This is a genomic window from Burkholderia sp. Ax-1719 (genome assembly GCF_011753055.1).
GTDB lineage: Bacteria > Pseudomonadota > Gammaproteobacteria > Burkholderiales > Burkholderiaceae > Paraburkholderia.
In genome coordinates this window covers 106971-156062 of sequence record NZ_VWWJ01000020.1, presented here as the reverse complement: position 1 = coordinate 156062, position 49092 = coordinate 106971, and the positions used below count along the sequence as shown (strand labels likewise).

The window sequence follows — 49092 nt, the reverse complement described above, 5'->3', positions numbered from 1 at the left end:
GCGCCCGGCGGCACGACGCGCAACAGCTGATCCACTTCGATCTGGTTCGGATTGGCGAGGTTGTTCCACGTCGCGATGTCGCGGTAGTTCTGGCCGTTTTCGAGCGCAATCCTATAGAGAGTATCGCCCGGCTTCACCCGGTAATATCCCGGAGGCGGCGGCCCGAGCGGCACCGGCGGCTGTGCGCCAGCGGTGCCGAGCGCCGAGGTGCGGTCCACCACGGGCGCATTGTCCAGACGCGTCGCGCAAGCCGTCAGCAGACAGAGCGCGATGACCGAAGCACTACGTTGGGCTGTGGTCAAATCGATATTCAGGCGTTTTCTTTGCATCGCGCGCAACATACTCATCGGTTTCAGATCACTCCGGATTTTAAGGGGACAAAGAAAACGCGATCAAGCCTCGACTCCCGCCACTGCGCGGGGCCCGTGCGCTCCACCAGCGTGAGCACCTGGGTCGCCTCGTCCTGCTCCGCGACCGGCGCTACGAGCCGCCCGCCAATGGCGAGCTGCTCAAGTAGCGCCTGAGGCACGTCGAAGCCGGCTGCGGCAATCACGATCGCGTCGAACGGCGCCGCCGACGGCATACCGAGCCGTCCGTCGCCATAGTGCAAGCGGATGTTCGGGATGCGCAGCGGCCGCAGGTTCGTCTTTGCGCGCTCGTATAACGGCTTGATGCGTTCAATCGAATACACATCGCGTGCGATCCGGCTCAGCACCGCGGCCTGATAGCCGCAGCCCGTGCCGATTTCGAGCACGCGTTCCAGTTCACGGCCAGCACCCGCGAGTTCCAGCATGCGGGCGACCACCGAAGGCTTCGAGATGGTCTGATGATGGCCGATCGGCAACGCCGCATCTTCGTAGGCCTGAGCCGCAAGGCCAGGATCGACGAACATGTGGCGCGGCACGGTTGCAAGCGCCTGGAGCACACGCGAATCGGTTACGCCGTTCGCACGCAGGCGTTCGACCATGCGTTCGCGAACCCGTTCCGAAGTCAGTGCGAGCGCGCCGTTAAGGGGGACGCCCGGCGCACCCGCGCCCGGCGTCACGCCAGCGCGCGGCGCAGTGGCCGGACGCGTCTGTGCGCTCCTCGCCCCCGCCGGAAGCGCCTTCGATGCGGCAGGCGAAAACGTTTGAGCGGCGCGGCCGGAAAGATCGGCGCGAGGCACGGCGGACTTGCGCGCGGGCGACGCGGCCGTATGCGCCACACCAGGCGCCTTGGCGGCCTTGACGACACCCGTGCCATTCACCGCGGACGATCGCACGCCCGGCGACCCAGCATTTACCGTGCCCTTGGCCGCGACCTTCGCACCCGGCTTGCCCGCGTGCGTTGTGCGCGCATCAGCAAGACGCGCGCTACCCGCACGCGCCTCGCCGGGACGAACATCGTCGCGACGACGCGGCTCTCGAACGAGATCCGCGAGGCCGAGCGGGAAACGCCTGGTGCGCTCGCCCGTCATGAAGCGCTGCCGCCCTGGCGCACCCAGTCGTGCGTCGCCGGCAACATCTGCGTATGGGTCAGGTCGAGTTGCAGCGGCGTGATCGACACCTGGCCGTTCGACACCGCGTGGAAATCCGTGCCCTCGCTCGCGTCGCGCGCGCTGCCCGAAGGACCGATCCAGTAGATCGGCTCGCCGCGTGGATTGGTCTGGCGGATCACCGGTTGCGAAGGATGGCGCTTGCCCAGGCGCGTGACGCGCCACTCGCCCATTTCCTCGTAAGGCAGGTTCGGAATATTGACGTTCAGCAAGGGATTGCCGGGCAGCGGATTAGCGAGGTAATGCGCGACGATGTCGGCGGCCACGCGTGCGGCGGAATCGAGATGCACCCAGTCTTTATCGACGAGCGAGAAAGCAATGGCCGGCACGCCGAACATGATGCCTTCGGTGGCCGCGGCGACCGTGCCCGAGTAGAGCGTGTCTTCGCCCATGTTCTGGCCGTTGTTGATGCCGGACACCACGAGATCGGGCCGATGTTCGAGCATGCCCGTGAGCGCGATATGCACCGAGTCCGTGGGCGTGCCGTTGACGTAGTAGAAACCAGTGCTCGTCGAACGCAGCACCGAGAGCGGGCGCGAGAGCGTGAGCGAGTTCGAGGCGGCGCTGCAGTTCTGCTCGGGCGCCATCACCGTGATCTCGCCAAGCGGCTTGAGCGCTTCGTAGAGCGCGGCAATGCCGGGCGCGAGATAGCCGTCGTCGTTGCTGAGTAGTATTCGCATCAGCCGATTGTAACCGAGGAAAGAAGGCAGACGAACGACAGGGAGGACGCCTTCCTATGCGTGCCGACGGCGCACTTTACGACACGATGCGCGGCACATTCCGACTCGCTTTCGGAGCACGCTTCTGGCGTCGTCGTGCGCGTCATCGACACCCTCATCACAAAAATAAACGCACGATCGTTCGCATTACGACGGATTGCCGTACACTGTGACGCTCTAGCCGGATCCATGACTGACGTAACACGAACCGACGTAACACGACAGGAGACACGATGCGCGCAATCCGCTGCAACCAGTTTGGCCCGCCCGACACGCTCACGCTCGAAGATCTGCCCGACCTCGTGCCCGGCCCCGGCCAGGTCGTGATCGACGTGAAGGCGGCTGCCGTGAACTTCCCGGACGTCCTCATCATCGAGAACAAGTATCAGATGAAGCCGCCGCTGCCGTTCACGCCAGGCGCGGAAGTCGCGGGTATCGTGCGCGCGGTGGGCGAAGGCGTGAAGTTCGCGCCGGGCACGCGCGTCGTGGCCTATGTGGGCAACGGCGGTTTCGCCGAACAGGCGATCGCCGACGCATCGGCGTGCGTGCCGCTGCCCGATGCCGCCGATTTCGCCACGGCCGCCGCCTTCACGCTCGCTTACGGCACCTCGCATCACGCCGTGATCGATCGCGCGCAACTCAAGGCCGGCGAGACGATGCTCGTGCTCGGCGCGGCGGGCGGCGTGGGTCTGGCGGCGGTGGAAATCGGCAAGGTGCTGGGCGCGCGCGTGATCGCCGCTGCGTCGAGCGAGGAAAAGCTCGACGTGTGCCGCCGCTTCGGCGCGGACGCCACCATCAACTACAGCACCGAAGATCTGCGCGAGCGCATCAAGACGCTCACCGACGGCAAAGGCCCCGATGTGATCTACGATCCGGTCGGCGGCATTTACGCGGAACCGGCGTTTCGCAGCATCGGCTGGCGCGGCCGCTATCTGGTGGTCGGCTTTGCCAATGGCGAGATCCCCAAGTTGCCGCTGAATCTGGCGTTGCTCAAGGGGGCGAGTCTGGTTGGCGTGTTCTGGGGCGACTATGCGCGCCGCGAGCCGCAGAACAATGCGGCGGCGTTCGCGCAGATGGTGGGCTGGATCGGCGAAGGCAAGCTCAAGCCTTATGTCTCGAAGCGCTACAAGCTCGCCGATGCGGCGCAGGCGCTCAAGGATATGGCCTCGCGCAAGGTGACGGGCAAGATCATCATCGAGCCTTGAATCGTTTTATTTGACGACTCGCGCTTGATGAAAAAGGCTCGCCGGTTTCCCGTGCGAGCCTTTTTGTTTTGCCGCTTTGCGCCCGGCGCTTGCTAGACGATCTGTTGCGCGCGCAACTGCGCGATGCGCTCAGCGTCATAGCCCAGCGACTGCAGGACTTCGTCGGTATGTTCGCCCAGTTCGGGACCGAGCCAGCGCGTGTCGCCTGGTGTCGCCGAAAGCTTGGGCGTGACGCCCGGCAGTGCGATATCGATACCTTCTTCAGCCGGTTCGCCCGGCTTCTGCCAGCGGAACTGCTGGATCATCTGGCGCGCGGCGAATTGCGGATCGGTGAACATATCGGCGACGCTGTAGATGCGCCCGGCGGGCACGTCGGCGGCGTTGAGCACGTCCAGCGCTTCGTCGATGGTGCGCGTGGACAGCCACGCGGCAATCGCACCGTCGATTTCCGCTGTGCGCGGCACGCGCCCGTCGTTGTGCGCGAGCGCCGGATCGCTGGCGAGATCGGCGCGATCGATCGCCGTCATCAGGCGCTTGAAGATGGGATCGCTATTGCCGCCGATCACGATGCTGCCGTCGCGGCACGGATAGGTGTTCGACGGCACGATGCCAGGCAGCGACGCGCCGGTGCGCTCGCGCACCATGCCGTAGACGCCGTACTCGGGCACGACGCTTTCCATCATGTTGAACACGGCTTCATAGAGCGCCACGTCGACGATCTGGCCACTGCCGCCGTTCATGTTGCGATGATGCAGCGCCATCATTGCGCCGATCACGCCATGCAGCGCCGCAATCGAATCGCCGATCGAAATGCCGATGCGCGGCGGCGGCAGCTCCGGATAACCGGTGATATGGCGCAGTCCGCCCATCGATTCGGCAATCGCGCCGAAGCCCGGCCGGTCGCGATACGGCCCGCTCTGGCCGTAGCCGGAAAGTCGCACCATCACGAGGCCGGGATTCTCCTTCGACAAAACGTCGTAGCCCAGACCGAGTTTTTCCAGCAGGCCAGGCCGGAAGTTTTCGATGACGATGTCGGCTTCCTTCGCCAGACGCCGCACGATTTCCTTGCCCTCTTCGGCCTTGAGATTGACCGTCACCGACTTCTTGTTGCGCGCCTGCACGGCCCACCAGAGCGAGGTGCCGCCGGCTTCCGGCCAGAGCTTGCGCCATTTGCGCAGCGGATCGCCGCCCTTCGGATCTTCGATCTTGATGACGTCCGCGCCGAACTCGCCGAGAAAACGCGCCGCGAACGGGCCCGCGATCAGCGTGCCGAGTTCGAGCACTTTCACGCCCGCGAGCGGACCGGTTGCCGATGGGGATGCGCTTGCACTTCCAGCGGCGGATTCGTGGGATCGGTCTGCGCTCATGGGTCTCCTGGTAGCTCTCTTTGTTCTGGGTGCGTTACATCGAACGCCGGTCGAGCATCGCGCGAGCGATGGTGCCCGCATCGACATATTCGAGCTCGCCGCCCACGGGCACGCCGCGCGCCAGACGCGTGACGGCCAGACCGCGCGCCTTGAGCGCCTGGCCGAGATAATGCGCGGTGGCCTCGCCCTCGTTCGTGAAGTTGGTCGCGAGCACGACTTCCTTGACGACGCCGTCCGAAGCCCGCTTTACCAGGCGGTCGAAATGAATCTCTTTGGGGCCGATGCCGTCGAGCGGGCTCAGATGCCCCATCAGCACGAAATACAGGCCGCGCCAGGTCATGGTCTGTTCGAGCATGATCTGGTCGGCGGGGGTCTCGACGACACACAGCAGCGTGGGATCGCGCTCTCCATCGAGACATGTTTCGCAGACCTGAGCTTCGGTGAAGGTGTTGCACTTCTCGCAATGCTTCAGGTGATCGGTCGCGAACAGCAGCGCCTGGCCGAGCTTTTCGGCGCCTTCGCGATCGTGCTGCATCAGGTGATAGGCCATGCGCTGCGCCGACTTCGGCCCGACGCCGGGCAGTACGCGCAGCGCCTCGACAAGCGCCGCCAGGGCGGAAGGTTGTTTCATGCGGATTCAGCGTGGTGAAACCAAAAAAACGGACGCAACGGACCTGCAAAAGCGATGCAAAAGACAAGGCGCGCGGCGGTCCTTCGAACCGTCGCGCGCGTGGCGCCGCATAGCCTGGCTGTACTTCGGGCCGCGCGGCGCGCGTGCCTTAGAACGGCATCTTGAAGCCCGGCGGAATCGGCAGGCCGGCGGTCATGCCGCTCATCTTTTCCTGCGACGTGGCTTCCGCCTTGCGCACGGCGTCGTTGAACGCAGCGGCGACGAGGTCTTCGAGCATGTCCTTGTCGTCGGCGAGCAGGCTCGGGTCGATCGACACGCGGCGCACGTCGTTACGGCAGGTCATCGTGACCTTGACGAGACCGGCGCCAGCCTGACCTTCGACTTCGATCTGGGCGAGCTGCTCCTGCGCCTTCTTCATGTTTTCCTGCATCTGCTGGGCTTGCTTCATCAGCCCGGCGAGTTGGCCTTTCAACATTTCATTGCTCCTTCTGGATCATGGTGATTCAGTGTGTCACTCGCGCGCGCGGTGCGTGAGCGCCGCGCGGCGCAATTCAATGGGCGGCTTGACTGCCGCCCTGCGCGGCTTCGGGCACGATCGGCCGGATCGAACCGGGCACGATGCTCGCGCCGAAGTCGCGAATCAGTTGCTGCACGAACGGATCGGCGCCGATGTCGCGTTCGGCGTCGCGCTGGCGCTCCGCGCGCATGGCGGCGTCGAGCGCGGCGGCCGTACGACGCGCCGGACCCACCGTCACATCGAGTTCGACTGTCTTGCCAAGGCTTTCGGCGAGCGCCGACTTGAGCTTCGCGACCTGCGAGGCTTCCGCGTACTGCGGCACCGGCACGCTCAGCTTCAGCACGCCGTTATCGAGCGCGGTGAGTTCGCTGTTGAAGGCGAGCTGATACGAGATGCCCTTGAGCGGCAGCGTCGCAGCCAGCGCGGGCCAGTCGCCCGTGAAACCGATGGCGTCGAGCGCAATGCCCGGCGGCAGCTTGCTCACATCGACCACGGCCGCCGACGATGCGACAGGCGCAGCCGCGCGCGGCGCGCGAGGTTCGCTTTCGAACGACGACGAGAAACCGTCATCGGGCGACGAGAAATACGCATCGTCGGCGCCGAGCGGCACGTAATCGTCCGGCGGAATATCGTCCCACGGCGGCGCGCCCGAAGCGTCCTGCGAGGCGCTCGCCTGACGGGCGGGCTGGCGCGCCTGCGCTTCCTGCGCGGCGGCGGCGCGGCGTGCGGGATCGGGCGTGGGCACCTTCACTTCCATGCGCGGCGCGGCTTTTTGCGCAGCGGGCGTGGCAGGCGCGGCAGTTGCAGCGCGTGCGCCGCGTTCCGGCGAAATACGCAGGCCCTTGTTGCGCAGCACGTCGAGCGCCGCGCTTGCGCCGCCGGCAGCGCGCGATGCGGGCGCTACGGGTTCTTCGGCGACTTGCACGGGTGCGGGTGCGGGCGTCGCCTCGGGGTCTGCAACCGGAGCCGGTGCGGCCGCGACAGGCACTGGCGCAGGCTCTTCGACCTTGGCTACGTTCGCTTCAGGCGCGGCTTCGTCTTCCCACGGCGGCACGATGCGCGCTTGCGGCGCGCTCATCGATTGCGCCGCGACGGGCTGTTCGGTTTCGGCCTGCGGCGCTTGAGCGTGTAAAGGCGCTTCTGCGGGCGCCGCGACCGGCTTTTCAACGCGCCGCGGCGCAACGACTGGCGCAACCGGCTTCGGCGCGACCACACGCTCAACCGGCGCAGCATTCGCAGCCGACGTCGCCGCGGCAGCCGCAGCCGATGCAGGGCGAGCAACACCCGCCGCAGCCGGCTTCGACGCCGGCGCACTGCCCACGTTGCCCGCGCTAGCCGACGGTTCGAACGCCAGCATACGCAGCAGCGTCATCGTGAAACCGGCGTACTCATCGGGCGCGAGACCCAGTTCGCTGCGACCGAGCGTGGCGATCTGATAGAAAAGCTGGACCTGTTCGGGGCTCAACGCATCCGCGAAACGGCGCAGATCGTCGGCTTCCGGCCATTCGTCGAGCACCGATGCCGGCGCGAACTGCGCCCACGCGATGCGATGGAACAGGCTCGCAAGGTCCTGCAGCGCCGTGGAGAACGACAGGCTGCGCAGCGCCATTTCGTCGGCGATGGCCAGCACCTGCGCGCCGTCACCCGCCACCAGCGCATCGATCAGGCGGATCAGATAGCTCTGGTCGAGCGCGCCGAGCATGCCGCGCACAGCCTCTTCCGTGACCTGATTGGCCGAATAGGCGATCGCCTGGTCGGTCAGCGAAAGCGCGTCGCGCATCGAGCCGTCGGCGGCGCGCGCGAGCAGACGCAGCGCCTGCGATTCGAACTCGACCTTTTCTTCGCCCAGGATGTGCGTGAGATGCTCGACGATATTGCCCGCGGGCATCTGCTTCAGATTGAACTGCAGGCAGCGCGACAGAACCGTGACCGGAATCTTCTGCGGATCGGTGGTCGCGAGGATGAACTTGACGTGCGGCGGCGGCTCTTCCAGCGTCTTCAGCATCGCGTTGAAGGCGTGGTTCGTGAGCATGTGCACTTCGTCGATCATGTAGACCTTGAAGCGCGCATCCACTGGCGCGTAGACGGCGCGCTCAAGCAGCGCGGCCATTTCATCCACGCCGCGATTACTCGCCGCGTCCATCTCGACATAATCGACGAAACGGCCCTCGTCGATTTCCCGGCAAGCGCGACACACGCCGCACGGCTTCGAGGTCACGCCCGTCTCGCAATTGAGCGCCTTGGCGAAGATCCGCGAGAGCGTCGTCTTGCCCACGCCACGCGTGCCCGTGAAGAGATACGCGTGATGGAGACGGCCGCCGTCGAGCGCGTGCGTGAGCGCGCGCACCACGTGCTCCTGTCCGACGAGCGAAGCGAAATCCTTCGGTCGCCACTTGCGTGCGAGAACTTGATAGGTCATCTGGAAATTGTATCAGCAACGCCCGCGCGTCTAGATGAATCGCAAGGCGGGCAGCGCCTTGCGCACGGGGCGTGACGGGCATGTGCGCGACGTCGGGCGGCAGGCATGACGCAAAGCGCGAATGCACATGCACGCACAGGTGCTGAACGCGACATCACGGCGCACGTACGACGTTTGACTTTGGGGATACTGCGGAAAAAATCAGAGAGGAACAGCAGAGAAAAGCAGAAGAGATCAACTGAGAAAGTTGAAGGTGACGAGCCCGACCCTCGGCACTGGCGGAAAACGGCTGTGGCTGCTTCGTTCCCGACCTGACCAGGTTGACCGCCCCACCATGCGAGGAGGCCCGTCACGTCGCATTCTAACACTGGATACCCAGTCTTGAGAATGCCGCACTGCAAAACTCTTCGAATCCGCAAAAAATCGCCTTGCTCGCGCAGCGCGCGGCACAGCGCAGCAAGCCCTTGCAAACCCTGCCGTCAGCACCATATCGAAATTGTGAAATGCATGCGGGCGCACGTACTTACGTGAAGCCAGTATGAGTCTTCCACCCTTGCGGCACGAAATTCGCGCACGATCGGTATCACAGAGAAGCACGAATACAGCGCATAAAAAGCGGGAAACCCTGCTGGCGGTATGCGTACTATCACCGTCGGCAACGCATAGGGATTTAGGCTAAACTGGCGGCGACCTTCGTCAGGAAAGCCCTGGCGAGTGGATCCGGAGCCGCCCGGCATGGCTGGGCATCCCCGGAACTATTTTGAGTTTTGGTGTATCGTGGCGAGCAATTCAATCAGCCTCGATCCGAAAGAGGTATTTAGACAATGAGCGAACAAATCAAGCACATCAGCGACGCATCGTTCGAACAGGACGTCGTGAAATCCGATAAGCCCGTGCTTCTGGACTTCTGGGCCGAATGGTGCGGCCCCTGCAAAATGATCGCGCCGATTCTCGACGAAGTCGCGAAGGACTACGGCGATCGCCTGCAAGTCGCAAAGATCAACGTCGACGAGCATCAATCGACGCCGGTCAAGTTCGGCGTGCGCGGCATCCCGACGCTGATCCTCTTCAAGAACGGCGCCGTCGCGGCGCAAAAGGTTGGCGCACTCTCGAAGTCGCAGCTGACCGCGTTCCTGGACAGCCACCTGTAAAAAGGCGCCGCGCCGCAAGCACGCTCTCCATGCCCGGCCGGGCGAGCACCCTCCCCGGCCTGTCCGATTCAAATAACGAATACTGGATGCATGGAGCGGAATCACGAGCAAGCGGCGCACTCGCAAGAATGCGCGGGCGCGCATGTTGTCCAACGACAACACGCGCCTGAAAAACATGCCGAAACATGCCGTTGGCCTTCCCTGACGGTTTTTGGCGTGTGCTATGCTAGAATTCATAAAGCGTCTACCCGGCGCCCTTATATAAGTCCTTGAGCGGTTCCGCTCGCTTCTTTTCCCCCTGACTTCTTTTCGTCGCTCCCTTCCCGACGGGTTCTCCGTATGCATCTTTCCGAGCTCAAGTCTCTGCACGTGTCCGAATTGATCGAGATGGCCAATGGCCTCGAGATCGAAAATGCGAACCGCCTGCGCAAGCAGGAACTCATGTTCGCGATTCTCAAAAAGCGCGCCAAGACGGGCGAAACGATCTTCGGTGACGGCACGCTCGAAGTGCTCCCGGACGGCTTCGGCTTCCTGCGCTCGCCGGAAACCTCGTATCTCGCCAGCACGGACGATATTTACATCAGCCCGTCGCAGATCCGCCGCTTCAATCTGCACACCGGCGACACGATCGAAGGTGAAGTGCGCACGCCGAAGGACGGCGAACGCTATTTCGCGCTCGTGAAGGTGGACAAGGTCAACGGCCAGCCGCCGGAAGCCTCGAAGCACAAGATCATGTTCGAGAATCTCACGCCGCTGCACCCGAACAAGGTGCTGCTGCTTGAGCGTGAGATGCGCGGCGAAGAAAACGTCACGGGCCGCATCATCGACATGATCGCGCCTATCGGCAAGGGCCAGCGCGGCCTGCTGGTCGCGTCGCCCAAGTCGGGCAAGACCGTGATGCTTCAGCACATCGCGCACGCCATCAAGCAGAACCACCCTGATGTGGTGCTATTCGTGCTGCTGATCGACGAGCGTCCTGAAGAAGTGACCGAAATGCAGCGTTCGGTGGCGGGCGAAGTGATTGCCTCCACGTTCGACGAACCGGCTGCGCGTCACGTCCAGGTCGCCGAAATGGTGATCGAAAAGGCCAAGCGCCTGGTTGAAATGAAGCACGACGTCGTGATTCTGCTCGACTCCATCACGCGTCTGGCACGCGCCTACAACACGGTAGTGCCGGCCTCGGGCAAGGTGCTCACGGGTGGTGTGGACGCCAACGCGCTGCAACGTCCGAAGCGTTTCTTCGGCGCGGCACGTAACATCGAAGAAGGCGGCTCGCTCACCATCATCGGTACGGCGCTGATCGAAACCGGCAGCCGCATGGACGACGTGATCTACGAAGAGTTCAAGGGCACCGGCAACATGGAAGTGCACCTGGAACGTCGTCTCGCGGAAAAGCGCGTCTACCCGTCGATCAACCTGAACAAGTCGGGCACGCGTCGCGAAGAACTGCTGATCAAGCCGGACATCCTCCAGAAGATCTGGGTGCTGCGCAAGTTCATCCACGACATGGACGAAGTCGAAGCGATGGAATTCCTGCTCGACAAGATTCGCCAGACGAAGAACAACTCCGAGTTCTTCGACATGATGCGCCGCGGCGGCTAATTTTCGCCTGCGTGACGCAAAGCAAAACGCCCGCTATATGCGGGCGTTTTTCATTTCTGGCAACGCGTTATGGCGTACCCCAACATGAACGTGCACGTTCACGTTGATCTATAATCGGGTCGATGTCCCTGCTGCCGCCAGAAAGCGGCCAACCGTCGATGCCCAGCCACTCCCCCGCGCTGCTGACGGTGCGCGACGCCGCCGAACGGCTTGGCGTCACGCCCCGCACGCTCAAATATTACGAGGAACGCGGCCTCGTCACGCCCACGCGTAGCGAGGGTCGATACCGTCTTTATGACGAACAGGATCTCGAACAGTTCGGCCGCATTTTGCGGCTGCGCGCGCTCGGCTTTTCGCTGCACGGCATTACCGAAATGCTCAAAAGGCCACTGGAAACCGTGGGCGAAGGGCGTCGCCGCTACTCGCAGGAATCGCTGCAGCAGATCGCCGACGCGCTCGAACAGCAGATCGGCACGCTCGACGCTCGCATCACGGATGTGCGCCGCGAACTCAAGGAGGCGCAGACCGTGCGCGCCGAACTCGCGCACGACCTCGACTATCTGAAACGCCGCCTGGCGGGCGAGCCGTCGGACGCGCTGATCGACGAGCGCCTCGCCGCGACGCGGCGGCGCAAGCAGGCCGCGCAAGCGCACGACAGCCTGACGCACGCGGACGCCACGCTCGACGCGCCTGCCAATGCCCATAGCGGCAATCACGCGCGTAGCAAATCGGGCGCCGCGCGCAAGGCGAAATCCGCGCAAAGCCGCAGCGGGGACGACGGAGGCGACCCAGCATGAGCACCGCCCCCACGCCTTCCCGCGCCCCGCTATTGAGCGCCGCCCGACTGCGCGGCGACTTCTTCCCGTGGGTACTCGCCCTCGCGACCGGCCTCGATTACTACGACAACGCCATCTTTTCCTTTTTCACGAGCTATATCGCAGGCGGCATCAACGCCTCGCCCGATGAACTCGTGTGGTCATCCAGCGCCTATGCGGTGGGCGCGGTGCTCGGCATCCTTCAGCAGCAATGGTGGGTCGAACGCGTCGGCTATCGGCGTTACGTAGCGGGGAGTCTGCTGTTCTACTCGGCAGGCGCAATCGCTGCGGCGCTGTGTGAATCGTCGATCGAACTGGCTTTCGCACGCGGCTTCCAGGGTTACTGCATCGGCCCGATGATGGGCACCTGCCGCATCCTCATCCAGATCTGTTTCACGCCGCAGCAGCGCCCCGTGGCGACGCGCGCATTCCTTATCCTCATCGTTCTGTCGAGCGCGCTCGCCCCGCTCGCGGGCGGCCTGCTGGTGTCGCATTTCGACTGGCGCGCGCTGTTCGCGTTTTCTGCGCCGGCTGGCGTCGTCTATGCCGTGCTGGCTCTGCTCGCCTTGCCCGATTCCGGCCATGTGCTGCCCGAGGAACGCGGCGGCACGCATTTCTGGCCCTACATCATCTTTGCGTTCGCGCAGGCGGCATTGCAGATCGCCATGCAGCAGGTGCGTTTCGAGCTCTTCAGCAACTCGCCCGGCATTCTCTTGCTCACCGTCGCCGGCATGGCGGCGCTCGCGTGGTTTGCGTGGCATCAATGGCATCACCCGAAGCCGCTCATGCGTCTGCATGCACTACGCGAAAAGCCGTTTCGCGTCGGATTGCTGCTCTACATGCTCTATTACTATCTGACGACGGCACTCAGCTACCTGGTGTCGCGTCTGCTGGAAGGCGGCCTGAATTACCCGGTCGAGAACGCCGGGCGCCTCACCGGCGTCACGTCGCTCATTTCCGCGACCGCGCTGTTCTTCTATTTCCGCTATTCGAAATACGTCACACACAAGAAGTGGATCATCGTGCCGGGTTTCGTGCTCGCCGCCTTCATCTCGTTCTGGATGACGCGCCTCACGCCCGACACCAGCCAAAGCTGGCTCATCTTTCCGCTGCTGCTGCGCGGCCTGCTGCTGCTCTTCATCGTGCTGCCCGTGGCCAACCTGACGTTCCGCATCTTCGCCATCGAAGAATTCACGCACGGTTACCGCCTGAAAAATGTCGTGCGTCAATTGACGATGTCATTCGCGACGGCCACGGTTATCATCCTCGAGCAACACCGGCTGGCGCTGCATCAGACCCGGCTGGTGGAATTCGTGAACCCGCTCAACCCGATCTTCCAGAACACGTACGCGACGCTCGTGCATGCCTTCGAAGGGCTCGGCCGCGCGCCTGGCGAAGCGCAGGGACTCGCCCTCGCGCAAATGAGCCGGATGGTCGCGCAGCAAGCCAGTTTCCTGAGTTCGCTCGACGGGTTCTATTTTCTGATCGGCGTGGCCATCGTTGGCGGGGTGTTCGCCGCGTGGCAAAAGCAGATCGACTGAACGACTGAATAACGTAGCCCGATGCTTTCGAAACTGACGAACTGGTTCGATGCGCGCCGCCGCGAAAAAGCGCTGCGCACCTACGCCATCGACGACACGCTCTGGCAGGCCACGCTCGCCGGGCTGCCATTCCTCGCGCACCTCGACGCCGCCGATCTCACGCGTCTGCGCGAACTGACCAGCCTCTTTCTTGCGCAGAAGGAGTTCACCACCGCGCACGAACTGGAACTGACCGACCAGATCGCGGTGGCCATTGCGGTGCAGGCGTCGTTGCCGGTGCTCAATCTTTCGCTCGATCTTTACAAGGGCTGGGTTGGCGTGACGGTGTATCCCGGCGAATTCGTCATTCGCAAGACCGTCGAAGACGAAGACGGCGTGGTCCATGAGGTTGAGCACGACGCCAGCGGCGAGGCCTGGGAAGGCGGCCCCGTGCTGCTGTCCTGGGAAGACGCGCAGATGACCGATGGCAGCGACGCCTACAACGTCGTCATCCACGAATTCGCTCACAAGATCGACATGCTCAACGGCGAGGCCGACGGCCATCCGCCCCTTTTTCGCCGCTGGCACGCGCCACTTGATGCGCAGGCGTGGGCCGATGTCTTCGACAACGCGTACGACCAGTTCTGCGACAAGGTGGACGCGGTGCCGGAGCGCCGCTGGGCGCGTTTCGAGCGCGACTCGCTGATCGATCCCTATGCCGCCGATCATCCGTCCGAATTTTTTGCCGTGTGCAGCGAGGCGCTCTTCGTCAAGCCGCAGGCGTTCGAGGCCGAATATCCCGAGCTCTATCGGCTGCTCGCGCGCTATTACCGCCAGGACCCCGCGCGCGTGGGCGCGCTGGCGGCTTCGGGCACGTGATTGCAGCGCTCGAAAAATCGCCAACCGGCTGATTTTCTGGCATAATCGCCGTTTTTCGACCTTGGGCAAGTGGCTCGCGCCTGAATCCTGAAAGATTCAGGCAAGGGGTGCCGGTACTGCATAGGGCAGCCGGACTCGCGGGTTGGCTACCGCCAGATTTGAGGATTTATCATGAAAGAAGGCATTCACCCGGATTACCGCGAAGTCCTGTTCATCGACGTTTCGAACGATTTCAAGTTCGTGACCCGTTCGGTGATCCAGACGCGCGAAACCGCAGAATTCAACGGCAAGACCTACCCGCTCGCAAAGATCGAAGTCTCGTCGGAATCGCACCCGTTCTACACGGGCACGCAGAAGATCATGGACACGGCCGGCCGCGTCGAAAAGTTCAACAAGAAGTTCGGCGCACGCGCCACGGGCAAGGCAACGAAGTAATTCGTTGCACCGGCTTCGCGCCGGTCCCCGCTGCTTCCGTTGGAAGCACAGTAAAAAAGGGCAGCGTACGCTGCCCTTTTTTATTGCCCGCTGACTGCGTTCCCCTGCGCTTCATTGCGCTCGCATCGAAGCTCCGGTAAGACTCGGTCGCACCTGCGCCATGACGCTTGCAGGCGCGCCCGGCTAGAATGCCGGATGCTCCTGACCGGACGCAGACGCGTCCATCGCGACGCTTTGTTATCTTGAAGCTGCCTGGACGTCGTCCAACCCGGTCCGCCTACCCGATTCTTTCGTACTGCATGAAGCCTGCCATTCGCCTGACCGCCTCCGCCACCAGCGCCCTGCCGCGCTGGCTGCTGCTGACCATCACCATCGTCTTCGCTTCGTTCGGCCTGTTTGGCCGCGATCCGTGGAAGAACGAGGATGCGGCGGGTTTCGGCGTGATGTGGACGATGGCCGGCGGCACCTCGCACGACTGGCTGCTGCCGAATCTCGTCGGCAAATATGTGACCGAGAATGGCCCGCTGGGCTACTGGCTCGGTGCGCTGTGCATCCGCATCTTTGCGCCGTGGGTGGACGCGAGCAATGCCTCGCGTGTCGCCACGGGTCTGCTGTTCTGTTTCGCCTGCGCGTTCGTGTGGTACAGCGCCTATCTGCTGGGCCGCCGCGCCGAAGTGCAGCCCTTCAAGTATGCGTTCGGCGGCGAGCCCGAGCCGCGCGACTACGGCCGCACGCTGGCCGACGGCGCCCTGCTCATTCTGCTGGCCTGCTTCGGCCTCGCCGAGCGCGGTCACGAAACCACGCCGCAGCTGATGCAGTTCCTCGGCATTGCGATGCTGGTCTACGGCCTGGTGCGCGCCATCGACAAACCCATCCAGGGTGCGATCTGGTGGGGCCTGGCGTTGGGCGTGGTGATGCTGTCGAGCGGTCCGGTGCTGGTGGGCGCGCTGCTCGTCGGCACGCTGGTGATGCTCGCTGTCGCGCCCGAAACGCGCTCGCGCTGGCTGCTGGTGGCCGGCCTCCCCGTGGCGATCGTGGTCGCCTTCTCGTGGCCGCTAATCGCGCTGCACGCGTATCCGGATGACGCCGTCTGGTTCATCAACCAGTGGGCGCGCACCAACGTCAACGCATTCGCAGGGCCGCCGGGCTCGGTGCTGCGCTACGCGGCCAAGAACCTGCCGCTCTTCACGTGGCCGGCATGGCCGCTCGCGATCTGGGCGTGGGTGAGCTGGGCCGGTCTGCGCCGCGCGCCGCACATCGCGATTCCGCTTTCGGTGATCGTGCCGCTGCTGGTCCTCGTGGTGGTGCAAAGCCACGAAACCAATCGCCTCTTCATGCTGGTGCTGCCCGCGCTGTCGGTGCTCGCGACTTTCGCGCTGCCCACGCTCAAGCGCGAGGCGATCAACGCGATCGACTGGTTCGCCGTGCTGAGCTTCACGATTCTCGGCACCTTCGTGTGGCTGGTGTGGCTGGCGGGCATGACGGGCTTCCCTGCGCCGCTCGCGCGCAACCTCGCGCGTCTCGTGCCGGGCTTCGCGCCGCAGTTCAAGATTCTCTCCTTCGTTTGCGCCGTGGGTGTGACGCTGTGCTGGATGGCGCTGGTGCAATGGCGCGTGGCGCGTCATCCGAAGGTGCTGTGGCGCAGCGTCGTGCTGTCGAGCGGCGGCACCACGCTGATGTGGGTGCTGCTGATGACGCTGTGGCTGCCGGTCGTCAACTACAGCCGTACCTATAAGGACGTCGCGCAACAGATTTCGGCGCACCTGCCCGCCGACTATCAGTGCATTTCGCCGGTGCGTCTGGGCGATGCGCAGATCGCGACCTTCGCCTACTTCGGCAAGATGCACTTCTCGTTCGACGAGGACTGCGACGTGATCCTGCGTCAGGACACCCAGGACTACGGCGAACCCAGCTCGATGTCGAACTTCGTCTGGAAGCTGGTCTGGGAAGGCCGCCGCGCCGCCGACCGCGACGAACGCTTCCGCCTCTACGTGCGCATCGACCGCCCGCAGCCGCCGCTCAAGAAGCACGTGTGGCGCAAGCGCCCCGATTGATGCGAGCGAGGTTGCTGTGACCACGACTCTCCTTGGCGACGTCCGGCGCATCGCCGGCCTTGCGTGGCCGGTGCTGGTCGGGCAGCTCGCGATCATCGCGTTCGGCGTAATCGACACGGCGATGGTGGGCCGCTATTCGGCGCTCGACCTCGCCGCGCTTGGCCTTGGCTCGTCGATCTATGTCTCGGTGTATATCGGCCTCACGGGCATTCTTTCGGCGCTTCAGCCGGTTGCCGCGCAACTCTATGGCGCGCGCAAGGACGCCGAGATCGGCGAGGAAGTGCGCCAGGCCTTCTGGCTCGCGCTCGTGCTGATGGTGATCGGCTTCGTCATCCTCTATTTCCCCGGCCCGCCGCTCGACCTCGCACGCGCGCCCGAAGCGCTGCGCGATCGCACCATCGGCTATCTGCGGCTGCTGTCGTTCGGGCTGCCGGCGAGCCTCGCGTTCCGCATCTATAGCTCGCTGTCGAACGCGGTTGGACGCCCGCGCCTCGTGATGTTCCTGCAGGTGGGCGCGCTCGCGATCAAGGTGCCGCTCAATACGTGGCTGATTTTCGGCGGCCTGGGCGTGCCCGCGCTGGGCGGCCCCGGCTGCGCGCTGGCCAGCACGTCGATCAACTGGGCGCTGGCGCTGTGCGCGGCTGTCACGTTCACCCGCATCGACGTGTTCGCGCCATTCGAGATCTTCAAGCACTTCTGCTGGCCGGTCTGGAAGCGTCAGGTGGAACTGCTCAAGCTCGGCATTCCGATGGGGCTGTCCTATCTCATCGAGGTGACGTCCTACACCTTCATGGCGATCTTCATCGCGCGACTGGGCACGACGACGCTCGCAGGCCATCAGATCGCCGGGAATATGGGCGCGGTGCTGTATATGACGCCGCTGTCGATTGGCGTGGCGACATCGACGCTGGTGGCGCAGGCGCTGGGCGGCAACCGCCCCGCCGAGGCCCGCACGCTCGCGCGGCACGGCGTGATGACGGCGGTGGCGATCGCATGCTGCTATGGCGCGATCGTGTTCGTGCTGCGTCCGCTCATCATCGGCGGCTATACGCCCGATCCGGCGGTGGCGGTGGCTGCCATGCCGCTGGTGGCGATTGTGACCGTCTATCACGTGTTCGACGCGCTGCAGATCACCACGGCGTTCGCGCTGCGCGCCTACAAGGTCGCCGTGGTGCCGACGGTCATCTATGCCATCGCCCTCTGGGGCGTGGGCCTGGGCGGCGGCTATGCACTCGGCTTCGACGTATTAGGCGGCCTGCCCGCCTGGGCGACCGGCGCACGCGGTTTCTGGATCGCCAATGCGGCGAGTCTCGTGATCGCCGGTGCGGGTCTGGTCGTCTACCTGTCGCGGGTCAGCACGCGATACTTGCGCAGCGAAGTTTGACGGTCAGGGCGCGCGTTGTGCGCGCCCTGATTTAGAGAAAAAGTCACGCTTGGCGGTTAGTTGCAAACTCGAGCGGATACGATCACCCCACCTTAAGCGCCGCCTCCGCTGTCTGCGCCGCATGATACGAAGACCGCACCAGCGGCCCCGCCACGACCTCGCGAAACCCCATCCGCAAGCCCGCCTCGCGCAGCGCCGCAAACTCGTCCGGATGCAGATAGCGCCGCACCGGCAGGTGATAGCGCGAAGGCGCAAGGTACTGCCCGATGGTCAGCACTTCCACGCCGTGCTCGCGCAGATCGCCCATCGTCGCCCGTAACTCCGGATCGGTTTCGCCGAGTCCCACCATCAGCCCCGACTTCGTGACCAGCGCCGCGTGCGCTTCCTTCGCACGCGTCAGCAGATCGAGCGAGCCGCGATAATCCGCGCCCGGCCGTGCCGCACGATAGAGCGACGGCACGGTCTCGATGTTGTGGTTGAACACATCGGGCCACGCGGCCGACAGCGCGTCGAGCGCCCGCCCAATACGACCACGGAAGTCCGGCGTCAGAATCTCCACGCCGATGCCGGGCACGCGCGCCCGCACCTGCTCGATACACTGCGCGAAATGCGCCGCGCCGCCGTCACGCAGATCGTCGCGATCCACCGACGTAATCACGACATGACGCAAACCCAGCGCCGCGACCGCCGTCGCCAGATGCGCGGGCTCATCGGCGTCGAGCGGCGCGGGCCGTCCGTGCGCGACGTCGCAGAACGGACAGCGCCGCGTGCACAGCCCACCCATGATCATGAACGTGGCCGTGCGCTGCGCAAAACATTCGCCAATGTTTGGGCACATCGCCTCCTCACAGACCGAATGCAGCCGATGTTCGCGCAGCACCGCGGCCACTTCCGCAACCGTGGCGCTCATCATCGGACGCGCGCGCAGCCACGGCGGCTTCGGCAACGCCTCGCCCGAAGCCGCGGGCACGATCTTCACCGGAATACGCGCGAGCTTGTCGCGGCTGCGCAGGCCGTGCTGGCCAAGCGCGGTGTCGCCGGGCAACGTCGCTTCAGACACGGCCTCGCTCATCGTCAGCCTCCCGACTCGAAGAAGGCCTTGAGCAGCCGGTTGACTTCGGCGGCCGCCTCCATCTGCACCATGTGCCCCTTGCCCGCGATCACCTCCACGCTCACCGTGGGCGCGAGGCCCTGCGCATGCTTCGACGGGATGATCTGATCCGTCTCGCCCCAGATCACGAGCACGCTCGGCGCAAGCGTCGATAGCCTGTCGCGGAACACGCGCCGTTGCGCCCCGCCCTCGAACGCCTGCGCCGAAATCTTGCGCAACGCGTCCTGCACGCCTTCGAGCCGCTTGTACTTCACGAGGTCTTCGACGAGCTGACGCGTCACCAGCGCGGGATCGGCAAACAGCTTCGTCACATGCGGCTTCAGCGCATTGCGATTGGCCGCCGTCACGAAGCCCTCGATATACGCGCCGTCGATCTCATCGCCGAGCCCCGCGCTCGCAATCAACGCGAGCGAGGCGACGCGCGCAGGCGCTTTTTCAGCGACGGCCATCGCCACCGCGCCGCCCAGCGAATGCCCGACCAGATGCGCGCGCCCGATCTCCTGCGCATCGAGAAACGCGATCACGCTCTGCGCCAGTTCATCGATCGCACCGGTTTCCACGGCTTTCCCCGACTCGCCATGTCCCGGCAGATCGAGCGCCCAGACTGTGCGCCCGGCCGCCAGATCGGCGTGATTGAACAGCCAGTTGTTGAGGTCGCCGCCAAAGCCGTGAATCAGCACGACGGGCGTACCGCTGCCCTCGCCCAACTTCAGCCAGCGCACCGTGCGCCCGCCGATCTGCGCTTTCTCCGGCTGCGGCCCCGCGTCCGCGTCGCCTGCTTTGGCGGGCACGAAATCGCGCTGGAACTCGCTCACGGCGGCGTCGATTTCGGCATCCGGCGTTTCTGCGTCCGCGACCACACCCAGCAGCGCGCCGACCGGCAGCGTGTCGCCCTCCTGCGCGATCTGCCGCCGCAAGATCCCATCGAATGCGCACTCCACGCCCGACGCGATCTTGTCCGATTCGACGTCGAGCAATTCCTCGCCCTTCGTGACCTTGTCGCCCGTCGACTTGAGCCAGCCGTTCACCTGGCCCTGCTCCATCGACAGGCCCCATTTGGGCATCGTGATCATATTGATCGGCATAACGTCAGCTCCTTGCGGCGCGCGCCGCTGCGGCGATCTGTTCCGCCGAGGGGATGTAGAGATCTTCGAGCGAAGCCGCAAACGGCACGGGCGTATGCGGCGCGGTCACCATGCCGACGGGCGCCTTGAGATCGCGAAACGCCTTGCTCGCCACCAGCGCGGCAATATCCGTGGCGATCGAGCAGCGCGGATTGGCTTCGTCGACCACCACGATGCGGCCGGTGCGCTGCACGCTTTCGAGAATGGTGTCCTCGTCGAGCGGCGAAGTCGTGCGCAGGTCGATCACATCGGCTTCAATGCCGTCTTTGGCGAGCTTTTGCGCGGCGTCGAGCGCGTAATGCACCATACGGCCATACGTGACGATGGTGACGTCATCGCCGTCGCGCACGATGTTCGCTTCGCCGAAGGGAATCGAATACGACTCTTCCGGCACATCGCCTTCCATCGTGTAGAGCAGCTTGTGCTCGCAAAAGATGACGGGGTCGTTGTCGCGAATCGCCTCGATCATGAGTCCCTTCGCATCGTAAGGCGTGGCCGGACACACGACCTTGAGGCCGGGAATATGCGTGAACAGCGACGTGAGCATCTGCGAATGCTGGGCCGCCGCGCGCAGGCCCGCGCCACACATCGTGCGGATCACGACGGGCGTGACCGCCTTGCCGCCAAACATATAGCGGAATTTCGCGGCCTGATTGAAGATCTGGTCGAAGCACACGCCCATGAAGTCGATGAACATCAGTTCCGCCACCGGGCGCATGCCGCATGCCGCCGCGCCCACGGCCGCGCCGATAAAACCGCCTTCCGAGAGCGGCGTATCGAGCACCCGTCCCGGGAATTTGCCGTACAGCCCCTTCGTTACGCCGAGCACGCCGCCCCATGCGTCCTGCTCGCCGGGCGCGCCTGCGCCGCCCGCGTTGTCCTCGCCCATCACGATCACGCTGTCGTCGCGGGCCATTTCCTGGGCAAGCGCTTCATTGATCGCCTGCGAATAAGTGATTTTCCGTGCCATTTTCGTCTCCTTGATCTGGAATCCTGATGATTAATCCTGTCGACCAGGCTGCAATGGGTTCAGGGATATGACACGTACACGTCTGTGAGCAGCGCTTCGGGCGATGGCAACGGCGCGGCCTTCGCCTTGGCGACGGCATCGTCGATCAGCGCCTGGACTTCGGCGTCGACCTTGCGCAGATCGTCGGTACTCGCGAGTTCCGCGCGCACCACGCGCTCTTCGAAGCGCTTGAGGCAGTCCTTTTCCTCGCGCAGTTTCTGCACTTCGCCGGGCGCGCGATAGGTCTGCGCATCGCCTTCGAAATGGCCGAAATAGCGCGACAACTTCATTTCGACCAGCGTCGGGCCACCGCCGCTGCGCGCGCGTGCAATCGCTTCGCCCAGCGCTTCATGCACGGCGAAAAAGTCGAAGCCATCGACGATCACGCCCGGCATGCCGAAACCGTTGGCGCGGTCGGCGATGTTGTCGGCGGCAACCGACCAGGTGGATGAGGTCGCTTCCGCGTAGCCATTGTTTTCGGCCACGAAAATCACCGGTAAACGCCACACCGAAGCCAGATTCATCGACTCGAAAATCACGCCTTGATTCGACGCGCCATCGCCGAAAAAGCACACGCCCACGCCGCCGGTTTTCTTGTGCTTGGCCGCGAGCGCCGCGCCGCAGGTAAGCGGCCCACCCGCGCCGACAATGCCGTTCGCGCCCAGCATGCCCTTGGCGAGATCGGCGATATGCATCGAGCCGCCCTTGCCCCGGCATGAACCGGTGGCGCGGCCGTAGATTTCGGCCATCATCTCGCGCACGTCCACGCCCTTGGCGATGCAATGGCCGTGGCCGCGGTGCGTGGTGGCGACGTAATCGCTGTCGTTCAAATGGCTCATGACGCCGACCGCCGACGCCTCTTCGCCCGCGTAAAGGTGGACGAAACCGGGGATTTCGCCGGTCGCGAATTCGGTGTGCAAGCGCTCCTCGAATTCGCGGATCGTGCGCATCGAGCGATACGCGCTCAGCAACTGCTCCTTGTTCAACTGGCCTGACATGGCTGTCTCCTGTCGATATTCCTGTCGATGAAACACTGTGTATGCCTGCTGCACTGCGACCGGCCTCAAAGGTGGAGCGGAAGCCGGATTTTTGAATTGGGATCAGCCATCGCGCATCAGCTGATGTGAAGCCGCGTAACGCAGCACGCGCGCGACATCGACGGTCAGCGGGCCCTGCCAGTCGAGCGAGACTTCGTAGCGGTCGCCGCGCGCGGGTTCGATTTCGCGCTCGCCGTCGAAAGCGAGCGTGCCGTGGCCCGCATCGAGCGGCAGCGCCATGCCGACTTCGAGCCGCTGGCAGGTGCGCATCGTCACGCGCTCGATACGCCCCGGCGCAATCGGCGCGATCAGCGGCACGCCTTCTTGCGTGGGCGTTGCGCCGGGCGCGAACGTCATATGCAGGCCGTGCGCGGCGTCGCGGCCCACTGGCGCCCACGCCCCGCCGATCGCCGCGAGACCAATGCCGTCGGCCGGCGCGAAGGCCAGAAACAACGATTCGATATCCGAACTATCCGAGATCGCCCGCGCGCCGATGAACGGCTGGCGCGACACGCAGATATCGACCAGCGCGATGTCTTCGCGGCCTTGGCTCGGGCCTTCGACGCAGCGCGCCACCAGTCGCTTGTTGCGCGCCAGCGCGGTTTCCGCGGGCACCGCGCCAGTGGCGACGAGCGCGCCCGCAAGGCCCGCGACCGTGGCCTCGCGCAGTTCGGGGAACGCGTTATTGGTGCCGGTGGAGAGCGCGATCAACGGCGTCTTACCGCAATGGGCGGCGACGGCGCGATGGGTGCCGTCGCCGCCGAGCACCGCGATCAGCGAGACGTTTTCGCGGACCATGTGGGCGACGCCCGTATGCGTATCGGCGACGCTCTCGCTCACCGGCAGATCGACGAATTCAACCGCCGGCCAGCGCCCGCGCGGCTCGACGGCGGCGTGCGTTTCCAGTGCGCGCAGCACCAGCGCGGCCACGCCTGTGCGATCGCACAGCGTCAGCACGCGCTCCACGCCCAGCGCGCCGAGACCGGCCAGCAGGCGCACGACCATGTTGGCCTTTTCCGCCGTCGGGAATACGGATGCATGCGTGGTGAGGCGGCGAATATCGCGACCCGATGCCGGGTTCGCGATCACGCCTACGGTCACGGGCGTAGTCACGAGCGTTGTCTCCTGTCCACGCGTCGCGATGCGCGCACGGACTTGTGATGGCGGCGCGCGCTCCAGTCATGCAGCGATTTCGCGCCTTGATTGCCAGCTTTCTCTGCAAGCGTTATGCCAATCGTGCGAAAACAGCGGCAGCGATCCGCTCAACGCTTTGGCGACGGGGGTTTGCGGGAATCTGTAAGAGCCGCCCTCGGGCGCTCAATGCGCGTAGCGTCGTCTCACGCGAGCGTCCAGCGCTCGTCGCCCATGAAGACAATCACCACGCGTGCGAGAGCCGATCGCTTGAAAGCCCCGCTACAAGGGCCTTCCAGACGCTCACGCGACGTCTCACGCACGCAGCGAGACGCCCTGAGACGATCGTCTCAAGCGTCTCGCTTGCTGCGCTGCGGTGTGATCGCGCGCGGCGAATGTGCTACAAAAGATCGCGCCGCCCGCTCGCTGCGCCCTGTCTGGAACCGCTGGATACCCCCGATCCGCCTGGAACCGCTCATGCCCTACGCTCTTGCGCCCACCCGGCACGCCGAACGCGTACGCGGCGCCGTCGAAGGCCGGCTGCCCGCGCCGTCCGATTCGCCGCGCCTTGTGTCGTCGTGGCAGCGCTCGTTCGAGCGCTATCAACTCGATCCCAGCTCGGTGATCGGCCCGCGCGTACTGAGCGCCGCCGAACTGCGCGAGATCCGCGATCGCGAAGAAGCCTTCCTGCGCGCTTCGGGTCAATGCCTCACGCGCCTGCACGAAACCGTGCGCGACGCCGACTACTGCGTGATGCTCACCGACGCGCACGGCGTCACCATCGATTCACGCATCGACCGCGAACGGCGCAACGACTTCAAGCACGCGGGGCTTTACGTGGGGTCGTGCTGGTCGGAAAGCGAGGAAGGCACCTGTGGCATCGCGAGCGTGCTGACCGATCTCGCGCCGATCACGGTGCACAAGACCGATCACTTTCGCGCGGCGTTCACAACGCTCACCTGTAGCGCGGCGCCAATCTTCGCGCCGGGCGGCGAGCTGATCGGCGTGCTCGATGCGTCGGCCGTGCAGTCGCCCGACAACCGCGACAGCCAGCGCATCGTCAACCAGCTGGTGCGCCAGAGCGCCACGCTGATCGAAGACGGCTACTTTCTGCATCGCACCTCGGCGTGCTGGATTCTGTTCGGGCATCAGAACCGCAATTACGTCGAGGCGCAGCCCGAACTGCTGATCGCCTTCGACGAAAACGGCAATGTGATGGCCGCGAACCGCCGCGCGCGCGAATGCATCGCGGGCCTCGATGCGCCCCGCCATATCGACGAGATTTTCGATTCCTCGCACGTGCAGCTGCGCGATATCGGCCGTATCGAAGCCATTGCGGCGCTGCGCCTGCGCGCCAGCGGCGCAATGCTTTACGCGCGCATCCGTGCGCCGCTCGGACGCGTTGCGTCGCCCGGCCTGCATGGCGCGACGCCGCTGCGCGATGCGCGCACGTCGCAGCACGACGACGCGCATGAACACAGCGCGCTCGGCCCGTTTTTGCGCAGCGCCGATGCGCGTGTCGCCGATATCGCCCGCATCGCCCAGCGCGTGGTGGGCAAGCGTCTGCCGGTGCTGCTGCTCGGCGAAACGGGCGCGGGCAAGGAAGTGTTTGCGCGCGCGATTCACGACGCCGGGCCGCGCCGCAACCGGCCATTTGTGGCGGTGAATTGCGGCGCGCTGCCCGAATCGCTGATCGAGAGCGAACTGTTCGGCTATGCGCCAGGGGCGTTCACGGGCGCGCGACGTCATGGCGCACGCGGCAAGATCGCCATGGCCGATGGCGGCACGCTGTTTCTCGACGAAATCGGCGACATGCCGCTCGCGCTGCAAACGCGCCTCCTGCGCGTGCTCGCCGAAGGCGAAGTGCTGCCGCTGGGCGGCGAAGCGCCCACGCGCGTGGACCTCGACGTGATCTGCGCGACGCACCGCGATCTCGCGCGCATGGCGGCAAACGGCGAGTTTCGCGACGATCTGTACTACCGACTGTGCGGCGCGGTGCTGACCTTGCCGCCGCTGCGGGAGCGGCGCGATATCGCCACGCTGATCGACACCGTATTCGCCGAGGAAGCACAGGCGTCGGGCCGTCCGCTCGCGCTCGATGCGGATCTGGCGGCGCGCCTCGCGACCTTCGCGTGGCCCGGCAATCTGCGCCAGTTACGCAATGCCATGCGGTACGCATGCGCCGTGTGCGACACCGTGCGTGTGGAAGCGCGGCACTTGAGCGCCGATCTCGCCGCGCAACTGCCGCCGCCTTCGCATGGCGAGGCGCGTCCGGGCGCCACACGCGCTATGGAAAACGAAGCCGACGAACGCGCGCGCATTCTCGCCGCGCTCACGGCGCATCGCTGGCGTCCCAACGCGGCGGCGGCAGCGCTAGGCATCTCGCGCGCGACGCTCTACCGGCGCGTGGCGAAGCTCGGCATCGTCGGGCCGCATCGCAGCTGATCGACTTCAACGCATACCACCAACGCACCACGCTGGCGCATGCAGGTGCGCCGCTGCCGCAGCCATGCCGCCGCAGGAATGCACAGAAGTATTAAATATTGTGCGGCGTGATTGTGTTGCCACGAAACCGTGGGTATAAATCGACCGCTTCCCGTCCACGGATACGTCAACTGTCCTATTCTTGTAGCGCAGCACCCACCAACGACTGGATGCGTCGTCCGTTCCCGGCTAACCGAAAATCAACGAAATGCCCTCAATGGAGTGATTGCCATGCTCAAGAAGTTGCTGATGCTGTTCCTCGCGATTGGGTTCTCGCTGTCCGCCGCGCTCGCCGTAGCCGGTGTCGAAGTCAACAGCGCCGATGAAACCGCGCTCGAATCCGTCAAGGGCATCGGCCCGGTCCACGCCAAGGCGATCATCGACGAGCGCAGCAAAAACGGCCCGTTCAAGGACGCCGACGATCTCGTGAACCGCGTCAAGGGCATCGGTCCGAAGTCGGTGCAGAATCTGGAGGCTGCGGGGCTGACGATAAATGGTTCGTCCGCGCCGCCGGCGGGCAAGCCGGCCGCATCGGCGAAGAGCAGCAAGAGCACGGCCGCCGCCACGGGCACCGCGCCGAATCCCGCAGCGCCTGCTACAACGACCGCGCAAACGCCCGCAGCCACGACCGCGCCGCAAGCCGCTTCGGACGCGAAGGCAGGCAAGTCGAAGCGCAAGAGCAAGAAGGACGCCGCCGCCAGCGCCGCCGAAGCAGGCAGCGCACCGGCGCCCGGCGCCGCCTCGGCACCCGCTACGGCTTCGGACGCCAAGGCCAAAAAGGGCAAGAAGTCGAAGAAGAGCAAGGCCGCTTCGGATGCGGCCGCTTCGGGCGCCTGATCGGGTCGCTGAGACCCGCCTGATTCCATCACTTTTGCGGCGCGCACGAAACATCTCGCGCCGCCTCACTCACCGGCCGCGGCCCCCGCCACGGCCATTTTTCAGAGAGATTTGTCATGAGCCTGCTTGATACCCTCGGTTCCATCCTCGGTTCGTCGCAACAGCAGCAAGGCGGCGGTCAGGCCCAACTCATCGGGCTGGCGATGGAATTCATCAACAACCAGCCGGGCGGCCTGAGCGGCCTGCTGCAGAAGTTCCAGCAAGGCGGTCTGGGCGACGTCGCGCAATCGTGGATCAGCAACGGCGAAAACCAGTCGGTGTCGCCCGATCAGCTGCATAACGTGCTGGGTTCGGACGTCGTGTCGGGTCTCGCGCAGAAGGTCGGCATGGAGCCGAGCCAGGTGACGGGTCTGCTCGCCCAGGTGCTGCCGCATATCGTCAATGCCGGCACGCCGAACGGCGAAGTGCCGCAAGGCGGCCAGATCAACACCGAAAGCGTGCTGGGCACGCTCGGCGGCCTGGCCTCGCTGTTTGGCGGCACCAAGCAGGCTTGAATGCTGGCTTAGTAGCAGCATAAGCGCCGCAAGCGCCATAAAAAAGGCTCCCCATCTGGGGAGCCTTTCGCGTTTACCGCGCATGAAAAGCGCTTAGTGCACGACGCGTTCGAACACCAGCTTGCCGTCCTGCACATCGACCGGAATCACGTCCTTCGGCCCGAACTTGCCCGCGAGGATCAGCTTGGCGACCGGATTCTCGATCTCCTGCTGGATCGCACGCTTGAGCGGCCGCGCGCCGAACAGCGGGTCGTAGCCGACATCCGCGATCTTGCCGAGCGCTTCGTCCGACACCACCAGTTCCATGTCGAGCTTTTCCAGACGCTCGCGCAGACGCTGCAACTGGATCTTCGCGATCGATTCGATGTTCTGCTTGCCGAGCGCATGGAACACGACGACTTCGTCGATCCGGTTAAGGAACTCAGGGCGGAACTGCAGCTTCACTTCATTCCATACCGCGTCCTTGATCGCTTCCTGCGGCTCGCCCGCCATCGACTGGATCAGATGCGAACCGAGGTTCGACGTCATCACGATCACCGTGTTCTTGAAGTCGACGGTGCGGCCCTGGCCATCGGTCATGCGGCCGTCGTCGAGCACCTGCAGCAGCACGTTGAAGACGTCAGGGTGAGCCTTTTCGACTTCGTCGAGCAGGATCACGCTATACGGCTTGCGGCGCACGGCTTCGGTCAGATAACCGCCCTCTTCGTAACCGACGTAGCCCGGCGGCGCGCCAATCAGACGCGCGACGCTGTGCTTCTCCATGAACTCGCTCATGTCGATGCGGATGAGATGATCCTCCGAATCGAACAGGAAGCCCGCGAGCGCCTTGCACAGTTCGGTCTTGCCCACGCCCGTCGGGCCGAGGAACAGGAACGAGCCATACGGCTTGTTCGGATCCGCAAGACCGGCGCGCGAGCGGCGGATCGCATCGGCGACCGCGACGATCGCCTCGTCCTGACCGACCACGCGCTCATGCAGCTTGTCTTCGATCAGCAGCAGCTTTTCGCGCTCGCCCTGCATCATGCGCGAGACCGGAATACCCGTCGAACGCGACACGACTTCCGCGATTTCCTCCGCGCCCACTTGCGTGCGCAGCAGACGATGGCGCGTGGGGTTGCTCTGCTCGCTGGCTTCCGCCTGTGCAACCTGCCTGAGTTGCGCTTCGAGCTGCGGCAGCTTGCCGTACTGCAGTTCCGCGACCTTTTCGAGCTTGCCGTCGCGCTGGAACTTCGTGATCTCGGCGCGCACGCGGTCGATCTCTTCCTTGATCTGCGCGCTGCCCTGCACGGCCGCTTTTTCCGCCGTCCAGATTTCTTCGAGGTCCTTATATTCCAGGCTCAGACGATCGATTTCTTCCTCGATCAGCTGCAGACGCTTCTGCGACGCTTCGTCCTTTTCCTTCTTGACGGCTTCGCGCTCGATCTTCAGCTGAATGAGACGACGGTCGAGCTTGTCCATCTCTTCGGGCTTCGAATCGATTTCCATCTTGATCTTCGAGGCGGCCTCGTCGATCAGGTCGATGGCCTTGTCCGGCAGGAAACGATCCGTGATGTACCGATGCGACAGTTCCGCCGCCGCGACAATCGCCGGGTCAGTGATTTCGACGCCGTGGTGCAGTTCGTACTTTTCCTGCAGACCGCGCAGGATCGCGATGGTCGCCTCGACCGACGGTTCATCGACGAGCACCTTCTGGAAGCGGCGCTCCAGCGCAGCGTCTTTCTCGATGTACTTGCGATATTCGTCGAGCGTGGTCGCGCCGATGCAGTGCAGCTCGCCGCGCGAGAGCGCCGGCTTGAGCATGTTGCCCGCATCCATCGCGCCTTCGGCCTTGCCCGCGCCCACCATCGTATGGATTTCGTCGATGAAAACGATGGTCTGGCCTTCGTCCTTGGCGATGTCACTGAGCACGCTCTTCAGGCGCTCTTCGAACTCGCCGCGATACTTCGCGCCCGCAAGCAGCGCCGCCATGTCGAGCGACAGCACGCGCTTGCCCTTGAGCGTTTCCGGCACTTCGCCGTTGACGATGCGCTGCGCGAGACCTTCGACGATGGCCGTCTTGCCCACGCCCGGCTCGCCGATCAGCACCGGATTGTTCTTGGTGCGGCGTTGCAGGATCTGGATCGAGCGGCGGATTTCGTCGTCGCGGCCAATCACGGGATCGAGCTTGCCGGCGCGGGCGCGCTCGGTCAGATCGACCGTGTACTTCTTGAGCGCTTCGCGCTGGCTTTCGGCGTCCTGGCTATGCACCTGGGCGCCGCCGCGCACGGCCACAATCGCCGATTCGAGCGCCTTGCGCGTCAAGCCGTTCTTGCGCGCGATCTGGCCTGCGTCGCCCTTGTCGTCGGCGACCGCCAGCAGGAACATCTCGCTGGCGATATAGGTGTCGTTGAGCTTTTGCGCTTCCTTGTCGGCCTGATTGAGCAGGCCCGTGAGTTCGCGCCCGACCTGCACGTTGCCGTCGGTGCCCTGCACCTGCGGCAGACGGTTGATGGCGTCGTTCAGCGAATTCTGCAGCGCCTGAACCTGCACGCCGGCACGCGACATCAGCGAGCGCGCGGAACCGTCCTGTTGCGCGACGAGCGCCGCCAGCAGGTGAACCGGTTCGATGTATTGATTATCGTGGCCGACAGCGAGGCTTTGCGCGTCGGCGAGTGCTTCCTGGAACTTGGTGGTGAGTTTGTCGATTCTCATTTAAAGCGAGACCTCCACAGTATTCTTGACTGTCACCAAATTTAAGGGGTCCTGCGCCATTTTCAAGCGCCGATCGCGTCATTTTTTCCGATTTTTACGACAGGCGTGTGCAGCGCCGCCAGCCGCCGCGACAGACGGTCGCTGCGGGCTTGAGATAAGCGAGAGGTAAAGGCGCGGCTGCGCGTGGACTCAATGCTCGCGCGATGGAGCGCGCGGCGCAACGGTTGCGGCGGGGTTTGCGGCGGGGTTTGCGGCGGAGTTGGCCACGGACTTGGCCATATTCGGCACGAACTCGATCGGCGCCAGACCCAGCAGGCCGCTGAGGCCGCTTGCCGGTTGCGCAATCTCGCCGATGGTGTGACGGTCGAGTTCGGCGAGGAAGGCATCGCGCGCCGCCGCCAGCGCGTGTTTGAGGCGGCATTGCGGCTCAATGACGCACTGCCGGCGTTCGCCCTGCTCATCCGGAAAACAGCCGACCAGCGCGAAATCGTTCTCGGTCTGGCGCACCACGGCTCCGACGCTCAGCGACGGCGAGTTCGGCGCGAGCCGCAGCCCGCCGTTGCGCCCGCGCACGGTGTCGACCCAACCCAGTTCGCCCAGACGCTGGACCACCTTCATCAGATGGTTCTTGGAGATGCCGTAGGCGTCCGAGATTTCCTGAATCGTCGCAAGGCCGTCGCGGCGCAAGGCGAGATACAGCATCACGCGCAGCGAATAGTCGGTGTAATCAGTCAGTCTCATGGGGACGGCGCTCTGGGCAGGGGTACTGAATCACTGAAGGTGGAAGCCATACATTAACATGCAAGCGGCATGCACGTTTTAGCGAGCCTGGGTATCATGATCCGCTCAGCGCTTGATCCCACGCTTGATCCCGACCCCACCCGCAGGCCCAGCCATGAATCACCCCAACGCCAGCGCCCCGTGCGCACGGCACACCGCCCCCACCGAAGACAACATCCGCGAACTCGTCTATGCGTTCTACGATCGCGTGCGCGCCGACTCCCTGCTCGGCCCGGTCTTCGACGGCGCGCTGGCCGGCCGCTGGGACGAACATCTGCCGAAGATGGTCCGGTTCTGGTCGAGCCTCGTGCTCGGCAGCAAGTCGTATCGCGGCAATGTGCAGCAGGCGCACGAACCCGTGGCCGGCGTGGAGCCGAAGCATTTCAGCCACTGGCTGTATCTCTTTCTGGATACGGTGCAGGCCCACTACGAACCCGCAGCGGCCGTGCAGTTCATGGAACCGGCATTGCGCATCGCGCAAAGCCTGCAATTGAGCCGCTTCGGCTGGGATTTCAAGATTCCGGCCGAACAGCAGGCATTGCTCGATGCGATTGCGCCGCGCCGCCATCCGGCAGGGCACGGTCACGATCTGCCCGAACGCCCTGCTGGCGAGCCGTTTCCGGCCAGAATCATCGGCCGTTCGATGGATCAGGACGAAGCCGCTTGAGTAGGACGCGCGCCACCCAGTCAGCGTGGCCGCACAAAACTGGCGGTTAGTTGCAATAGAATATCAATCCGCCCCCGTTTTATGCGCATAAGGTCAATCGCCAGACGCGCCCTCCCACCTCTCCATTCGAACTCGTTCTACAGATTCGCCTGAGGCGGATTCGTAAAATTTCTTCATCGCTCGTTGGGCTGCGCGGCGCGATGATCCCGATCCTTGCCACGCGCCGCTGTCGTGTACTGACCTGCATGGCGGCTTTTGCCCGCGCCTCTTTTCTTCTTTTCATCGCGAGATCTCGACGTGGCCGCTTTTCGCTCACTCCTCGCGCGCGGGCACGACCGCGGGCAAACCACTTCCCGGCCAGGCACGCCGACCAGCCTGCCGCTCAGGCGCAAGGCGCTTTACGGCGTTGCCGTACTGCTGGCGCTGTGCGCGACCTCGGCGTTCACGTCCGGCGCGCATGCCGCCATGTCGACGGCGTCCTCCTATGGCCCGGTGTTCACCCACGCCCCGTTTGCGGAAGACATAAGCGCGCCGGGAACACTGCCGGTGACGTCCTTCGACGCCATCTGGCCATCGTTGCATGACGTCGATGGCGTATTCGCTCAACCCTTCGCACAAAACACCGCACAGCACACCGATATTTCGCCGTTCGGCATGCGCATGCAGCCGGACGAGCACGAAGCCGCCATCGTCTGCTCGCGTCTCGCCTCGATGTGTCTGCCGCTTGCCGACCTGTACGACGAGCAATTGGCGAACGTTCCCCATGCACACCGATGGTCCGGCCATATTATCCCGCTCCCGACAAGCGATGTTGATGGTGCCGGGCTGACCGCCAGCACAATTCAGGCGTCAGCGGGCCCGATCGACACGACCTTGCGCGACGCACTCGCGCAAGCTGGTCTGCCCGCCAGCATCGCCACACAGATCACGGCACTCTTCGCGGGTCACGTGGACCCCGATGCCCCCGCGCAAGCCGGCGACGCGTTCCGTGTGATGCTGAGCTTCGCCGATGGACAGGGCACACCTCGCATCGCCTCGATTTCGCTGCTCCTGCAAGGCGAAACCTACGACGCCCTGTGGTTCACCGCGCCGGACTCCGGCCAGGGCGCCTACTACACGCTCGACGGCAAGCTGCTCGCGGGCAGGCCGTTCGCCATGCCGCTCGACTATCGGCGCGTGAGTTCGCCGTTTGGCATGCGCACGCATCCGGTCTTCGGCGAGCCGCGCTTTCATGCGGGCGTCGATCTGACCGCACCGATCGGCACACCGATTTACGCCGCCGCGGCGGGCACGCTCGAACTGGCCGCCAGCGGACGTGGCTACGGCAAGCTGGTGGTGCTGCGTCACGACGATGGCTATTCGACCCGCTATGCGCACCTTGCGTCCTGGGCGGCCGGGCTGCGATCCGGCCAGCGCGTCGAGCAAGGTCAGGTGATCGGCTATGTCGGGCGCACCGGCACGACGACCGGGCCGCACCTGCACTTCGAAGTCCGGCGCTACGACCAGCCGATCGATCCGCTCACGCTGACATCGCGCGAATTCATCGCACCGCTGACGGGTCTGGCACGCACCGCCTTCGATGCGCGTGTAGAAACGGCCCGTACGCGCCTCGCTGCGCTGCCGTCGCTGCCGCCAGCTGCGGAACGCACCGCGTCGCTCATGAAGCCGTGGCACATGGGCTAAACACGCTCACAACGCCGAGCGCGCCAGTCGTCGGCATAGCTGAAGTCGTAACGGTCCTCGCGCGGCTCGAAACCGAGCGAGCCCACGGGTTCGCCGTGGGTAGAAACGTGCAGGAAGTGGCGCATAAGCGGCGCTCCGGTCCGGCGTCGCCGGTATGCCGGGTGTCGTCAGCTTGCGGCGCTGCCCAGCCGGTCCAGAACATCGAGGGCTTGCGCGCGCGGCATCACCAGCAGGCTCAGCCCCAGCCCGTCGAGAATCAGGAAAAGCTTGCTCAGGCTTCGTCAGTGGCATTACCCGACTTCACGCCCCAGCGGGCCAGCGCCGCATCGTCGCTCGTCCGTGCGTCGACCCAGCGCGCGCCGTGTTCGGTCTCTTCCTTCTTCCAGAACGGCGCTTCGGTCTTGAGGTAGTCCATCACGAACTCGCACGAAGCAAACGCATCGCCGCGATGCTTCGAGGTGGTCGCCACCAGCACGATCTGGTCGAGCGGCGCGAGCTTGCCCACCCGATGCACCACCAGCACCTCGATGCCGGGCCAGCGCTGCTGCGCCTGCGTCACGATGGCTTCGAGCGCCTTTTCCGTCATCCCCGGATAGTGCTCGAGTTCCATCCCCGCGACACTGCTGCCGTCGTTGAGATCGCGCACGGTGCCGACAAAACAGGCCACCGCGCCAATCGCCGGATTGTGCGCGCGAAGCTGCGCGACTTCGGTCGACAGGTCGAAATCTTCGGTCTGTACGCGTACAGGCATGATCAGTTCCTCCTGGCGCGGGCCTAGCCGCCCGTGACCGGTGGGAAGAACGCCACTTCGCAGCCTTCGGTGATGCGCGTGGTGGGCTCGGTCATCACGTGGTTGCAGGCCATGCGCAGCGCGCGGCCTTCCGCCAGCATGTCGGCCCAGACGCCGCCGCGCGCGCGCAGCCAGCCGCGCACGTCGCCTACCGTTGCGATGCCATCGGGCACGGTGGCCGTTTCATCGGCGACGCCCAGGGCTTCGCGCACACTCGCAAAAAATTTCAGTTGAATCTTCATCGATAAAACCTGGGGCTCAGTGCTCAGTGATGGGTACTTAGTACAGCAGCTCGGTGAACGGGATAAAGCGCACGGTCTCACCGGCGCTGATCGCATGATTGGGCGGATTGTCGATGATGCCGTCGCCCCAGACCGTTGAGGTCAGCACCGCCGAACTCTGGTTCGAGAACAGATCGAGACCGCCAGCCGGATTGACGCGCGCACGCAGAAACTCGTTGCGGCGATCGGCCTTGTTCTGGCTGAAATCGGCGCGCAGCGACAGCGCGCGCGGGCTCACGTGCGCCACGCCCGCCAGACGCAGCAGGAACGGCCGCACGAACAGCAGGAAGGTCACGAAACTGGACACCGGATTGCCCGGCAGGCCGATGAAGAACGCCTCGCCTTGCGCACTCGCGCCCGCGACGGTCTCTTGCGGGCGGCGCACCGCGCCGAAGGCCAGCGGTTTGCCCGGCTTCATCGCGATCTGCCACATATCAATGCGGCCTTCGGCTTCCACCGCCGGTTTGACGTGATCTTCCTCGCCCACCGAGACGCCGCCCGAGGTCAGGATCAGGTCGTGCGTCGCGGCCGCGTCGCGCAGCGTCTCGCGCGTGACGTCGAGCCGGTCCGGCACGATGCCGTAGTCCGTCACTTCGCAGCCGAGATTGCGCAGCAGCCCGGTTAGCGTAAAGCGATTCGAGTTGTAGATCGCGCCGGGCTTGAGCGGCTCGCCGGGCATCGTCAGTTCGTCGCCGGTGAAGAACACCGCCACTTTGACACGACGTGTGACCGTGAGCGTCGCGCAGCCCACCGACGCCGCCAGGCCCAGCGCCGCAGGCGAAAGCCGCGTGCCGACCGGCAGGATCACCGAATCTTTCTTGATGTCCGCGCCCTGGGCCGTGATCCATTCGCCCGCCTTCGGGTTGTGCAGGATCGTCACTTCACCGTCGGCGCTTTCGGTCTGCTCCTGCATGACCACGGCGTCCGCACCCGGCGGCACCGATGCACCCGTGAAAATGCGCGCGGCCGTACCCGCTGCGAGCGGCTGCGGCGCATGGCCGGCCGGAATGCGCTGCGAAACCGGCAGGCGGCGGCCGCCTTGAGCCAGATCGGCCACGCGCACGGCGTAGCCGTCCATCGCGCTCGTATTCATGGGCGGCACGTCGAGCGGCGACACCACTTCGACCGCCAGCACGCGGTTGAGCGCGTCAAAGGTCGAGAGCGTTTCGGTCTGGGCCAGCGGTTGGGCGGCGGACAGCAGGGTCGCGAGCGCGTCCGCGGTCGAAATCATCGGCACGCGCGGAGCCGGTGCGGCGGAGGGAGTATTGGGCGTGGACATGAGTGGGGATGGTGGCGAGGCGCTTGCGCCATCGACAGTGAGGTCTGTCGTTATTGTAGCGCCGCCTCTCCCCCGACCCCTCTCCCGCAGGGAGAGGGGCGCACGAAACTCCCTCTCCCTTTGGGAGAGGGCCGGGGAGAGGGTCGGGGAGAGGGCTACTCTCGCTTACAGCCCGGTATGCCCAGCAATAAAGTCCTTCACCCGCTGCGCATCCGCCGGCATCACTTCAAAGCGCTGCGGCAGCGCCTCAAGCCCCTCGAACGCCGCAGGACGCTCCGGTTCGCGCTCCAGCGCTTCGCGGATCGTTTCACCGAACTTCACCGGCTGCGCCGTTTCCAGCACGATCATCGGCACACCCGGCGTCAGATGTTCGCGCGCCACCTTCACGCCATCGGCGGTGTGGGTGTCGATCATCGTCTTGTAGCGCGTGTAGACGTCGCGGATCGTGGCGATGCGGTCGTCATGACTGCTCCGGCCCGACACGAAACCAAACTGCTGCACGCGCACGAAGTCGCCGCTTGCCGCCAGATCGAAACCGCCCTTCTCTTCCACGTCGCGGAACAGCTGCGTCACGCGCGCCGGATCGCGGCCCAGCAGGTCATACACGAAGCGCTCGAAATTCGACGCCTTCGAGATGTCCATGCTCGGGCTGGTGGTGTGATACGTCTCCGCCGAAGCTCGCACGCGATAGATACCGGTGCGGAAGAATTCGTCGAGCACGTCGTTTTCGTTGGTGGCCACCACCAGCTTCTCGATCGGCAGACCCATCATGCGCGCGATGTGACCCGCGCACACATTGCCGAAGTTGCCCGACGGCACCGTGAACGAGACGCGCTCGTCGTTGCTCTTCGTCGCTGCGAAGTAGCCGGCAAAGTAGTACACCACCTGCGCCACGACGCGCGCCCAGTTGATCGAATTCACCGTGCCGATCTTCTGCTGCGCCTTGTAGGCGTGATCGTTCGAGACGGCCTTGACGATGTCCTGGCAGTCGTCGAACACGCCTTCCACGGCCAGATTGAAGATGTTCGGATCCTGCAGGCTGAACATCTGCGCGGTCTGGAACGCGCTCATCTTCTTGTGCGGCGAGAGCATGAACACGCGCACGCCCTTCTTGCCGCGCATGGCGTACTCGGCGGCGCTGCCGGTGTCGCCCGAGGTCGCGCCCAGGATGTTCAGTTGCTGGCCAGCCTTGGCAAGCGCGTACTCGAACAGATTGCCGAGCAGCTGCATCGCCATGTCCTTGAATGCCAGCGTCGGACCATTCGAGAGTTCGAGCAGCGAAAGCTTCGCGCCGTTTTCCTCGCCGAGCGTGGTCAGCGGCGTGATCTTGCTCGCGTCTTCGCCGTGGCGCACGTTGCAGTACGTCTGCGCCGTGTAGGTGCGGCGCGTGATGTCGCGCAGATCGTCGGCGGGAATGTCGCCGGCGAATTTCGAGAGGATCTCGAACGCGAGGTCCGCGTACGAGAGACCGCGCCAGCGCGCGAGTTCTTCCGCACTGATCTGCGGATACTCAGCCGGCAGATAGAGGCCGCCGTCGCGTGCGAGGCCGCCCAGCAGGATGTCCGAAAACGAATGATGCTCGCCGGCGCCCGCGCCGCGCGTAGATACGTAATTCATTGCCTTGCCCTTAGCCTTAGTTCAGTCCTTCCATGCGCAGCTTCGTCACCGACGACTTCACCGTCGCCAGCTTTTCGATCTGCGCAATCGCCGCGTTCACGTTCTTTTCGATCGTTTCGTGCGTGATCAGGATGATGTCGGTTTCCGCCTTGCCTTGCGCATCCACTTCTTCCGATTCCTTCTGCAGCAGCGCATCGATCGAAATGCCGCTGTCCGCCAGGATGCGCGTGATGTCGGCCATCACGCCGGTCTGGTCGGCCACGCGCAAGCGCAGGTAGTAGCCGCTCGTGACTTCGTCGATCGGCAGGATCGGCGTGTTCGAGAGGCTGTCCGGCTGGAACGCCAGGTGCGGCACGCGATGTTCCGGATCGGCCGTGTGCAGACGCGTCACGTCGACCAGATCGGCCACCACGGCCGAAGCCGTCGGCTCCGCGCCCGCGCCCTTGCCGTAGTACAGCGTCGTGCCGACCGCGTCGCCGTGCACCACGACCGCGTTCATCGCGCCTTCCACGTTCGCCAGCAGGCGTTTGGCCGGAATCAGCGTCGGATGCGTGCGCAGTTCGATGCCCTTGTCCGTGCGGCGCGCGATGCCGAGCAGCTTGATGCGATAGCCCAGCTCTTCCGCGTACTTGATGTCGATGGCGTCGAGCTTGCTGATGCCTTCCACGTAAGCCTTGTCGAACTGCACCGGCACGCCGAACGCGATCGCGCTCATGATCGTAGCCTTGTGCGCGGCGTCCACGCCTTCGATGTCGAAAGTCGGATCGGCTTCGGCGTAACCCAGTTCCTGCGCGGCCTTCAGTGCGGTCGCGAAGTCCAGGCCGCGCTCGCGCATTTCCGACAGGATGTAGTTGGTCGTGCCGTTGATGATGCCCGCGATGTACTGGATGCGGTTGGCCGTCAGACCTTCGCGCAGCGCCTTGATGATGGGAATGCCGCCCGCCACCGCCGCTTCGAACGCAACCATCACGCCCTTGGCGCGCGCGGCCTGGAAGATCTCCGTGCCGTGCACCGCCAGTAGCGCCTTGTTGGCCGTCACCACGTGCTTACCGTTGCTGATCGCGCGCAGCACGAGGTCCTTGGCGAGCGTGGTGCCGCCGATCATTTCAGCAATGATGGAAATCGACGGATCGTCGACCACGGCGTTGAAGTCGGTCGTCAGCTCGACGCTGCCCGCTTCAGCGCCGAGCGCCGTAGTGGCCTTGGCCGGATTGCGCACGGCAATGCGCGCGATCTCGATGCCGCGGCCCGCGCGGCGTTTGATTTCTTCCTGGTTGCGGCGCAGTACCGTGAAGGTGCCGCTGCCTACCGTGCCGAAGCCCAAGAGACCTACTTTGATCGGATCCATGCAGCGTGTGTTCGTCTAAGAGTGTGAGAAGGAAATGCGTTGTTTCTGGCGTTCCGGCGGGCCGGCGCGTGTGCTTCAGGTGCCGTGCCGCTGGCGGTAGCCGTCGAGGAAGCGCGCGATCCGGTTGATCGAATCGGTCAGGTCGTCGACGTTCGGCAGGAACACCACGCGGAAGTGATCCGGCTGCTTCCAGTTGAAGCCCGTGCCCTGCACCAGCAGCACGCGCTCCTGCAACAGCAGGTCGAGGATGAACTGCTGGTCGTCCTGGATCGGGTAGAGCTTCGGATCGAGGCGCGGGAACATATAAAGCGCCGCCTCGGGCTTCACGCAGGTCACGCCCGGAATCGCCGTGAGCATGTTGTAGGCCAGATCGCGCTGGCGATACAGACGGCCGCCCGGCTGGATCAGTTCGTTGATGCTCTGGTAACCGCCCAGCGCCGTCTGGATGGCGTACTGGCCCGGCACGTTCGCGCACAGACGCATCGACGCCAGAATGCCCAGACCTTCCGTGTAGTCCTTGGCGCGGCGACGGTTTTCGCCCGTCATGCCCGAGAGGAACATCCAGCCCGCACGATAGCCGCACGCGCGATAGCTCTTGGAAAGGCTGTTGAACGTCACCGTCAGCACGTCTTCGGAGAGCGAACCCATCGCCGTGTGCGTCTTGCCGTCGTAGACGATCTTGTCGTAAACCTCGTCGGCGAACAGGATCAGGCCATGTTCGCGCGCGATCTCGATCAGGCCAAGCAGCAGTTCGTCCGAATACAGCGCGCCCGTGGGATTGTTCGGGTTGATGACGACCAAAGCGCGCGTGTTCGGGGTGATTTTCGCGCGGATGTCGTCGAGATCGGGCATCCACGCATTCGATTCGTCGCAGATGTAATGGATGGGCGTGCCGCCCGACAGGCTCACCGCCGCAGTCCAGAGCGGATAGTCGGGCGCGGGCAGCAGCACTTCGTCGCCGTCGTTGAGCAGCGCCTGCATGGCCATCACGATCAGCTCGGACGCGCCGTTACCGATGTAGATGTCGTCGAGTTCGACGCCTTTAACGCCCTTTTGCTGCGCGTAATGCATGATCGCCTTGCGCGCGGCGAACACGCCCTTCGAGTCCGAATAGCCCGAGGAACCCGGCAGATTCAGGATCATGTCCTGGACGACTTCGTCCGGGGCGTCGAAACCGAACGGCGCGAGATTGCCGATGTTCAGCTTGATGATGCGATGGCCTTCTTCTTCGAGGCGCTTGGCATGCTCGAGCACCGGCCCGCGGATGTCGTAGCAGACGTTCTGCAGCTTGTTGGATTTGAGGATCGGTTTCACGGCGGGCGGTGGATTAAAAGCCTGGTTTTAAAGCCGGGTAAGGGCTGAAAACGGGGTTGATCGGATGAGCGAGCGGCGCGAGGCGCTGCGCGTCGGGTCGCTGTTTGCGGCGCGCGGGCGGCAGGGAAGACAGTTACCCGAACGCGGTCGAACGCGGATGAGGCCAGCCTGCAGCTTGTGACTGCGTTCGTGCGGCAAGGGATGCGCCGCACGGATGGCATGAAGCGGACGCTGCAGGGGCTGCCGCTCGTGGTGACACGCAAAGCTTGCACCAGATAGGGGTACTTGCGTCGGTGCGGCCACCAAAAAGCTATAATTTAGCGGATTTTGGCCGACTTCCGCAATGCGCAAGAAGCCGCGCCGGCCCGCCAGCCGCGGGCGCGAAAGAGACGGGGCGCGAGTCGGGCACGAGTCGTCCGCCTGCTTTCCCGCCTTGATTCGCGCGACCGCCCTGCCCGCGATCTTCCGGAATTCCGTTTTGAAATTACACCAGGACTCCAGCGCCGCTCTCAATACCGTCACCGGTTACGGCGCCGACTACGTCGAAATCAACCTCGTTCGTCATAACGGCAGCATTCTCGTTCTGCCCGAAGACCCGGTCGTCCCCTGGCCGGTGAACGCCTTCGACGCCCTCACCCCCGAACTGTTCGACATGCTGCTGCCGCTCAAGCCCGAAGTGGTGGTGTTCGGCAGTGGATCGCGGCTGCGCTTTCCGCATCCGCGCCTGACTGCGGCGCTGGCCGCCCAACGGATCGGCGTGGAGGCGATGGACTTCAAGGCCGCCTGCCGCACCTACAACATCCTTATGGCCGAAGGCCGCCGCGTGGCCGCCGCGCTTTTGATCGAAGCGTGATTAGAACCTGGTTCGGCCCCGCTGGCGACGAATAGCAAGCCAGTGAAAGCTTCATCCGCAGCAGACGCTTAAGTTCGCCCTTAAGCTCGCCTTCAGGTTCGCCTTGCGCGCCGTAGTACACTTGCGCGCCGCGCGGGCGTCGCGGGCGCCCGAGGCAGCAAACCCGGTGCGCCGCACCGCCCGCAAGCCCGCAACGTTGACAAGAACAGGCTGCAATCCATGAACGATACGCCCTCGAGGCTGCCGCTCACCCGTGGCGCGATCCTGCTGCTGATCGTCGCGCTCGCCGTGATCTGGTTCCTTCCGCTTGGCTGGCGCCATCTGCTGCCCAGCGACGAAGGCCGCTACGCCGAAATGGCGCGCGAGATGCTCGCTTCCGGCGACTGGATCACGCCGCGCTATAACGGCTACAAGTATTTCGAGAAGCCGCCGCTGCAAACCTGGATGAACGCGCTCACCTTCGCGTGGTTCGGGATCGGCGAGTGGCAGGCGCGCCTCTATACGGCGCTGACGGGCTTCGCAGGCGTGCTGCTGATCGGCTTTACCGGCGCGCGCGTGTTCAATGCCGCGACGGGTTTCTTCGCCGCGCTGGTGCTCGCCTGCGCGCCGTACTGGAACCTGATGGGCCACTTCAACACGCTCGACATGGGCCTGTCGTTCTGGATGGAACTGTCACTTTGCGCGCTGCTGCTGGCGCAGCGCCCGAACCTGCCGACGCGCGACGCACGCCTGTGGATGTGGGTTTGCTGGGGCGCGATGGCGCTGGCCGTACTCTCGAAGGGACTCGTCGGCCTGATCCTGCCGGGCGCCGTGCTGGTGCTCTACACGCTGGTCGCGCGCGACTGGGCGCTCTGGAAGCGCCTCTATCTGGTGAGCGGCCTGATCGTGTTCTTCGCGATCGTTTCGCCGTGGTTCATCCTCGTGCAACAGCGCAACCCCGAATTCTTCAATTTCTTTTTCATTGTCCAGCAGTTCCAGCGCTATCTGACGCCCGCGCAGAACCGTCCCGGTCCGTTCTATTACTTCATTCCGGTGATGCTGGTGGGCTTCCTGCCGTGGCTTTCGGTGAGCGTTCAGAGCGTGCGTCACGCGCTGCGCACGCCGCGCCAGCCTAACGGCTTCGCGCCCGTCACGCTGATGCTGGTGTGGGCGGCGTTCATCTTCCTGTTCTTCAGCGCGTCGCACTCGAAGCTGATTTCGTACGTGCTGCCGATCGCTCCGCCGCTCGCGCTCGTGATCGGCCTCTATCTGCCGCTGATGACGCGCAGGCAATGGTCGCGTCACCTGATTGGCTACGCGCTGCTGGCCGTCGCGCTGATGGCCGGTTCTTTCGTGCTCACGCGCCTGGGCGATTCGCGCAATCCGAATGCGCTTTATCGCGAATTCCAGGTCTGGGTGTTCGCCGCGGCCGCCGTCGCTTTTGTCGCGACCATGGTAGGCCTGCGCTTCGCGCGCGCCCGAAGCACACCGGAAACGGGGGCGCAATCGCCGGCGCTCGCGCTGGGCACGGCCTGGCTGCTGCTCGCGACCATCGCCGGCACGGGCCACGATGTGTTCGGCACGCTCAGTTCGGGCGCGCCGCTCGCACCGGCCGTGCGCGCCGCCATCGCCAAACTGCCGTCCGATACGCCGTTTTACTCGGTGGGCGTGCTCGATCACACCCTGCCGTTCTACGTGCGCCATTCGATGACGATGGTGCAGGTCACCGACGAGCTGGCCTTCGGCATCAGCGAAGAACCGCAAAAATGGGTGCCGACTGTCGCCGAGTGGGAACAGCGCTGGAAGGACGAACGCTATGCGCTCGCGCTCCTGCCCGTGCAGCGCTATGAAGAGCTCGCCGCGCAAGGCTTCCCGATGCAGGTGATCGCACGCGACATGCGTCGCGTGGTGGTGGAAAAGCCGCAACCCTGAGCGCGTTCGCGCGCCCATCGGGCCGCGCGCCGATCGCGCCCCGCACTTGAGCGATAATGCGGGGCGCTTACGCAGATGCCTGCCGCGCCGTCAGGGGCGTAAATATCCGCCCCTAATTCGCGTTACCGATTGAACCCATCCAACACGATGAATCCGATTTCCCTGATCTGCATCCTCGCCGGCGTCGGCCTGAATGCCTGTGCGCAACTGTTGCTCAAAGCCGGTGTCAATGGCGTTGGACACTTCGAATTCACCCGTGCGAACATCCTGCCCATTGGCTGGAAGCTCGCCACCCAGTTGCCGATCATCGGCGGCCTGACCTGCTATGTGTTCAGCGTGGTCGTGTGGATCGTCGGCCTGTCGCGTGTGGACGTCTCGATCGCCTATCCGATGCTCTCGCTCGGCTACGTGGTCAACGCGTTCGCAGCGTGGTATCTGTTCGGCGAAGTGCTGAGCATCCAGCGCCTCGTCGGCATCGGCATCATCCTGATTGGCGTGGTCGTGCTTGCGCGCAGCTGAACGCGGCGCACCTTTCACCACGCCACGCATAAGCAGTTCGCAAGGCAAGCCGGGAACACCCGCTGATCCTTGCGCTTCCCGCGAATGCCGCCGGAACCCTATCCGGCCCCGTGCGGCTTTCGCGCTGTATCCGACCACCCCAGCTGTTCTGACCCATAAAGCACTCATGACCCAGACACCCGCCTCGTTCCTGCCGTTCGTGAAGCCCGAAATCGACGAAGAAACCATTGCGGGCGTCGTCGACGTGCTGCGCTCGGGCTGGATCACCACCGGCCCGCAGAACCAGGCTTTCGAAGCCGCGCTGTCCGAATACTGCGGCGGCCGTCCGGTGCGTACCTTCAATTCGGGCACCGCCACGCTGGAGATCGGCCTGCGCATCGCGGGCGTCGGTCCCGGCGACGAAGTCATCACCACGCCCGCCTCGTGGGTCTCCACCAGCAACGTGATTTACGAAGTCGGCGCGACGCCGGTTTTCGCCGATATCGACCCGGTCACGCGCAACATCGACCTCGACAAGCTCGAAGCCGCCATCACGCCGAAGACCAAGGCGATCATCCCCGTGTTCCTCACCGGCCTGCCGGTGGACATGGACCGCCTCTACGCGATCGCCCGCCAGCACAAGCTGCGCGTGATCGAAGATGCGGCGCAGGCGTTCGGCGCAAGCTGGAACGGCAAGCGTATCGGCGAGATCGGCGACATCGTTTCTTTCAGCTTCCATGCCAACAAGAACCTGACGTCGATCGAAGGCGGCGCGCTGGTCCTCAACAATGAGGACGAGGCCGAGCTGGCCCGCAAGTACCGCCTGCAGGGCATCACGCGCACCGGCCATGACGGCATGGACTGCGACGTGCTCGGCGGCAAGTACAATCTGACGGATGTGGCTGCGCGCGTGGGCCTCGGCCAGCTCAAGCACATCGAGCGTTTCACGGAGCAGCGCCGCAAGCTCGCGCATGCGTACTTCACGGGCTTCGAGGGCAGCGCCGCCGTGAAGCTGGGCGTGGGCCTGCCGCTGGCCGACCTCGTCAACAGCAACTGGCATATGTTCCAGATCACGCTGCCGCTGGAGAAGCTCACGATCAGCCGCAACGATTTCATGGAGCAGCTCAAGCAGCGCGGCATCGGCACGGGCGTGCACTACCCGGCGATCCACCTCTTCACGCTGTACCGCGAGCGCGGTTTCAAGGCGGGCATGTTCCCGCACGCGGAGCGTCTGGGCGAAACCACGCTCACCCTGCCGCTGTTCACGCAGATGAGCGTCGCGGATGTGGCACGCGTGTGCCGCGCCATCGACGAAGTCTGCACGCAGTTTGCAAAGTAATCTGCGAAGTTTGAGAACTTAATACGCGAAGTAATAAATGCGAGGGCGCGGGCGCTGTTCACTCAATCGCCCTCGCCGGCGCGACCCTACACTGTCGCGCATCAGGTAACACCCCACGCATCACCCCAACGGAAAAGACGCACACATGAGTCAAACGGAACAACGCACCTTGACCCCGGAAACGCCGGAAGTCTCGGTCATCATTCCGGTCTACAACGAGGAAGCCGGCCTGAAGGCGCTGTTCGAGCGCCTCTACCCGGCGCTCGACAAGCTCGGCACCTCGTACGAAGTCATCTTCATCAACGATGGCAGCCGCGACCGCTCGGCCGCGATGCTCGCCGAGCAGTTCCGCGCGCGCCCCGACACCACGCGCGCGATCCTGCTCAACGGCAACTACGGCCAGCACATGGCGATTCTCGCGGGCTTCGAACAGTCGCGCGGCGAGATCGTCATCACGCTCGACGCCGATCTGCAGAATCCGCCCGAGGAAATCGGCAAGCTGGTCGAGAAGATGCGCGAAGGCTACGACTACGTCGGCACGATTCGCATGCAGCGTCAGGACAGCCTGTGGCGCCGTAAGGCTTCGCAGGCGATGAACCGTCTGCGCGAGCGCATCACACGCATCAAGATGACGGATCAGGGCTGCATGCTGCGCGCCTACAACCGCCACATCATCGACACGATCAACCGCTGCGGCGAAATCAATACCTTCATTCCGGCGCTCGCCTACACGTTCGCGCAGAACCCGGTGGAAGTGGATGTGGCGCACGAAGAGCGCTTTGCGGGCGAGTCGAAGTATTCGCTCTACAGCCTCATTCGTCTGAACTTCGACCTCGTGACCGGTTTCTCGGTCGTGCCGCTGCAGTGGCTGTCGTTCATCGGCGTGATTCTGTCGCTGGGTTCGGCCGGCCTGTTCCTGCTGCTGCTGATTCGCCGCTTCGTGCTGGGCGCGGAAGTTCAGGGTGTGTTCACGCTGTTCGCCATTACATTCTTCATGCTCGGCGTGATCATCTTCGCGCTAGGCCTGCTCGGCGAGTACATCGGCCGCATCTATCAGCAGGTGCGCGCGCGTCCGCGTTATCTGGTGCAGACGATCCTGGAAGAGCGCAATGGCCGCGCGGTGGTCGACGTGCCGCGCCAGGATGTCGTGCAGGGCGTGCAGGCGTCGCTCAATATCGGCGCCCCCAGTTCGAATGCAGCGGCCGCGAACACCCAGTCCGGAGCCCAGTCATGAAACCGCGTGCAGTCGTCTTCGCGTATCACAACGTTGGCGTGCGCTGCCTGCAGGTGCTGCTCGCGCGCGGCGTGGATGTGGCGCTGGTCGTCACGCACGAAGACAGCCCGAGCGAGAACATCTGGTTCGGCAGCGTGAAATCGGTGGCGCAGGAACACGGCATCGACGTCATCACGCCCGCCGATCCGAAGAGCGCCGAACTGCGCGAGACCGTCGCCGCCGCGCAGCCCGACTTCATCTTCTCGTTCTACTACCGCCACATGCTGCCGGTGGATCTGCTCGCGCTGGCCGCGCGCGGCGCGTACAACATGCACGGCTCGCTGCTGCCGAAGTACCGTGGCCGCGTGCCCACCAACTGGGCCGTCATCAAGGGCGAAACCGAAACCGGTGCGACCCTGCACGAAATGGCCGCCAAGCCCGACGCGGGCGCGATCATCGCGCAGACTCCGGTACCGATCCTGCCCGACGACACCGCCGCGATGGTGTTCGACAAGGTGACGGTAGCCGCCGAGCAGACGCTCTGGCGCGTGCTGCCCGCGCTGATCGCGGGCGAAGCGCCGCATCTGCCGAACGACCTTTCGCACGGCAGCTACTACGGCGGGCGCAAGCCGGAAGACGGCCGTCTGGACTTCTCCCACAGCGCGCAGGACGTCTACAACCTGATCCGCGCGGTCGCGCCGCCCTATCCGGGCGCGTTCACCGACATCGGCGCGCATCGCTTCGTGATTGCCCGTGCGCGCCTCGTGCGCCCCGGCACGCCCGAAGCCGGGAAGGTGCGCGCCCTCGCCGGATTGCCCGCGGGCATCCACGTAAGCGATAATGCGTTTTTCGCCCTCTGCGGCGACGGCCGCGCCATCGCGATTCACGAACTGCGGCATGCGCCCCACCAGGCAACGGATGGTCAAGAGACCGTCATCACGCCTGCCGCGTTCTCCGACCTCATTTCATCTGTCCCTCGTCCATGAAAAAAGTTCTGATCCTGGGTGTCAATGGCTTTATCGGCCATCACCTGTCCAAGCGCATCCTCGAGACCACGAACTGGGAAGTGTTCGGCATGGACATGCAGACGGACCGCCTCGGCGATCTGGTCAAGCATGAGCGCATGCACTTCTTCGAAGGCGACATCACGATCAACAAGGAATGGGTCGAATACCACGTCAAGAAGTGCGACGTGATCCTTCCGCTGGTCGCCATCGCCACGCCCGCTACGTATGTGCAGCAGCCGCTGCGCGTGTTCGAACTCGACTTCGAGGCGAACCTGCCGATCGTGCGTTCGGCCGTGAAGTACGGCAAGCACCTGGTCTTCCCGTCGACGTCGGAAGTCTATGGCATGTGCTCGGACGAACAATTCGACCCGGACGCATCGGCGCTCACCTACGGCCCGATCAACAAGCCGCGCTGGATCTACGCGTGCTCGAAGCAGCTGATGGACCGCGTGATCTGGGGTTACGGCATGGAAGGCCTGAACTTCACGCTGTTCCGTCCGTTCAACTGGATCGGCCCGGGCCTCGACTCGATCTACACGCCGAAGGAAGGTTCGTCGCGCGTCGTGACGCAGTTCCTCGGCCACATCGTGCGCGGCGAGAACATCAGCCTCGTCGACGGCGGCGCGCAAAAGCGTGCCTTCACCGACATCGACGACGGCATCGAAGCGCTGATGAAGATCATCGACAACAAGGACGGCGTCGCCTCGGGCAAGATCTTCAACATCGGCAACCCGACCAACAACTTCTCGGTGCGCGAACTCGCGCACAAGATGCTGGCGCTCGCGGCCGAATTCCCGGAATACGCGGAAATGGCCAAGAAGGTCCAGCTGGTCGAAACGTCGTCGGGCGCGTACTACGGTGCGGGCTACCAGGACGTGCAGAACCGCGTGCCGAAGATCGACAACACGATGCAGGAACTCGGCTGGGCGCCGAAGTCGACCTTCGACGAAGCGCTGCGCAAGATTTTCGAGGCGTACCGCGGCCATGTCGCCGAGGCGCGCGCCCTCGTCGAGCAAGCGTAAAGCGAAGGACTTCGGCACTTGGCCCGCATCGTCCTGAAAATCGACGTCGACACGCTGCGTGGCACGCGTGAAGGCGTGCCGAATCTCGCGCGCATCTTCGATCGCTACAAGGCGCGCGCGACGTTCCTGTTCAGCCTCGGCCCGGATCACACCGGCTGGGCGCTGCGTCGCGTGTTTCGTCCGGGCTTTCTGAAGAAGGTCTCGCGCACTTCCGTGGTCGAGCACTACGGCGTGAAGCAGCTGATGTACGGCGTGCTGCTGCCGGGACCGGATATCGGCGTGGAAGCGGCGGCGGAAATGCGCGCGATCCACGAAGCCGGTTTCGAGTGCGGCATCCATACGTGGGATCACGTCTACTGGCAGGACAACGTGCGCACGCGCGACGCGCAGTGGACCGCGCGCCAGATGCAGAAAAGCCATGACCGCTTCGAGCGCATCTTTGGCACGCCGCCCGTCACGCACGGCGCGGCAGGCTGGCAGATGAACGAAGCGGCGTTCGAACAGATCGACAGCTGGGGCATGCAGTACGCTTCGGACGGGCGCGGGCATTCGCCTTACCGCCCGGTCGTGAACGGTCGCACGCTCAAGCACGTGCAGATGCCCACCACGCTGCCCACGCTCGACGAAGTGCTGGGCGTAGACGGCGTGGAGATCGACACGGTGGCCGCGTGGATGCTCAAGCGCACGGAAAACAATCCGCACGACCAGGTCTTCACGCTGCACGCCGAACTCGAAGGCCAGAAGCTTGCGCCAGTGTTCGAGCAGTTGCTTGCCGGCTGGCGTGCCCAGGGCCACACGTTTGCCACGATGGGCGACTATCATGCGACGCTGGACCCGGATTCGCTGCCATCGTACCCTGTCACCTGGGGCGAGATCGCCGGCCGCTCCGGCCAGCTGATCATCCAGCCCGACTAGAAAGCCGCCGCCCGCGCCCGCCGGGCGGTACGCCGTTTTGGCGATGCCCGCGAGGACGCCCGCCAGCAAGACATTGCGCCCCGCCCTCACGGCATCCGCCCGCCAATAACAAAGGGAGTGCCACGTGCCTGACGTGACCATCGCAGTCGACCAACCCGTTCCCGATTTCACCGCGCCCGCCACCGGCGGCGACTTCACGCTCTCCAGCCTGAAAGGCAAGAAGGTCGTGCTGTACTTCTATCCGAAGGACAACACGCCCGGCTGCACGCGCGAAGGCATGGAGTTCCGCGACCTCTTTCCGAAGTTCAAGAAGGCGGGCGCCACCATCGTGGGCGTCTCGCGCGACAGCGTGCGCTCGCATGAAA

44 protein-coding genes and 1 other RNA gene (1 of these 45 cut by a window edge) are annotated in these 49092 nt (G+C 64.5%); 23 read left to right on the top strand and 22 right to left on the bottom strand.

The features are described from left to right. From F3J17_RS27215 to surE, 3 genes are all read right to left on the bottom strand, one after another. The coding region (locus tag F3J17_RS27215; RefSeq protein ID WP_167066459.1) for a LysM domain-containing protein at window positions 1–347 on the bottom strand (347 nt) is incomplete at its 3' end. Between the two features lie 5 nt (window positions 348–352). Beyond that, the gene (locus F3J17_RS27210; protein WP_167066456.1) at window positions 353–1456 is read right to left on the bottom strand and encodes a protein-L-isoaspartate(D-aspartate) O-methyltransferase; all 1104 of its coding nucleotides are present in this window, start codon (window positions 1454–1456) and stop codon (window positions 353–355) included. Further along, window positions 1453–2214, bottom strand: coding sequence for a 5'/3'-nucleotidase SurE (gene surE / locus F3J17_RS27205; protein WP_167066453.1), 762 nt, complete (start codon window positions 2212–2214; stop codon window positions 1453–1455). The genes F3J17_RS27210 and surE overlap by 4 nt, the downstream gene beginning before the upstream one ends. A gap of 272 nt (window positions 2215–2486) precedes the next feature. On the opposite strand from surE, the gene F3J17_RS27200 reads away from it, so the two are divergent. Then, window positions 2487–3458 (top strand): NADPH:quinone oxidoreductase family protein, encoded by a 972-nt coding sequence (locus F3J17_RS27200; RefSeq protein ID WP_167066450.1) that lies wholly within the window; start codon window positions 2487–2489, stop codon window positions 3456–3458. Window positions 3459–3550: 92 nt separating this feature from the next. On the opposite strand, the gene F3J17_RS27195 is transcribed toward F3J17_RS27200, so the two are convergent. The 5 genes from F3J17_RS27195 to ffs all read right to left on the bottom strand — a co-directional run bounded on the left by F3J17_RS27195 (window position 3551) and on the right by ffs (window position 8743). Then, window positions 3551–4825, bottom strand: a complete 1275-nt coding sequence (locus F3J17_RS27195) for a CaiB/BaiF CoA-transferase family protein (protein WP_167066447.1) — start codon at window positions 4823–4825, stop codon at window positions 3551–3553. Window positions 4826–4859: 34 nt separating this feature from the next. After that, a complete protein-coding gene (recR, locus tag F3J17_RS27190; RefSeq protein ID WP_167066444.1) occupies window positions 4860–5456 on the bottom strand; it encodes a recombination mediator RecR in 597 nt (198 codons plus the stop codon). Window positions 5457–5604: 148 nt separating this feature from the next. Further along, window positions 5605–5931: a YbaB/EbfC family nucleoid-associated protein gene (locus F3J17_RS27185; RefSeq protein ID WP_027818382.1), complete on the bottom strand. Its 327-nt coding sequence runs from the start codon at window positions 5929–5931 to the stop codon at window positions 5605–5607. Between the two features lie 76 nt (window positions 5932–6007). Continuing rightward, window positions 6008–8392, bottom strand: a complete 2385-nt coding sequence (locus F3J17_RS27180) for a DNA polymerase III subunit gamma/tau (RefSeq protein ID WP_167066442.1) — start codon at window positions 8390–8392, stop codon at window positions 6008–6010. A 252-nt stretch (window positions 8393–8644) separates the two neighbouring features. Beyond that, window positions 8645–8743, bottom strand: an RNA gene (gene ffs, locus F3J17_RS27175) — signal recognition particle sRNA small type. A gap of 473 nt (window positions 8744–9216) precedes the next feature. On the opposite strand from ffs, the gene trxA reads away from it, so the two are divergent. From trxA to F3J17_RS27135, 8 genes are all read left to right on the top strand, one after another. Next, window positions 9217–9543, top strand: coding sequence for a thioredoxin TrxA (trxA, locus tag F3J17_RS27170; RefSeq protein WP_027818380.1), 327 nt, complete (start codon window positions 9217–9219; stop codon window positions 9541–9543). Between the two features lie 339 nt (window positions 9544–9882). Beyond that, window positions 9883–11145: a transcription termination factor Rho gene (gene rho / locus F3J17_RS27165; RefSeq protein ID WP_027818379.1), complete on the top strand. Its 1263-nt coding sequence runs from the start codon at window positions 9883–9885 to the stop codon at window positions 11143–11145. 158 nt (window positions 11146–11303) lie between these two features. Next, on the top strand, window positions 11304–11942 hold the full coding sequence (locus tag F3J17_RS27160) for a MerR family transcriptional regulator (RefSeq protein ID WP_167066439.1): 639 nt from the start codon (window positions 11304–11306) through the stop codon (window positions 11940–11942). Beyond that, the gene (locus F3J17_RS27155) at window positions 11939–13501 is read left to right on the top strand and encodes an MFS transporter (RefSeq protein ID WP_167066436.1); all 1563 of its coding nucleotides are present in this window, start codon (window positions 11939–11941) and stop codon (window positions 13499–13501) included. Before F3J17_RS27160 ends, F3J17_RS27155 begins: the two co-directional genes overlap by 4 nt. Window positions 13502–13522: 21 nt before the next feature. Further along, window positions 13523–14359: a M90 family metallopeptidase gene (locus F3J17_RS27150; RefSeq protein ID WP_167066434.1), complete on the top strand. Its 837-nt coding sequence runs from the start codon at window positions 13523–13525 to the stop codon at window positions 14357–14359. A gap of 171 nt (window positions 14360–14530) precedes the next feature. Then, window positions 14531–14794 carry a type B 50S ribosomal protein L31 gene (locus F3J17_RS27145; protein WP_167066431.1) on the top strand — a complete coding sequence of 88 codons (264 nt, stop codon included), beginning with the start codon at window positions 14531–14533 and terminating at the stop codon, window positions 14792–14794. A 299-nt stretch (window positions 14795–15093) separates the two neighbouring features. Then, on the top strand, window positions 15094–16848 hold the full coding sequence (locus tag F3J17_RS27140; protein ID WP_167066428.1) for a glycosyltransferase family 39 protein: 1755 nt from the start codon (window positions 15094–15096) through the stop codon (window positions 16846–16848). A gap of 16 nt (window positions 16849–16864) precedes the next feature. Further along, entirely contained in the window at window positions 16865–18232 is a 1368-nt protein-coding gene (locus F3J17_RS27135; protein WP_167066425.1) for an MATE family efflux transporter, read from the top strand. 82 nt (window positions 18233–18314) lie between these two features. Here F3J17_RS27135 and lipA read toward each other — a convergent pair whose 3' ends face one another. From lipA to F3J17_RS27110, 5 genes are all read right to left on the bottom strand, one after another. Then, complete coding sequence (gene lipA / locus F3J17_RS27130) at window positions 18315–19304, bottom strand: lipoyl synthase (protein WP_167066422.1); 990 nt, start codon at window positions 19302–19304, stop codon at window positions 18315–18317. A 2-nt stretch (window positions 19305–19306) separates the two neighbouring features. Continuing rightward, window positions 19307–20428: an acetoin dehydrogenase dihydrolipoyllysine-residue acetyltransferase subunit gene (locus F3J17_RS27125; RefSeq protein ID WP_167066419.1), complete on the bottom strand. Its 1122-nt coding sequence runs from the start codon at window positions 20426–20428 to the stop codon at window positions 19307–19309. A gap of 4 nt (window positions 20429–20432) precedes the next feature. Then, a complete protein-coding gene (locus F3J17_RS27120; protein WP_167066416.1) occupies window positions 20433–21437 on the bottom strand; it encodes an alpha-ketoacid dehydrogenase subunit beta in 1005 nt (334 codons plus the stop codon). Window positions 21438–21496: 59 nt separating this feature from the next. Continuing rightward, window positions 21497–22474 (bottom strand): thiamine pyrophosphate-dependent dehydrogenase E1 component subunit alpha, encoded by a 978-nt coding sequence (locus tag F3J17_RS27115; protein ID WP_167066413.1) that lies wholly within the window; start codon window positions 22472–22474, stop codon window positions 21497–21499. A 102-nt stretch (window positions 22475–22576) separates the two neighbouring features. After that, window positions 22577–23626, bottom strand: a complete 1050-nt coding sequence (locus F3J17_RS27110; RefSeq protein WP_167066410.1) for an NAD(+)/NADH kinase — start codon at window positions 23624–23626, stop codon at window positions 22577–22579. A 495-nt stretch (window positions 23627–24121) separates the two neighbouring features. Between F3J17_RS27110 and F3J17_RS27105 the strand changes: the two genes are divergently transcribed. The 3 genes from F3J17_RS27105 to F3J17_RS27095 all read left to right on the top strand — a co-directional run bounded on the left by F3J17_RS27105 (window position 24122) and on the right by F3J17_RS27095 (window position 27519). Beyond that, on the top strand, window positions 24122–26089 hold the full coding sequence (locus tag F3J17_RS27105) for a sigma-54-dependent Fis family transcriptional regulator (protein ID WP_167066407.1): 1968 nt from the start codon (window positions 24122–24124) through the stop codon (window positions 26087–26089). 270 nt (window positions 26090–26359) lie between these two features. After that, window positions 26360–26965: a helix-hairpin-helix domain-containing protein gene (locus F3J17_RS27100; RefSeq protein WP_167066404.1), complete on the top strand. Its 606-nt coding sequence runs from the start codon at window positions 26360–26362 to the stop codon at window positions 26963–26965. A 116-nt stretch (window positions 26966–27081) separates the two neighbouring features. Then, window positions 27082–27519, top strand: coding sequence for a YidB family protein (locus F3J17_RS27095; protein WP_167066401.1), 438 nt, complete (start codon window positions 27082–27084; stop codon window positions 27517–27519). Between the two features lie 93 nt (window positions 27520–27612). Here the strand turns inward: F3J17_RS27095 and clpB are convergent, their stop codons facing one another. Together clpB and F3J17_RS27085 are read right to left on the bottom strand one after the other, a co-directional pair. Next, a complete protein-coding gene (gene clpB / locus F3J17_RS27090; protein WP_167066398.1) occupies window positions 27613–30210 on the bottom strand; it encodes an ATP-dependent chaperone ClpB in 2598 nt (865 codons plus the stop codon). A 189-nt stretch (window positions 30211–30399) separates the two neighbouring features. Further along, window positions 30400–30951 carry an Rrf2 family transcriptional regulator gene (locus F3J17_RS27085; protein ID WP_167066395.1) on the bottom strand — a complete coding sequence of 184 codons (552 nt, stop codon included), beginning with the start codon at window positions 30949–30951 and terminating at the stop codon, window positions 30400–30402. Between the two features lie 154 nt (window positions 30952–31105). Here F3J17_RS27085 and F3J17_RS27080 point away from each other — a divergent pair, with 154 nt between their 5' ends. Both F3J17_RS27080 and F3J17_RS36630 read left to right on the top strand, forming a co-directional pair. Beyond that, entirely contained in the window at window positions 31106–31657 is a 552-nt protein-coding gene (locus F3J17_RS27080; RefSeq protein WP_167066392.1) for a group III truncated hemoglobin, read from the top strand. A 297-nt stretch (window positions 31658–31954) separates the two neighbouring features. Beyond that, complete coding sequence (locus F3J17_RS36630; RefSeq protein ID WP_167066390.1) at window positions 31955–33340, top strand: M23 family metallopeptidase; 1386 nt, start codon at window positions 31955–31957, stop codon at window positions 33338–33340. Here F3J17_RS36630 and F3J17_RS36500 read toward each other — a convergent pair. The 7 genes from F3J17_RS36500 to F3J17_RS27045 all read right to left on the bottom strand — a co-directional run bounded on the left by F3J17_RS36500 (window position 33337) and on the right by F3J17_RS27045 (window position 39969). Then, window positions 33337–33465 carry a hypothetical protein gene (locus F3J17_RS36500; RefSeq protein WP_275692928.1) on the bottom strand — a complete coding sequence of 43 codons (129 nt, stop codon included), beginning with the start codon at window positions 33463–33465 and terminating at the stop codon, window positions 33337–33339. The two genes, F3J17_RS36630 and F3J17_RS36500, sit on opposite strands and share 4 nt — an antisense overlap. A 146-nt stretch (window positions 33466–33611) precedes the next feature. Beyond that, entirely contained in the window at window positions 33612–34091 is a 480-nt protein-coding gene (locus tag F3J17_RS27070) for a molybdenum cofactor biosynthesis protein MoaE (protein ID WP_167066387.1), read from the bottom strand. A 23-nt stretch (window positions 34092–34114) separates the two neighbouring features. After that, the gene (gene moaD, locus F3J17_RS27065) at window positions 34115–34372 is read right to left on the bottom strand and encodes a molybdopterin converting factor subunit 1 (RefSeq protein ID WP_167066385.1); all 258 of its coding nucleotides are present in this window, start codon (window positions 34370–34372) and stop codon (window positions 34115–34117) included. 37 nt (window positions 34373–34409) lie between these two features. Then, on the bottom strand, window positions 34410–35690 hold the full coding sequence (gene glp / locus F3J17_RS27060; protein ID WP_205194980.1) for a gephyrin-like molybdotransferase Glp: 1281 nt from the start codon (window positions 35688–35690) through the stop codon (window positions 34410–34412). A 165-nt stretch (window positions 35691–35855) separates the two neighbouring features. After that, window positions 35856–37307: a threonine synthase gene (gene thrC / locus F3J17_RS27055; RefSeq protein ID WP_167066383.1), complete on the bottom strand. Its 1452-nt coding sequence runs from the start codon at window positions 37305–37307 to the stop codon at window positions 35856–35858. Between the two features lie 16 nt (window positions 37308–37323). Continuing rightward, the gene (locus F3J17_RS27050; protein ID WP_167066382.1) at window positions 37324–38655 is read right to left on the bottom strand and encodes a homoserine dehydrogenase; all 1332 of its coding nucleotides are present in this window, start codon (window positions 38653–38655) and stop codon (window positions 37324–37326) included. Between the two features lie 75 nt (window positions 38656–38730). Beyond that, window positions 38731–39969 (bottom strand): pyridoxal phosphate-dependent aminotransferase, encoded by a 1239-nt coding sequence (locus F3J17_RS27045; protein WP_167066380.1) that lies wholly within the window; start codon window positions 39967–39969, stop codon window positions 38731–38733. A 478-nt stretch (window positions 39970–40447) separates the two neighbouring features. On the opposite strand from F3J17_RS27045, the gene F3J17_RS27040 reads away from it, so the two are divergent. The 9 genes from F3J17_RS27040 to F3J17_RS27000 all read left to right on the top strand — a co-directional run. Then, a complete protein-coding gene (locus F3J17_RS27040) occupies window positions 40448–40822 on the top strand; it encodes an Mth938-like domain-containing protein (RefSeq protein WP_167066486.1) in 375 nt (124 codons plus the stop codon). Window positions 40823–41041: 219 nt separating this feature from the next. After that, the gene (locus F3J17_RS27035) at window positions 41042–42733 is read left to right on the top strand and encodes a glycosyltransferase family 39 protein (RefSeq protein WP_167066377.1); all 1692 of its coding nucleotides are present in this window, start codon (window positions 41042–41044) and stop codon (window positions 42731–42733) included. Window positions 42734–42880: 147 nt separating this feature from the next. After that, window positions 42881–43252, top strand: a complete 372-nt coding sequence (locus F3J17_RS27030; RefSeq protein ID WP_027818352.1) for an SMR family transporter — start codon at window positions 42881–42883, stop codon at window positions 43250–43252. Between the two features lie 166 nt (window positions 43253–43418). Next, the gene (locus tag F3J17_RS27025) at window positions 43419–44570 is read left to right on the top strand and encodes a DegT/DnrJ/EryC1/StrS aminotransferase family protein (protein ID WP_167066374.1); all 1152 of its coding nucleotides are present in this window, start codon (window positions 43419–43421) and stop codon (window positions 44568–44570) included. Between the two features lie 145 nt (window positions 44571–44715). Next, window positions 44716–45804, top strand: coding sequence for a glycosyltransferase (locus F3J17_RS27020; protein WP_240161173.1), 1089 nt, complete (start codon window positions 44716–44718; stop codon window positions 45802–45804). After that, window positions 45801–46769 carry a formyltransferase gene (locus tag F3J17_RS27015; RefSeq protein ID WP_167066371.1) on the top strand — a complete coding sequence of 323 codons (969 nt, stop codon included), beginning with the start codon at window positions 45801–45803 and terminating at the stop codon, window positions 46767–46769. Before F3J17_RS27020 ends, F3J17_RS27015 begins: the two co-directional genes overlap by 4 nt. Continuing rightward, window positions 46766–47812 carry a bifunctional UDP-4-keto-pentose/UDP-xylose synthase gene (locus F3J17_RS27010; RefSeq protein WP_167066368.1) on the top strand — a complete coding sequence of 349 codons (1047 nt, stop codon included), beginning with the start codon at window positions 46766–46768 and terminating at the stop codon, window positions 47810–47812. The genes F3J17_RS27015 and F3J17_RS27010 overlap by 4 nt, the downstream gene beginning before the upstream one ends. 18 nt (window positions 47813–47830) lie before the next feature. Further along, window positions 47831–48727 (top strand): polysaccharide deacetylase family protein, encoded by an 897-nt coding sequence (locus tag F3J17_RS27005; protein ID WP_167066365.1) that lies wholly within the window; start codon window positions 47831–47833, stop codon window positions 48725–48727. A 133-nt stretch (window positions 48728–48860) separates the two neighbouring features. Then, window positions 48861–49092 carry the 5' portion of a peroxiredoxin gene (locus F3J17_RS27000; RefSeq protein WP_167066483.1) on the top strand. It continues 230 nt past the right edge of the window, so 232 of the gene's 462 nt are visible here — the first part of the coding sequence; the start codon lies at window positions 48861–48863; its stop codon lies off the right edge, out of view.

Coding starts and splice junctions, on each gene's coding strand:
- F3J17_RS27210 (WP_167066456.1), bottom strand. CDS start 1,456: ATGACGGGCGAGCGCACCAGGCGTTTCCCGCTCGGCCTCGCGGATCTC.
- surE (WP_167066453.1), bottom strand. CDS start 2,214: ATGCGAATACTACTCAGCAACGACGACGGCTATCTCGCGCCCGGCATT.
- F3J17_RS27200 (WP_167066450.1), top strand. CDS start 2,487: ATGCGCGCAATCCGCTGCAACCAGTTTGGCCCGCCCGACACGCTCACG.
- F3J17_RS27195 (WP_167066447.1), bottom strand. CDS start 4,825: ATGAGCGCAGACCGATCCCACGAATCCGCCGCTGGAAGTGCAAGCGCA.
- recR (WP_167066444.1), bottom strand. CDS start 5,456: ATGAAACAACCTTCCGCCCTGGCGGCGCTTGTCGAGGCGCTGCGCGTA.
- F3J17_RS27185 (WP_027818382.1), bottom strand. CDS start 5,931: ATGTTGAAAGGCCAACTCGCCGGGCTGATGAAGCAAGCCCAGCAGATG.
- F3J17_RS27180 (WP_167066442.1), bottom strand. CDS start 8,392: ATGACCTATCAAGTTCTCGCACGCAAGTGGCGACCGAAGGATTTCGCT.
- trxA (WP_027818380.1), top strand. CDS start 9,217: ATGAGCGAACAAATCAAGCACATCAGCGACGCATCGTTCGAACAGGAC.
- rho (WP_027818379.1), top strand. CDS start 9,883: ATGCATCTTTCCGAGCTCAAGTCTCTGCACGTGTCCGAATTGATCGAG.
- F3J17_RS27160 (WP_167066439.1), top strand. CDS start 11,304: ATGCCCAGCCACTCCCCCGCGCTGCTGACGGTGCGCGACGCCGCCGAA.
- F3J17_RS27155 (WP_167066436.1), top strand. CDS start 11,939: ATGAGCACCGCCCCCACGCCTTCCCGCGCCCCGCTATTGAGCGCCGCC.
- F3J17_RS27150 (WP_167066434.1), top strand. CDS start 13,523: ATGCTTTCGAAACTGACGAACTGGTTCGATGCGCGCCGCCGCGAAAAA.
- F3J17_RS27145 (WP_167066431.1), top strand. CDS start 14,531: ATGAAAGAAGGCATTCACCCGGATTACCGCGAAGTCCTGTTCATCGAC.
- F3J17_RS27140 (WP_167066428.1), top strand. CDS start 15,094: ATGAAGCCTGCCATTCGCCTGACCGCCTCCGCCACCAGCGCCCTGCCG.
- lipA (WP_167066422.1), bottom strand. CDS start 19,304: ATGAGCGAGGCCGTGTCTGAAGCGACGTTGCCCGGCGACACCGCGCTT.
- F3J17_RS27125 (WP_167066419.1), bottom strand. CDS start 20,428: ATGCCGATCAATATGATCACGATGCCCAAATGGGGCCTGTCGATGGAG.
- F3J17_RS27120 (WP_167066416.1), bottom strand. CDS start 21,437: ATGGCACGGAAAATCACTTATTCGCAGGCGATCAATGAAGCGCTTGCC.
- F3J17_RS27115 (WP_167066413.1), bottom strand. CDS start 22,474: ATGTCAGGCCAGTTGAACAAGGAGCAGTTGCTGAGCGCGTATCGCTCG.
- F3J17_RS27105 (WP_167066407.1), top strand. CDS start 24,122: ATGCCCTACGCTCTTGCGCCCACCCGGCACGCCGAACGCGTACGCGGC.
- F3J17_RS27100 (WP_167066404.1), top strand. CDS start 26,360: ATGCTCAAGAAGTTGCTGATGCTGTTCCTCGCGATTGGGTTCTCGCTG.
- F3J17_RS27095 (WP_167066401.1), top strand. CDS start 27,082: ATGAGCCTGCTTGATACCCTCGGTTCCATCCTCGGTTCGTCGCAACAG.
- clpB (WP_167066398.1), bottom strand. CDS start 30,210: ATGAGAATCGACAAACTCACCACCAAGTTCCAGGAAGCACTCGCCGAC.
- F3J17_RS27085 (WP_167066395.1), bottom strand. CDS start 30,951: ATGAGACTGACTGATTACACCGACTATTCGCTGCGCGTGATGCTGTAT.
- F3J17_RS27080 (WP_167066392.1), top strand. CDS start 31,106: ATGAATCACCCCAACGCCAGCGCCCCGTGCGCACGGCACACCGCCCCC.
- F3J17_RS36500 (WP_275692928.1), bottom strand. CDS start 33,465: ATGCGCCACTTCCTGCACGTTTCTACCCACGGCGAACCCGTGGGCTCG.
- F3J17_RS27070 (WP_167066387.1), bottom strand. CDS start 34,091: ATGCCTGTACGCGTACAGACCGAAGATTTCGACCTGTCGACCGAAGTC.
- moaD (WP_167066385.1), bottom strand. CDS start 34,372: ATGAAGATTCAACTGAAATTTTTTGCGAGTGTGCGCGAAGCCCTGGGC.
- glp (WP_205194980.1), bottom strand. CDS start 35,690: ATGTCCACGCCCAATACTCCCTCCGCCGCACCGGCTCCGCGCGTGCCG.
- thrC (WP_167066383.1), bottom strand. CDS start 37,307: ATGAATTACGTATCTACGCGCGGCGCGGGCGCCGGCGAGCATCATTCG.
- F3J17_RS27050 (WP_167066382.1), bottom strand. CDS start 38,655: ATGGATCCGATCAAAGTAGGTCTCTTGGGCTTCGGCACGGTAGGCAGC.
- F3J17_RS27035 (WP_167066377.1), top strand. CDS start 41,042: ATGAACGATACGCCCTCGAGGCTGCCGCTCACCCGTGGCGCGATCCTG.
- F3J17_RS27030 (WP_027818352.1), top strand. CDS start 42,881: ATGAATCCGATTTCCCTGATCTGCATCCTCGCCGGCGTCGGCCTGAAT.
- F3J17_RS27025 (WP_167066374.1), top strand. CDS start 43,419: ATGACCCAGACACCCGCCTCGTTCCTGCCGTTCGTGAAGCCCGAAATC.
- F3J17_RS27020 (WP_240161173.1), top strand. CDS start 44,716: ATGAGTCAAACGGAACAACGCACCTTGACCCCGGAAACGCCGGAAGTC.
- F3J17_RS27015 (WP_167066371.1), top strand. CDS start 45,801: ATGAAACCGCGTGCAGTCGTCTTCGCGTATCACAACGTTGGCGTGCGC.
- F3J17_RS27010 (WP_167066368.1), top strand. CDS start 46,766: ATGAAAAAAGTTCTGATCCTGGGTGTCAATGGCTTTATCGGCCATCAC.